The 57,671-nt window shown below is 53.6% G+C and carries 52 protein-coding genes and 1 pseudogene (2 of these 53 cut by a window edge); 36 read left to right on the top strand and 17 right to left on the bottom strand.

What is annotated here, in order from left to right:
- The 6 genes from rbsB to budA all read right to left on the bottom strand — a co-directional run.
- Window positions 1–704, bottom strand: partial view of a ribose ABC transporter substrate-binding protein RbsB gene (gene rbsB, locus FVB43_RS01035; protein ID WP_374760145.1) — the 5' portion only. The gene continues 178 nt to the left of window position 1, outside the view; 704 of the gene's 882 nt are visible here — the first part of the coding sequence; its start codon is at window positions 702–704; its stop codon lies off the left edge, out of view.
- Between the two features lie 27 nt (window positions 705–731).
- Window positions 732–1,700: a ribose ABC transporter permease gene (gene rbsC / locus FVB43_RS01030; RefSeq protein ID WP_167863241.1), complete on the bottom strand. Its 969-nt coding sequence runs from the start codon at window positions 1,698–1,700 to the stop codon at window positions 732–734.
- A 2-nt stretch (window positions 1,701–1,702) separates the two neighbouring features.
- Complete coding sequence (gene rbsA, locus FVB43_RS01025) at window positions 1,703–3,208, bottom strand: ribose ABC transporter ATP-binding protein RbsA (protein ID WP_167863240.1); 1,506 nt, start codon at window positions 3,206–3,208, stop codon at window positions 1,703–1,705.
- Between the two features lie 8 nt (window positions 3,209–3,216).
- On the bottom strand, window positions 3,217–3,636 hold the full coding sequence (gene rbsD / locus FVB43_RS01020) for a D-ribose pyranase (protein WP_133844891.1): 420 nt from the start codon (window positions 3,634–3,636) through the stop codon (window positions 3,217–3,219).
- Window positions 3,637–3,843: 207 nt separating this feature from the next.
- A complete protein-coding gene (gene alsS, locus FVB43_RS01015; RefSeq protein ID WP_133844889.1) occupies window positions 3,844–5,523 on the bottom strand; it encodes an acetolactate synthase AlsS in 1,680 nt (559 codons plus the stop codon).
- Between the two features lie 19 nt (window positions 5,524–5,542).
- Window positions 5,543–6,325: an acetolactate decarboxylase gene (gene budA / locus FVB43_RS01010; protein ID WP_167863239.1), complete on the bottom strand. Its 783-nt coding sequence runs from the start codon at window positions 6,323–6,325 to the stop codon at window positions 5,543–5,545.
- Window positions 6,326–6,429: 104 nt separating this feature from the next.
- Here budA and FVB43_RS01005 point away from each other — a divergent pair, with 104 nt between their 5' ends.
- Window positions 6,430–7,311, top strand: a complete 882-nt coding sequence (locus FVB43_RS01005) for a LysR family transcriptional regulator (protein WP_167863238.1) — start codon at window positions 6,430–6,432, stop codon at window positions 7,309–7,311.
- On the opposite strand, the gene FVB43_RS01000 is transcribed toward FVB43_RS01005, so the two are convergent.
- Complete coding sequence (locus tag FVB43_RS01000) at window positions 7,308–7,706, bottom strand: YgiW/YdeI family stress tolerance OB fold protein (protein WP_166653740.1); 399 nt, start codon at window positions 7,704–7,706, stop codon at window positions 7,308–7,310. The genes FVB43_RS01005 and FVB43_RS01000 overlap by 4 nt on opposite strands.
- Window positions 7,707–7,923: 217 nt before the next feature.
- On the opposite strand from FVB43_RS01000, the gene qseB reads away from it, so the two are divergent.
- Together qseB and qseC are read left to right on the top strand one after the other, a co-directional pair.
- Complete coding sequence (gene qseB, locus FVB43_RS00995) at window positions 7,924–8,586, top strand: quorum sensing response regulator transcription factor QseB (protein WP_167863237.1); 663 nt, start codon at window positions 7,924–7,926, stop codon at window positions 8,584–8,586.
- Window positions 8,586–9,935 (top strand): quorum sensing histidine kinase QseC, encoded by a 1,350-nt coding sequence (gene qseC, locus FVB43_RS00990; RefSeq protein ID WP_422718010.1) that lies wholly within the window; start codon window positions 8,586–8,588, stop codon window positions 9,933–9,935. Before qseB ends, qseC begins: the two co-directional genes overlap by 1 nt.
- Before the next feature lie 110 nt (window positions 9,936–10,045).
- On the opposite strand, the gene kup is transcribed toward qseC, so the two are convergent.
- Entirely contained in the window at window positions 10,046–11,914 is a 1,869-nt protein-coding gene (kup, locus tag FVB43_RS00985) for a low affinity potassium transporter Kup (protein WP_133844876.1), read from the bottom strand.
- Between the two features lie 259 nt (window positions 11,915–12,173).
- Between kup and ravA the strand changes: the two genes are divergently transcribed.
- From ravA to FVB43_RS00900, 17 genes are all read left to right on the top strand, one after another.
- Window positions 12,174–13,667, top strand: a complete 1,494-nt coding sequence (gene ravA / locus FVB43_RS00980) for an ATPase RavA (protein WP_133844874.1) — start codon at window positions 12,174–12,176, stop codon at window positions 13,665–13,667.
- Window positions 13,664–15,124, top strand: coding sequence for an ATPase RavA stimulator ViaA (viaA, locus tag FVB43_RS00975; RefSeq protein ID WP_159338285.1), 1,461 nt, complete (start codon window positions 13,664–13,666; stop codon window positions 15,122–15,124). The genes ravA and viaA overlap by 4 nt, the downstream gene beginning before the upstream one ends.
- A gap of 63 nt (window positions 15,125–15,187) precedes the next feature.
- On the top strand, window positions 15,188–17,347 hold the full coding sequence (ovoA, locus tag FVB43_RS00970) for a 5-histidylcysteine sulfoxide synthase (RefSeq protein WP_167863236.1): 2,160 nt from the start codon (window positions 15,188–15,190) through the stop codon (window positions 17,345–17,347).
- Window positions 17,348–17,472: 125 nt separating this feature from the next.
- Complete coding sequence (gene asnC, locus FVB43_RS00965) at window positions 17,473–17,934, top strand: transcriptional regulator AsnC (RefSeq protein ID WP_133844867.1); 462 nt, start codon at window positions 17,473–17,475, stop codon at window positions 17,932–17,934.
- A 27-nt stretch (window positions 17,935–17,961) separates the two neighbouring features.
- A complete protein-coding gene (locus FVB43_RS00960) occupies window positions 17,962–18,213 on the top strand; it encodes a hypothetical protein (protein WP_133844865.1) in 252 nt (83 codons plus the stop codon).
- Window positions 18,195–18,635 (top strand): FMN-binding protein MioC, encoded by a 441-nt coding sequence (mioC, locus tag FVB43_RS00955; protein WP_133844863.1) that lies wholly within the window; start codon window positions 18,195–18,197, stop codon window positions 18,633–18,635. The genes FVB43_RS00960 and mioC overlap by 19 nt, the downstream gene beginning before the upstream one ends.
- A gap of 466 nt (window positions 18,636–19,101) precedes the next feature.
- On the top strand, window positions 19,102–20,991 hold the full coding sequence (mnmG, locus tag FVB43_RS00950) for a tRNA uridine-5-carboxymethylaminomethyl(34) synthesis enzyme MnmG (RefSeq protein WP_133844861.1): 1,890 nt from the start codon (window positions 19,102–19,104) through the stop codon (window positions 20,989–20,991).
- The gene (gene rsmG / locus FVB43_RS00945; RefSeq protein ID WP_167863235.1) at window positions 20,988–21,608 is read left to right on the top strand and encodes a 16S rRNA (guanine(527)-N(7))-methyltransferase RsmG; all 621 of its coding nucleotides are present in this window, start codon (window positions 20,988–20,990) and stop codon (window positions 21,606–21,608) included. The genes mnmG and rsmG overlap by 4 nt, the downstream gene beginning before the upstream one ends.
- An 825-nt stretch (window positions 21,609–22,433) precedes the next feature.
- The gene (gene atpI / locus FVB43_RS00940; RefSeq protein WP_133844857.1) at window positions 22,434–22,814 is read left to right on the top strand and encodes a F0F1 ATP synthase subunit I; all 381 of its coding nucleotides are present in this window, start codon (window positions 22,434–22,436) and stop codon (window positions 22,812–22,814) included.
- An 8-nt stretch (window positions 22,815–22,822) separates the two neighbouring features.
- The gene (gene atpB, locus FVB43_RS00935; RefSeq protein WP_133844856.1) at window positions 22,823–23,635 is read left to right on the top strand and encodes a F0F1 ATP synthase subunit A; all 813 of its coding nucleotides are present in this window, start codon (window positions 22,823–22,825) and stop codon (window positions 23,633–23,635) included.
- 50 nt (window positions 23,636–23,685) lie between these two features.
- Complete coding sequence (atpE, locus tag FVB43_RS00930) at window positions 23,686–23,925, top strand: F0F1 ATP synthase subunit C (RefSeq protein WP_003849523.1); 240 nt, start codon at window positions 23,686–23,688, stop codon at window positions 23,923–23,925.
- A 100-nt stretch (window positions 23,926–24,025) separates the two neighbouring features.
- Entirely contained in the window at window positions 24,026–24,496 is a 471-nt protein-coding gene (gene atpF, locus FVB43_RS00925) for a F0F1 ATP synthase subunit B (protein WP_062744106.1), read from the top strand.
- 11 nt (window positions 24,497–24,507) lie between these two features.
- Window positions 24,508–25,041 (top strand): F0F1 ATP synthase subunit delta, encoded by a 534-nt coding sequence (gene atpH, locus FVB43_RS00920; RefSeq protein WP_133844854.1) that lies wholly within the window; start codon window positions 24,508–24,510, stop codon window positions 25,039–25,041.
- A 14-nt stretch (window positions 25,042–25,055) separates the two neighbouring features.
- On the top strand, window positions 25,056–26,597 hold the full coding sequence (atpA, locus tag FVB43_RS00915) for a F0F1 ATP synthase subunit alpha (RefSeq protein WP_133844851.1): 1,542 nt from the start codon (window positions 25,056–25,058) through the stop codon (window positions 26,595–26,597).
- Between the two features lie 54 nt (window positions 26,598–26,651).
- On the top strand, window positions 26,652–27,521 hold the full coding sequence (gene atpG / locus FVB43_RS00910; protein ID WP_133844849.1) for a F0F1 ATP synthase subunit gamma: 870 nt from the start codon (window positions 26,652–26,654) through the stop codon (window positions 27,519–27,521).
- 35 nt (window positions 27,522–27,556) lie between these two features.
- Entirely contained in the window at window positions 27,557–28,939 is a 1,383-nt protein-coding gene (atpD, locus tag FVB43_RS00905) for a F0F1 ATP synthase subunit beta (RefSeq protein ID WP_133844847.1), read from the top strand.
- Between the two features lie 68 nt (window positions 28,940–29,007).
- Window positions 29,008–29,427, top strand: a complete 420-nt coding sequence (locus FVB43_RS00900; RefSeq protein WP_133844845.1) for a F0F1 ATP synthase subunit epsilon — start codon at window positions 29,008–29,010, stop codon at window positions 29,425–29,427.
- A gap of 84 nt (window positions 29,428–29,511) precedes the next feature.
- On the opposite strand, the gene FVB43_RS00895 is transcribed toward FVB43_RS00900, so the two are convergent.
- Complete coding sequence (locus tag FVB43_RS00895) at window positions 29,512–29,889, bottom strand: T6SS amidase immunity protein Tai4 family protein (RefSeq protein WP_133844843.1); 378 nt, start codon at window positions 29,887–29,889, stop codon at window positions 29,512–29,514.
- 393 nt (window positions 29,890–30,282) lie between these two features.
- On the opposite strand from FVB43_RS00895, the gene glmU reads away from it, so the two are divergent.
- From glmU to FVB43_RS00880, 3 genes are all read left to right on the top strand, one after another.
- The gene (gene glmU / locus FVB43_RS00890) at window positions 30,283–31,653 is read left to right on the top strand and encodes a bifunctional UDP-N-acetylglucosamine diphosphorylase/glucosamine-1-phosphate N-acetyltransferase GlmU (RefSeq protein ID WP_133844841.1); all 1,371 of its coding nucleotides are present in this window, start codon (window positions 30,283–30,285) and stop codon (window positions 31,651–31,653) included.
- Between the two features lie 172 nt (window positions 31,654–31,825).
- On the top strand, window positions 31,826–33,658 hold the full coding sequence (glmS, locus tag FVB43_RS00885) for a glutamine--fructose-6-phosphate transaminase (isomerizing) (RefSeq protein ID WP_167863234.1): 1,833 nt from the start codon (window positions 31,826–31,828) through the stop codon (window positions 33,656–33,658).
- 146 nt (window positions 33,659–33,804) lie between these two features.
- Window positions 33,805–35,145, top strand: a complete 1,341-nt coding sequence (locus FVB43_RS00880; protein WP_133844837.1) for a serine hydrolase domain-containing protein — start codon at window positions 33,805–33,807, stop codon at window positions 35,143–35,145.
- Here FVB43_RS00880 and FVB43_RS00875 read toward each other — a convergent pair.
- Window positions 35,087–36,028: a LysR family transcriptional regulator gene (locus FVB43_RS00875; RefSeq protein WP_197931244.1), complete on the bottom strand. Its 942-nt coding sequence runs from the start codon at window positions 36,026–36,028 to the stop codon at window positions 35,087–35,089. The genes FVB43_RS00880 and FVB43_RS00875 overlap by 59 nt on opposite strands.
- A gap of 95 nt (window positions 36,029–36,123) precedes the next feature.
- Here FVB43_RS00875 and FVB43_RS00870 point away from each other — a divergent pair, with 95 nt between their 5' ends.
- The 8 genes from FVB43_RS00870 to FVB43_RS00835 all read left to right on the top strand — a co-directional run bounded on the left by FVB43_RS00870 (window position 36,124) and on the right by FVB43_RS00835 (window position 43,986).
- Entirely contained in the window at window positions 36,124–37,017 is an 894-nt protein-coding gene (locus tag FVB43_RS00870) for a DMT family transporter (RefSeq protein ID WP_197931243.1), read from the top strand.
- A gap of 276 nt (window positions 37,018–37,293) precedes the next feature.
- Window positions 37,294–38,334, top strand: a complete 1,041-nt coding sequence (pstS, locus tag FVB43_RS00865; protein WP_133844836.1) for a phosphate ABC transporter substrate-binding protein PstS — start codon at window positions 37,294–37,296, stop codon at window positions 38,332–38,334.
- A gap of 98 nt (window positions 38,335–38,432) precedes the next feature.
- On the top strand, window positions 38,433–39,395 hold the full coding sequence (gene pstC, locus FVB43_RS00860; RefSeq protein ID WP_133844835.1) for a phosphate ABC transporter permease PstC: 963 nt from the start codon (window positions 38,433–38,435) through the stop codon (window positions 39,393–39,395).
- Entirely contained in the window at window positions 39,392–40,279 is an 888-nt protein-coding gene (gene pstA / locus FVB43_RS00855; RefSeq protein ID WP_133844834.1) for a phosphate ABC transporter permease PstA, read from the top strand. Before pstC ends, pstA begins: the two co-directional genes overlap by 4 nt.
- A gap of 43 nt (window positions 40,280–40,322) precedes the next feature.
- Window positions 40,323–41,093 (top strand): phosphate ABC transporter ATP-binding protein PstB, encoded by a 771-nt coding sequence (pstB, locus tag FVB43_RS00850; protein WP_133844833.1) that lies wholly within the window; start codon window positions 40,323–40,325, stop codon window positions 41,091–41,093.
- A gap of 17 nt (window positions 41,094–41,110) precedes the next feature.
- Window positions 41,111–41,848 carry a phosphate signaling complex protein PhoU gene (phoU, locus tag FVB43_RS00845; protein WP_133844830.1) on the top strand — a complete coding sequence of 246 codons (738 nt, stop codon included), beginning with the start codon at window positions 41,111–41,113 and terminating at the stop codon, window positions 41,846–41,848.
- A gap of 125 nt (window positions 41,849–41,973) precedes the next feature.
- Window positions 41,974–43,212 carry an MFS transporter gene (locus FVB43_RS00840; protein ID WP_133844828.1) on the top strand — a complete coding sequence of 413 codons (1,239 nt, stop codon included), beginning with the start codon at window positions 41,974–41,976 and terminating at the stop codon, window positions 43,210–43,212.
- 462 nt (window positions 43,213–43,674) lie between these two features.
- Window positions 43,675–43,986 (top strand): hypothetical protein, encoded by a 312-nt coding sequence (locus FVB43_RS00835; protein WP_238337116.1) that lies wholly within the window; start codon window positions 43,675–43,677, stop codon window positions 43,984–43,986.
- Window positions 43,987–44,041: 55 nt separating this feature from the next.
- Here FVB43_RS00835 and yieH read toward each other — a convergent pair whose 3' ends face one another.
- Complete coding sequence (gene yieH / locus FVB43_RS00830) at window positions 44,042–44,704, bottom strand: 6-phosphogluconate phosphatase (RefSeq protein ID WP_133844826.1); 663 nt, start codon at window positions 44,702–44,704, stop codon at window positions 44,042–44,044.
- 200 nt (window positions 44,705–44,904) lie between these two features.
- Between yieH and FVB43_RS00825 the strand changes: the two genes are divergently transcribed.
- Complete coding sequence (locus tag FVB43_RS00825; protein WP_133844824.1) at window positions 44,905–46,218, top strand: NCS2 family permease; 1,314 nt, start codon at window positions 44,905–44,907, stop codon at window positions 46,216–46,218.
- 39 nt (window positions 46,219–46,257) lie between these two features.
- Here FVB43_RS00825 and FVB43_RS00820 read toward each other — a convergent pair whose 3' ends face one another.
- The 6 genes and pseudogenes from FVB43_RS00820 to rpmH all read right to left on the bottom strand — a co-directional run bounded on the left by FVB43_RS00820 (window position 46,258) and on the right by rpmH (window position 51,065).
- Window positions 46,258–47,001 (bottom strand): 4'-phosphopantetheinyl transferase family protein, encoded by a 744-nt coding sequence (locus tag FVB43_RS00820; protein WP_133844822.1) that lies wholly within the window; start codon window positions 46,999–47,001, stop codon window positions 46,258–46,260.
- A gap of 156 nt (window positions 47,002–47,157) precedes the next feature.
- Window positions 47,158–48,522 (bottom strand): tRNA uridine-5-carboxymethylaminomethyl(34) synthesis GTPase MnmE, encoded by a 1,365-nt coding sequence (mnmE, locus tag FVB43_RS00815; protein ID WP_133844820.1) that lies wholly within the window; start codon window positions 48,520–48,522, stop codon window positions 47,158–47,160.
- 154 nt (window positions 48,523–48,676) lie between these two features.
- Window positions 48,677–50,323 carry a membrane protein insertase YidC gene (yidC, locus tag FVB43_RS00810; protein WP_159338279.1) on the bottom strand — a complete coding sequence of 549 codons (1,647 nt, stop codon included), beginning with the start codon at window positions 50,321–50,323 and terminating at the stop codon, window positions 48,677–48,679.
- A gap of 2 nt (window positions 50,324–50,325) precedes the next feature.
- Window positions 50,326–50,584 (bottom strand): annotated as a pseudogene (gene yidD, locus FVB43_RS00805) (membrane protein insertion efficiency factor YidD).
- Window positions 50,548–50,907, bottom strand: a complete 360-nt coding sequence (gene rnpA / locus FVB43_RS00800) for a ribonuclease P protein component (RefSeq protein WP_062744083.1) — start codon at window positions 50,905–50,907, stop codon at window positions 50,548–50,550. Before rnpA ends, yidD begins: the two are co-directional and overlap by 37 nt.
- Window positions 50,908–50,924: 17 nt before the next feature.
- Window positions 50,925–51,065, bottom strand: coding sequence for a 50S ribosomal protein L34 (rpmH, locus tag FVB43_RS00795; protein ID WP_003023858.1), 141 nt, complete (start codon window positions 51,063–51,065; stop codon window positions 50,925–50,927).
- A 630-nt stretch (window positions 51,066–51,695) separates the two neighbouring features.
- Here rpmH and dnaA point away from each other — a divergent pair.
- The 4 genes from dnaA to gyrB form a co-directional block, all read left to right on the top strand.
- Window positions 51,696–53,087 (top strand): chromosomal replication initiator protein DnaA, encoded by a 1,392-nt coding sequence (gene dnaA, locus FVB43_RS00790; RefSeq protein ID WP_133844812.1) that lies wholly within the window; start codon window positions 51,696–51,698, stop codon window positions 53,085–53,087.
- Between the two features lie 2 nt (window positions 53,088–53,089).
- A complete protein-coding gene (dnaN, locus tag FVB43_RS00785) occupies window positions 53,090–54,190 on the top strand; it encodes a DNA polymerase III subunit beta (protein ID WP_133844810.1) in 1,101 nt (366 codons plus the stop codon).
- A 74-nt stretch (window positions 54,191–54,264) separates the two neighbouring features.
- The gene (gene recF, locus FVB43_RS00780; protein ID WP_133844808.1) at window positions 54,265–55,350 is read left to right on the top strand and encodes a DNA replication/repair protein RecF; all 1,086 of its coding nucleotides are present in this window, start codon (window positions 54,265–54,267) and stop codon (window positions 55,348–55,350) included.
- A 17-nt stretch (window positions 55,351–55,367) separates the two neighbouring features.
- Window positions 55,368–57,671: the 5' portion of a DNA topoisomerase (ATP-hydrolyzing) subunit B gene (gyrB, locus tag FVB43_RS00775; protein WP_133844806.1), read on the top strand. It continues 105 nt past the right edge of the window; only the first 2,304 of its 2,409 coding nucleotides appear in the window; it begins with the start codon at window positions 55,368–55,370; the stop codon falls past the right edge of the window.

The following is a 57,671-nucleotide window of genomic DNA, read 5'->3' as shown; positions in this document are numbered from 1 at the left end:
ACCACTACGACATCAGATTTGCCTGCCGTTTGCAATGCACGCAGGGCACCCAGTGCCATTTCGTCGTTCTGAGCAAACACCGCCTGCACGTCCGGGTGAGCGGTCAGCAGGTTCTGCATCACGTTCAGGCCTTTGGTACGGTCGAAGTCAGCTGGCTGGCTGGCGAGAATATTGAATTTGTGTGCATCGGCAGCCTGCTTGAAGCCTTCACCACGCTCACGCGCAGCAGACGTTCCGGCAATGCCCTGCAGCTCAATGATTTTTGCATTGTCGCCGACTTTTTTGGCGATGAAGTTACCGGCCATTTTGCCGCCGAAACGGTTATCAGACGCCACGTGGCTGACCACGGTACCCTGAGAGGCTACACGGTCCAGGGTGATCACCGGAATGTTCGCCTGGTTTGCCATTTTCACGGCGTTACCCACCGCATCAGAATCGGTCGGGTTAATCAGCACCAGCTTGGTGCCACGAACGGTCAGATCCTGCACGTTAGCCAGTTCTTTCGCCGGGTTGTTCTGAGAATCCAGCACCACCAGGTTATAACCCAGTTTATCCGCTTCTTTCTGCGCGCCATCTTTCAGCGATACGAAGAACGGGTTATTCAGGGTAGAAACCACCAGCGCAATGGTGTCCTTTGCCAGCGCGTTAGCGCTCAGCGTGGCGCCTAACAGTACAGCCAGTGCAGTCAGTTTATTCATCTTCATTTTCATATCCTGTAAAGGTAAAGAGTGTTATTTACTGCTTTTGTTGTCTACCAGCACCGCCAGCAAAATCACCACAGCTTTGACGATCATTTGGTAGTAAGAAGAAACACCGAGCAAGTTCAGCCCGTTATTCAGGAAGCCTAAGATCAGCGCACCTATCAGCGTGCCCATAATCCGGCCTTTACCGCCTGCGAGGCTGGTTCCACCCAGCACCACAGCTGCAATCGCATCCAGCTCATAGCCCGTACCGGCCGTCGGCTGCGCCGAAGAGAGGCGTGCCACTTCAATGGTGCCCGCCAGTGCAGCCAACATGCCGCACAGTGCATAAACGATAATTTTGACGCGGTTAACACTGATGCCGGACAGACGCGTTGCCGCTTCGTTACCGCCCAGCGCATAAATGTAACGGCCAAGGCGCGTGTGATGCAGCATGTACCAGGCGGCGAGGAACACCACACCCATTAACCAGACCGGTGTCGGGATACCCATAGGACGACCGATACCAAACCAGCCAAACAGGTCTGCATTGTCGTTAAAGCCGGTATTCACCGGGCTGCCGTTGGTGTACACCATCGTCACACCACGCAGCAGCAGCATCATGACCAGTGTGGCAATAAACGCCTGCACTTTACCTTTCGCGACAATCGAGCCGGTAATCGCACCAATAAAGGCACCCAGTGCCAGCGATGCCGCCACCGCCACCAGAGCATTCACTTCCAGCCCGACAATCGAGGCAGCGACTGCCCCGGTCAGCGCCAGCAATGACCCCACGGAGAGATCGATACCGGAGGTGAGGATCACCAGCGTCATACCCACCGCCATAATGGCGTTGACCGACGTCTGTTGCAGAATGTTAAACAGGTTAGCCACGGTGAAGAAATTCGGGCTCAGACTGGAAACGATGGCAATCAGCACCACCAGCGCAATCAGCGATTTCTGCTCAAGCAGCCATGCCTTACTGATCAGGCGGCGTGAAGGAATTGTTTGCGTACTCATAGTTATGCCAGCTCCGCGCTGTAATGTTTACCAACTGCCGCCGCCATCAAAATTTCCTGCGAGGCTTGTTCAATCGGGAAGTCACCGCTCAGGCGACCTTCGTGCATCACCAGCACGCGGTCACTCATGCCCAGGACTTCCGGCATTTCGGAGGAGACGAGAATGATGCTCAACCCTTCCTGTTTAAACTGATTAATCAGCTGATAAATCTCTTTTTTCGCGCCAACATCGACGCCACGCGTTGGCTCATCCAGGATCAGCACTTTTGGCCGCGTCATCAGCCCGCGCGCAATGGCCACCTTTTGCTGGTTACCCCCTGAGAGCAAACCAATCGGCTGATTCATTGATGGCGTTTTAACGTTAAACAGCTTGATAAAATCACCGACCGCCTGCTGCTCTTCCGCATGTTTCAGGCGGCCCGCGCCATAGCTAAAATAGTTGAGGGCGGTCAGTGACATGTTCTCTTTCACCGACATGCCCAGCACCAGACCATCACGCTTACGATCTTCAGAAATATAGACGATACCGTTGGCCAGCCCCTCTTCCGGGGAACGCGCGAAGACGGTTTTTCCGTCCAGCGTTACGCTACCACTGCTGCGTGACAAGGCGCCATACAGCACTTTCATCAGTTCGGTACGCCCCGCGCCCATCAGCCCGGACACACCCAAAATTTCGCCTTTACGCAGCGTAAAGCTGACATCCTCAACGCCGGAACCACTCAGATTCTCCACCTTCAGGCGAACCTCACCCGGTGCTTTATCCAGGCGTGGATACTGCTCTTCCAGCTTGCGGCCGACCATCATTTCAATCAGCGACTCTTCCGTCAGCTGAGCCACTTCACGTTCTGCAATAAACTGCCCGTCACGGAAGATGGTGACATCGTCGCAGATCTCAAAAATTTCTTTCATTCGGTGGGAGATATAAACAATGCCGCAGCCCTGCGCTTTCAGCTCGTTGATCACCCGGAACAGCGAAGCGGTCTCGGTATCCGTCAGCGCGTCCGTCGGTTCGTCCATGACGATCACTTTTGACTCGAAGCTCAGGACCTTGGCAATTTCCACCATCTGCTGGTCACCGATCGACAGATCACCCACCAGCTTATGGCTGCTGAAGCGCAGATTCAGGCGCTTCAGTAAGGCATCCGCCTCGGCATACATCTTTTTCCACTGGATGCGGCCAAAACGGTTAACAAATTCGCGACCCAAAAAGATGTTTTCCGCAATGCTCAACTGGGGGATCAGGTTCAGTTCCTGATGAATAATACCGATCCCGGCTTCCTGCGACTCTTTCGGCCCGTTAAAGGTGGTTTCCTGACCGAGCCATTCAAACGTGCCCGCATCACGGGCGTAGATCCCGGTAAGCACCTTCATCATGGTCGACTTACCCGCACCGTTCTCGCCCACCAGCGCCATCACGCGGCCAGGATAAACAGAGAGGGCGGCTCCCGACAGCGCCTTGACGCCCGGGAAGGCTTTATCAATGCCTTGTAATTGCAGTAAAGGTTGCATAACAGCCTCTAAAAGGTCACGCCAGCGATCAGGATGACATTCGCATACGGAGAACACTCTCCGCTGCGAATGACAGCCTGACTACGCTGAGTTTGGTGTTTGAACTGTTCGTGACTGACATAACTGATACTGATTGAATTACCCTGGTGTTGTTGCAGTAAGTCGAGCAGGGCGATCAATTCACTATGAAGCTGCGGATTATGCTGCTTAATTTCTTCCGCAATGATGGCACTCTCGACCTGCATCTCGCTGGTGACCGCCTGGGTAACCTGTAAAAATGTCGGAATTCCATGCGTCAACGCCAGATCAATACGCTGCGGACCTTGTGGGACCGGCAGGCCGGCATCGCCAATCACGATGCTGTCAGTATGACCGAGACGTGAAATCACGGACGAGATATCAGAATTCAGTAAGGTGCCTTTTTTCATTATTCACTCCAGAGCGAAACGTTTCGCTGAGGGGCAGTGTAAGAAATGGTCAGGGGAAAACAATCATCAAATGTTGAAAATGTGATCGCCATCGAAACGTTTCGCTGACGCAGAGAGAGGATTTGTTTTAAGGAAAAAAATAGCCCTTTTATGTTACCGGTAAAGGGCCATGACTGAATGTAATGAATATCTGGAAGGTATAGCAGCTCACAAAATCTGGCTGAGATGAAGCTGTCCCATCAGCAGAGGGTTGTCTGCGTAGTCCACCGGAATAGCCACTACCGCCGGGCCCTGCACATCCATCGCTTTACGCAACGTCGGTTCCAGCATTTCTGCACTTTCCACAGCAAACCCCGCGGCACCAAACGACTCGGCGTAAGCTTTAAAATCGATCGGACCGAATTTCACCCCGGAAACCCGCTGATATTTCTTCTCTTCCTGCATCGCCACCATGTTGTAGCACTCATCCACCCAGATGATATGCAGCAAATTAGCGCCCAGCCGTACTGCCGTTTCCAGCTCCATACTCGATTGCAGGAACCCGCCATCCCCGGAGACCGACACCACTTTGCGCGACGGGTCCACCAGCCAGGCACCAATCGCCCAGGGCAGGGCAACGCCCATGGTTTGCTGACCGTTGGAGATCATGATCTGACGGGCGCGGAAGCTGTAAAGATAACGCGCGATCCAGATATGAAAGCTGCCCATATCCACCGTCAGGGTGACGTCACTGTTGATGATGTCCTGCATAGCACGCACGATGCGCAAAGGATGCAGGGCAAACTGATTCAGCTGATGGCCGCGCAGCGCCAGCAGTTCACGCTGTTGCTGGCGGTCGCTGAGGATCGCCGCCGCCTGTGGGCTAAGCGTTAACGGGCCGTGGATACGTGCCGTCAGTTTATCCAGCGTGGCAGCAATATCACCGACCAGCTCGGCATCAGGCTGATAACAGTTGTCGGTATCGGCGGGCAACACATCGATATGCACCAGGGTGGCTTTGCCACTGTTCCACATCGCAGGTTCATACTCTACCGGGCTGTAGCCAATGGTGATAATCAGGTCGGCTTCTCGCAGTAACCGATCGCCCGCCTGATTATTAAAGAGCCCGACACGCCCGGCAAAGCGGGAAAAATGCTCCTGCCGCACTGCACCTGCCGCCTGGTAGGTACTGGTGACCGGAATATGGCTACGCTCCAGCAGCTGATGCAGCGCATCGCTGTTGGCGGGCTGGCTGGCCATCAGGCCCAGCAGCAGCACCGGGTTTTTCGCCTGTGCGATTTGGCGGGCAACGGCGTCAATCGCCACATCCGGTGCTGCTCCCAGCAGCAGCTGGCCGCTGGTATTCAGCAGATGTCCGCGTGCGGGCTCATTAATAATGTCCTGCGGCAGGCTGACAAAAGCGCCGCCGGGGCGCCCCTGCTCCGCACTGCGAAACGCATTCGATAACACTTCGGCAATGGCATCTGAGGAACCGACTTCTACCGCATATTTACTCACAGGGCGGAACATCGCGACGGTATCCATGCTTTGATGCACCTGTTTGGCGCTATCCGCGCGTTTTACCGCCCCCCCCAGTGCCACTACCGGATCGCCCTCGGTGGTCGCCGTTGCCATACCGGTGATCAAATTGGAACAGCCAGGCCCGGAGGTGACCAATGCAACGCCGGCTTTGCCGGTCAGCCGACCCACGGCCGCTGCCATAAATGCGGCGTTGGCTTCATGACGTACGGCAATCGTCTGGATGGAGGTGTCCAGCAGCGAATCAAAGACTTTATCGATTTTGGCACCGGGAATGCCGAAGACCTGCTTCACCCCCTGTGCTTCCAGTTGAGCCACGACCAGATCGGCACCGTGTGCCCACTGTTGAACCTCAGTGACGTTTTTCATCTTTTGTTCTCTCTCTTTTTCAGCTTTCAACAGAACGAATGGCGGAATCCAGGTTTTCCGGGCTGAGATCCGCCCGCAGGAAGTCGCTGTCGCCAGGCAGGTCAATCACCAGCTTGCTGATCTCACCAAAGGTCAGCGTGCCGTGATCAAGCTGATAGTCCAGAAGATGACCGCCACCCTGGCGATCGTCAGTAATGAAATGTTCGTGATAGCCCGCGACGTTGATGCCCTGCATATACTGCGGCGTGCGAAAACCGATCAACACGCCATTGCGCTGCTCAAAATGAAAGGTGGGCTGCTTGCCGAGCACCTCTGGCATCGATTTATACGGGCGGTGCTGACAGGGAACCGTGCGGGTTTCTGCGCGGCTGAACAAACCGTCGAGACGCAATGCGCAGAACTGATTATCGGAACTGACCTGCTGGTCGATGACCTGATGTACCCCGGCCCGATCAACCGGGCCGGTAAAGCGATGCTGATACTGAGGGTGGAAGAAGGTCATCACTGCAAACGGCGATTGCTGATCGGGACTGGCAGCACGGGCACTGCCATCTGAACGCAACTGGTACACTTCACGGTTAAAAGCGATCAGCTCGCCATCCAGCTGATTAAACGTCCCGAGGCCAAAATCGCCTTTCTTCAGCAGGTCAGCCACCGTGGTGGTACCGTCATAGACGCCGCTCAGTAACGCGCTCATCAGAGAGGTCTGATAGATTACACTTTCTGGCCTTTCCTTCTGCATCCCCCTGACCGTTTCGGTCAGTTGTTCCGAACATGAACAATCAGTTACATAATGTGTCATTGCCATTTCCCCCGATAAACTGTTAAGAAGTATTGAATCAATGTTGACTCGATTCAGTTCGGGATTCCAATATAGAACACCCCCCACTTTGAGACGTTTTCGATATGGAACTGCGGTATCTGCGTTACTTCGTTGCGGTCGCTGAGACGAAGCACTTCACCCGGGCGGCGGAAAGGCTGGGTATTTCCCAGCCCCCGCTGAGTCAGCAAATCAAAAAACTGGAAGAAGAGATTGGTACACCGCTGCTGAAAAGGCTGACGCGTGGCGTGAAACTGACGGATGCCGGGGAAGCGTTTTATCATGATGCCTGCCAGATCCTGGCACTGACCGGCCATGCGCTGGAGAAAGCCAAAGGGATTGCCCGCGGGATCAGTGGAAAGCTGTCGATTGGTTTTGCCAGCTCCACCGCGTTTCATCCGCAGATTTTCCGGCTGCTGCACTGTTTTCAGGATCGTTTTCCGGCCATCACCTTACTGCCCCAGGAAGAGAGTATGGCGACGCTGATGCATAATCTGGAGGAGGGATTACTGGATGCCGCCTTTGTACGTCTGCCCTGTGAGAGCAGTAAGACGTTTAATCTGAAGGTGATTGCTTCTGAGAAAATGGCTGTGGTGCTACCGACGGGTCATCCGCTTGGCAGCGTACCCTCTTTGTCGCTGGCACAGTTACGTCAAGAATCACTGATTTTATTTCCACGTGAGGTTGCCCCCAGCCTGTACGAAGTGATTATCAGTGCCTGTCTGCGTGCCGGTTTTCAGCCAGATGGCGTGCAGCAGTCACCGCAAATTTCGTCGGGCGTGAGCATGGTCGCCGCAGGCTTCGGCATCACCATCGTGCCTGATTCACTGCGCTGCATCAGCCTGCCCGGCGTCAGCTTCCATCAGATTGAGGATGCTGCGCTGGGCAGTGATATCGCCCTGGCCTGGCGGCGTTGGGATCGCTCCCCCGCCGTCCACCACCTGGTCACGATGCTTGCCGGCGATTAGCCACCGATTTTGCGCACCTGTTTGACGTCCAGCTCCAGCGAGTTGAAGTCTTTATCCAGCTTGCCCTGGAGTTCAACATTGTCTTTCGGACCAATGGTCTGTCCGTCCCAGCGCTTATCGTCAATTTCGACGGTCATGGTGCCGGTGGCATCACGGAACAGATAGTCTTCATCACCAATGCGCTTTTCAATATGACCACGCATTGTTACCCAGGCATCATCACTCATATCCTGAGCCTGCTTGACGGTAGCCACCGTACCGTTCGGGCCGCTGAACCCGCCCTTCTGTACCTGGGCTGCCGGGGCACTCGGGTCAACAAAACCGCCGCCCTGGACGGCAAGTACGGGCATGGACATCAGGGCGGTGATCGCCAGTAATGCAGCTGTCTTCTTCATCATGTTCACTTTTCCTTATGCAATAGAGCAGTCAGTTCTGCCCGGTAACGTCGGTTCAGTCAGTATTACAGCAAAAGGTTCTTAACAGGATCTTAAGAACTCTTTTATCACGAGTTTATTGTTCTAAATTGACGAAAAGTCGCGAATTTCGTCGATCGTTGCTGTACAAGCCGTATCATGATTCCGTATAACTCGGTGAACTGCGAAGGATAACACCATGCGAATTCTGTTAATCGAAGATGACCGCCTGATTGGCGACGGCATCAAAGCCGGGTTAAGCAAACTGGGGTTCAGTGTTGACTGGTTTACCCAGGGCAACGAGGGACTTCGGGCGCTGAGTGCCGCGCCCTATGATGCGGTAGTACTGGATCTCAGCCTGCCAGAAATCGACGGACTCACCATTCTCCGCCAGTGGCGACAGCAGGGGCGTGATGAACCGGTGTTGATCCTCACGGCCCGCGATGCCCTGGAACAACGCGTCAGCGGGTTGCAGCAGGGAGCCGATGACTATTTATGTAAACCCTTTGCCCTCAGCGAAGTGGCCGCACGTTTACAGGCACTGATCCGCCGCCGCCACGGTCAGCTTCAGCCGACACTGCAACATGGCTGCCTGATCATGGAACCGGGTTCCCATACCGTTACCCTGAAGGGTGAACCGCTGGTACTGAAAGCGCGTGAACTGGCGCTGCTGGAACTGTTTCTGCTCAACAACGGGCGCGTGCTCACCCGCCCACAGTTAGAAGACAAACTCTACGGCTGGGATGACGACGTTTCCAGCAATGCCGTGGAAGTGCACATCCATCACCTGCGTAAAAAACTGGGCAGTGAGTTTATTCGCACCATTCACGGCGTGGGTTACACACTGGGAGCGGCACCCTGATGCGCCAAAGTCTGCGACTGCGTCTGATGCTCGGTTTTTTGTTGCTCAGCCTGCTGTGCTGGGGAGTGGCCGCTGTGGGGGCCTGGTGGCAGACCCGTCACAATATCAATGCGTTGTTTGATACACAGCAAATGCTGTTCGCGAAACGGCTCATCACCCTGAATATTGAGTCAGGGGACGAGAAAACGATAACACTGCCGAAAACAAAAAAAATCCTGCGCCATCACCGGGGCGATCAGGACGATGATGCGCTGGCCTTTGCCGTGTTTCGCCGCGATGGCCAGATGCTGCTTAATGATGGTGATAATGGCCGTAATTTCATCTTTGATTATCAGCGTGATGGTTTTGTTGATGGCCGCCTGCGCGGTGACGATGACCGCTGGCGTATGGTGTGGCTGCGTACCCCGGACGATCGCTATGTGGTGGTGGTCGGTCAGGAGTGGGAGTATCGCGATGATATGACCCGCGATCTGGTGCAAACCAACCTGACGCCGTGGCTGGTGGCACTGCCGGTAATGCTGATGTTGATGTTGTGGCTGATCACCCGGGAGCTGGCGCCGCTGAAACAGATCGCCGACCAGCTGCGGCAGCGCGCCCCGGATGACATTACGCCCCTCACCGCACAGCGTGTGCCGCAGGAAGTCCGCCCGTTGCTGACTGAACTGAATCAACTGTTTGGGCGCATCGGTGACATGCTGCTGCGCGAACGCCGTTTTACCTCGGATGCCGCACATGAACTGCGCAGCCCGCTGGCCGCGTTAAAAGTGCAGACGGAGGTTGCCCAGTTGGCTCATGACGATGCCGCAGTACGCCACCATGCGCTGACCAGCCTGGATGCGGGGATAGATCGCGCTACCCGGCTGGTGGATCAACTGCTGACGCTGTCGCGTCTGGATGCCGGGGAAGATCTGGAAACACAAAGCGTGCAGTGGCAGGCGATCGTGCAGAAAGCCGTGGTGGATCAGTATGCAGCCGCACAGGCTGCGGGCGTGGAACTGGCGCTGGATGCCCCTGATGCGCCCGTTATCTGTCAGGGTCAACCGCTGCTGCTGGCACTGTTGGTTCGTAATCTGCTGGATAATGCCATTCGCTACAGTGCGGCGGGCAGTGAAGTATGGCTGAAACTGACCGCCGGCACGTTGCAGGTGCTGGACAATGGACCGGGCGTCAGCCCGGAAGCGCTGGCACGTATTGGTGAACGATTTTATCGCCCGCCAGGCCAGCAACAGTCTGGCAGCGGTTTAGGCTTGTCGATCGTTCATCATATTGCCCGCCTGCACGGCATGACGGTGACCCTGGAAAATCGGGCAGAAGGCGGATTTGCGGTGACGGTAAATATTAACGGATAACCAGGGCGAGGCGTGCCTCGCCCCTACGATGGATCTGCTTAGGAGAGGGCGTGCCTCGCCCCAGCGACAGACAGGTTTGTAGGGGACGGGCATGCCCGTCCCGAACCGTGCTAAATCTCGACCTGAGTACCCAGCTCAATCACCCGGTTAGGCGGAATTTTAAACTGATCGGGTGCCCGCAGCGCATTACGTTGCAGCGCAAGGAACAGCTTGCCGCGCAGGCGCAGGTACCACGGACGCTTACCGATAATCAGCGACTCATGTGACATAAAGAACGAGGTCTCCATCATCCGGCAGCTCAACCCTTCCAGACCGCAGCGGTGGAAAATCTCCTCCACGTTTGGCGTTTCACGCCAGCCGTAACTGGCCACCACACGCCAGAAGGTCGGCGACAGTTGCTCGATGGTCACACGCTTCACGTTATGGACATAAGGCGCATCTTCGGTACGCAGCGTAAGCAGCACCACGCGCTCATGCAGCACCTTGTTGTGTTTCAGGTTATGCAGCATGGCGAACGGGATCACGTTCAGGGCGCGGGACATATACACCGCGGTGCCCGGCACGCGCACCGGTGGCGATTTCTCCAGCGAGGCGATCATTGCCTCCAGAGAATTACCGTGTTCGTGCATCCGACGCAGCAGACGGAAACGTTCGCTCTTCCAGGTGGTCATCACCACAAACATCACCAGCGCCAGCGAAAGTGGTAACCAGCCTCCGGCAAACACTTTCACCAGGTTTGCGGAGAACAGTGACACGTCAATGCACAACATGCCCACCAGCAGCGTCATCACCAGATAACGATTCCAGTGCCAGTTTTTAATCGCCACCACGCTGCACAGGATTGCAGTGAGAACCATCGTTCCGGTTACGGCAATACCGTAAGCCGCAGCCAGGTTGCTCGAATGCTCAAAGCCCACAATCACAATCACTACCGAGACAAACAGCAGCCAGTTGATTACCGGAATGTAAATCTGGCCCGACTCCTCTTCCGAGGTGTAAACAATACGCATCGGCGGCAGATAGCCGAGACGTACCGCCTGACGCGTCAGGGAGAAGACACCGGAAATCACCGCCTGAGAGGCGATCACTGTCGCCAGCGTGGCCAGAATCAGCATCGGGATCAACGCCCAATCGGGGGCTAACAGGAAGAAGGGGTTTTTAATCGCTTCCGGATTTTTCAGCAGCAACGCGCCCTGGCCGAAATAGTTCAGCACCAGCGACGGCAGCACCACAATAAACCACGCAAGACGGATCGGATACTTACCAAAATGGCCCATATCGGCGTACAGCGCCTCAACGCCCGTGATGGCCAACACAACGGCCCCAAGCGCAAAGAAGGACACCATTTTGTATTCAACAAAGAAATGAATCGCCCAGTAAGGATTCATGGCGTGCAGCACTTCGGGGTTACTGATGATGCCGCGCGCACCCAGTACCGCCAGCACCAGAAACCACAACAGCATCACAGGTGCGAACAGCTTACCGACCAGGCCGGTACCGTGTTTCTGGATCATGAAGAGCAATGTCAGCACGCCAATCGCCAGCGGCACGATATAGCGGTCAAGGGAGGGCGCGGCTATCTCCAGGCCTTCAATGGCCGAAAGCACCGATACCGCCGGGGTGATCACCACCTCGCCGTAGAAGAAACTGCCACCAATCAGGCCCATGATCACCAGCACGGCGGTTGACCGCGCACCGGTATTGCGTCCCGCCAGTGACATCAGTGTCAATATCCCGCCTTCCCCGGCATTATCGGCACGCATCACGTAACTGATATATTTCAGTGAAACGGTGAGTAATAACAGCCAAAAAATCAGCGACAGGAAGCCGAAAACGGCATCGCGCTCAACACCAAAACCAAACTGCCCGGAAAGACACTCACGCAGTGTATACAGCGGGCTGGTGCCGATATCACCATACACCACACCTATCGCTGCCAGGGTAACGGCACCAAGGGATTGCTTCTTCTCAGAACTCATAGACTTGTCTTTTGTTGCGGTGGACTGACGCGGGATTGCGTACGGCTCAACTGCCCGTCAAAACGCGCACAGTATGCATGATTAAACATGAATGCCTATCCTTAATTGCCTGTTAAATGACAACTTCAATGGTCAGTGTCACCCTTTGATAATAAAAAAGCTGACTGCAATCAACTCTTTCAAGCATCATAGCCAGTAGTGTTTGCGCTCGCCAGACAGCAATCTGGCCTGACCGTAGAAAAAGGATGAATGTTTGATTATGGCCCACTCTCAATTATTGGCGGAACGCATCGCCCGCCTCAGCAATGCATTAGAGAAAGGACTTTACGAACGCCATCATGCGATTCGCCTTTGCCTGCTCGCCGCCCTGTGCGGTGAGAGTGTCTTTTTACTCGGCCCACCGGGCATTGCCAAAAGCCTGATTGCCCGCCGGCTCAAGTATGCTTTCCAGCATGCCCGCGCGTTTGAATACCTGATGACGCGCTTCTCCACGCCGGAAGAAGTCTTTGGCCCCCTTTCTATTCAGGCACTAAAAGACGAAGGGCGCTACCAGCGCCTGACTAAAGGCTACCTTCCTGACGCAGAAATCGTGTTTCTTGACGAGATCTGGAAAGCCGGGCCCGCCATCCTGAATACGTTGCTGACCGCGATTAATGAACGCCGTTTTCGTAACGGTGACAGCGAAGATAAAATCCCGATGCGCCTGCTGGTCACTGCCTCTAACGAACTGCCGGAAGCGGATAGTGGGCTTGAAGCACTGTACGACCGTATGCTGATCCGCCTGTGGCTGGATAACGTGCATGAAAAGCAGAACTTCCGCAGTCTGTTGACCCACCAGCAGGATGAGAATCAGAATCCGGTATCCGATTCACTCTGCATCAGCGATGAAGAGTATCTGGAGTGGCAACAAGGTATCAGTAAAGTCAGCCTGCCCGACGATGTTTTCGAGCTTATTTTCCAACTGCGTCAACTGTTAGAAAATCAACCAGAAGCGCCGTATATCTCCGATCGCCGCTGGAAAAAAGCCATTCACTTGTTGCAGGCCAGTGCCTTTTACAGTGGCCGTAGCGTGATCGCGCCTATTGATTTGATCCTGCTGAAAGACTGCCTGTGGCACGATGTGGGATCGATGAAACTGCTGGATCGTGAACTGGATAATCTGATCACCCAGCAGGCGTGGCAGCAGCAACCGATGCTGTTCAAATTGCAGCAAATTAATGCCCGCCGTCTGGCGCTCCAGCAGCAACAAAGTGTGGAACAGGCCATCCGCCTGGAGAAACATGGCGGCATGTTCAGCCGCAAACCTCACTTTGATCTGCCGGCAACGCTGTCAGCCGATGCGCTGACGCTGATGCTGCAAAAACCGCTCACGCTGCATGATATGCAGGTCACGCATATCACCCTGACCCGCGAAGCTCTGCATCACTGGCTGCAAAAAGGCGGCGAAATGCGTGGCAAGCTCAATGGTATTGGCTTTGCCCAGACGCTGGATTTGCACGTAGACGGCCATGACTGCCTGACATTGCGCGACGTCAGCCTGCAAGCCTCACGCCTGATGCTGCCGGGTAAACCGCAGCAAGGGCTGCCGGAAGAGATTTCGCTGGCGCTGGATGAGCTTGATACCCAGCTTCGGGCACAGCGCACGCTGTTCAGCCAGCATCATCGCTGCCTGTTTATCAGCGATGACTGGCTGGCACGTGTTGAAGATAGCCTGCAACAGGTGGCGGAACAGCTGAAGCAGGCGCGGCAGTGATCTCACTTGATACATTGAGTATGTTTCTGGCAGTCAGTGAAAATGAGCTGATTGAAGAACTGGTGATCACGTTGCTGGCCTCACCGCAGCTGGCCGCCTTTTTTGAAAAGTTTCCCCGGCTGAAAAATGCCCTGACGCGCGATCTTCCACGCTGGAAGTCAGAGATCCTGCAACAGTTAAAATCGACCCCGGTTCCGGACGATTTGGCGGCAGAGTTCAGCCGCTTCCAGCAGTGCCAGACTCTCAGCCAGCATGACTTTAGCAGTCAGCTGCCCGAATTACTGACATGGCTTGCGCAGAATCACTCACCCTTTGCTGAAAAAGCGCAAGCGCTGGTCAGCCATCACGATACCTTGCAGCTCAGCGGCGCTCAGCAGACGCTGTTTTTACAGCGCTGGCGACTGAGCCTGACGCTGCAAACCCTGACCCTTAACCAACAGTTACTCGATCAGGAGCGTGAAAAACTGCTGGCTGACCTGCAACAGCGGCTGGCCATGAGTGGTCAGCTGGCTCCCGTGCTGGCCACCGACGACGAAGCCGCTGCCGGGCGCTTATGGGATTTGACCCGCAGTTCACTGCAACGCGACGACTACCAGCTCATGGTGCAATACGGCGATTTCCTGGCCAGCCAGCCGGAGCTGCTGAAACTGGCGGAACAGCTGGGCCGCAGCCGTGAAGCCAAAGCGGTACTCTCGGACGATGCTCCGCCGGAAGCCTTCCACCAGCTGGTGCGCGAACCAGAAAGCGTGCCGGAAGAAGTCAGCGGTCTGCACCAGAGTGACGATATTCTGCGCCTGCTGCCACCAGAGCTGGCCACGCTGGGCATCAGCGAACTGGAGCTGGAGTTTTATCGTCGGATGGTGGAAAAACGCCTGCTCACCTATCGTCTCCAGGGAGAGAGCTGGCATGACAAAGTCACGCTGCGCCCGGTGACTCACCACCATCATGATGAGCAGCCGCGCGGCCCGTTTATCATCTGCGTGGATACATCCGGTTCAATGGGCGGCTTTAATGAACGCTGTGCCAAAGCGTTCTGCCTGGCCCTGCTGAAAGTGGCGCTGGCAGATAACCGCCGCTGCTACATTATGCTGTTTGCCCATGAAGTGGTGGGCTATGAACTGACCGCTGAAGATGGCATCAGCCAGGCGATCCGTTTTCTCAGCCAGCGTTTCCGTGGCGGCACCGACCTGGCTGCCTGCCTCGATGCCGTCTTACTCAAGCTGTCCGGCCCACAGTGGCAAGATGCTGACGCCGTTATTCTCTCTGACTTTATCGCTCAACGTCTTCCTGATGTACTGGTCAAACGCGTACGCGACCACCAGAACCAACAGCAACAGCGTTTTCATGCCGTTGCCATGTCCGATCATGGAAAACCTGGCATTATGCGCATCTTTGACCACATCTGGCGTTTCGACACCGGGCTAAAAAGCCGCCTGCTCCGTCGCTGGAAACGCTGAGCCCCGCCTTTGACCTAATCTGACAAAGCTTATTTGCTATAGTGATGTATACGCTTTAGCCACATGGCAAGATGGGAGCATCACGTGACTTCGCAACAACACCAGACAGGATTACCTGCCCCAACCCGCACGCTGCAGTTAACCGGCAATGACCCGGAACAAAAACGTCAGCAATTGCTCAATTACTTCCGCCAGACATGGGAGCTGTATGAAAGCCTGTTTGACTGCCTGGCGGATGAACGGGCGTGGACAACCAAAGCGATATCGCTACGGCATCCGCTGATCTTCTACTACGGTCACACCGCCACGTTCTATATCAATAAGCTGATGGCAGCTCGCCTGCTCGACAACCGTACCGACGATAGCATTGAAGCGATGATGGCCATCGGCGTCGATGAGATGAGCTGGGATGACCTCGACACCAGTCACTATGCCTGGCCATCGGTCGCTGAACTGCGCGATTATCGCGGTAAAGTGCGCGCCCGCGTTGAACAGCTGATCCGTGAGATGCCGCTAACGCTGCCGATCACCTGGGATAGCCCGGCCTGGGTTATCCTGATGGGCATCGAACATGAGCGTATCCATCTGGAAACCTCCAGCGTGCTGATTCGACAGTTGCCGCTGGCATGGGTCAAACCGCAGCCACACTGGCCGGTGTGTCCGGATGCGCGCCATGAGCGTCAGACGGTGCCGCATAACAGCCTGATCAGTGTTGCCGCAGGACGGGTCACTCAGGGAAAAACCGACGACACCTACGGCTGGGATAACGAGTATGGCAGCCGCATCACCGACGTGAAGGCTTTCGAGGCCAGTAAAATGCTGGTCAGTAACGCAGAGTTCTTCGACTTCGTGACGGCGGGTGGCTATCAGACACCACGCTGGTGGGATGACGAAGGCTGGGGCTGGCGTGAATTCGCGAAAGCCAGCCAACCTACCTTCTGGAGCGGGAACGCAGACCAGCCGGAAACGCTGAAGCTCCGCCTGATGGCGGAAGAAGTCCCGATGCCCTGGGACTGGCCAGCCGAAGTCAATCAGCTTGAAGCTGCGGCATTCTGCCGCTGGAAAGCCGAAGTGACAGGCCAGTCTGTTCAGCTTCCCGCCGAAAGCGAATGGATGCTGCTGCGTGAGAAGGTGGCCGGCGATCAGCCTGACTGGGATAACGCACCGGGTAATATCAATCTCTCCCACTGGGCCTCATCCTGCCCTGTCGATCGTTTTGCTCAGGGTGAATTTTTCGACCTGATCGGCAACGTCTGGCAATGGACAACCACCCCGATTTCAGGTTTTGAAGGTTTCCGCGTCCATCCTTTATATGATGACTTCTCCACGCCGACGTTTGATGGTAAGCATTCGCTGATCAAAGGCGGCAGCTGGATATCTACAGGGAATGAAGCGCTAAAGTCGGCACGTTACGCTTTCCGCCGCCACTTCTTCCAGCACGCGGGTTTCCGCTATGTGGTCTCCGATCATCAGGAAAGCCGGGCCAGTAACCCCTATGAAACCGACAGCATGGTGTCACAGTACCTCGACTTCCAGTACGGGCCGGAATACTTCGGCGTGGCCAACTACGCGAAAGTGCTGGTTGAGATAGCCTGCGGTGTCACAAACCAGCGTCAGCGGGCACTGGATATTGGCTGTGCCACAGGACGTGCGAGTTTTGAACTGGCACGTCATTTCGGCCAGGTGGTGGGAATGGACTATTCCGCACGCTTTATCGACGTGGCATTACAGCTCACCAGCGGCGAAGAGTTCCGCTACGTCACCCAGGAAGAGGGCGAGCTGGTGGAATACCGACAGGTACAGTTGAAGGATATTGACCTCGGTACTGAACAGGCCAGCCGTATTCAGTTTGTACAGGGCGATGCCTGTAACCTGAAACCGCAGGCTGAACCCTTCGATCTGGTGCTGGCTTCGAACCTGATTGATCGTCTGCGCCAGCCACGTCGCTTCCTGCAGGACATCACCCGCATGATCCGCCCCGGCGGTGTGCTGATGCTCTCTTCTCCTTATACGTGGCTGGAAGACTTCACGCCGAAGGAAAACTGGCTGGGAGGCATTCGTGAAAACGGTGAGGCGCTATCGACTTACCAGGCGTTGCAGCGCCTGCTGGCACCCGATTTTGAGGAGATCGAACCCGCACAGGATGTGCCGTTTGTCATCCGCGAAACGGCGCGTAAGTACCAGCACACCGTCGCTCAGGTGACACTGTGGCGTAAACGTTAATCTTTTGTTCTCCGGCGGGCACCCTTCGGTGCCCGCTGTCATATCGGCACTCTGATTGCCATTCTGTTCACGATCCCGCACATTAATACTCTGTTCATTGAATAACATTCAATCTCGGAGTCACTATGCCGGAAAATATGCAGCCAGATAATCTCGACCGCGGCATTCTCAATGCACTAATGGAGAATGCCCGTACCGCCTATGCCGAACTGGCCAAGCAGTTCAACGTCAGCCCCGGCACTATCCACGTGCGCGTGGAGAAGATGAAGCAGGCGGGGATCATTAAAGGAACGCGCGTTGAGATAGATCCGAAGCAGCTTGGTTATGATGTCTGCTGCTTTATCGGCATCATTCTGAAAAGTGCCAAAGACTATCCGTCAGCAGTGGCGCGACTGGAAGCACTGGATGAAGTGGTCGAAGCGTATTACACCACCGGGCACTACAGCATCTTTATTAAGGTCATGTGCCGCTCGATCGATGCCCTGCAACAGGTATTGATCAACAAGATCCAGACCATCGATGAAATCCAGTCCACCGAAACCCTGATCTCCCTGCAAAACCCGATTATGCGCACCATTATCCCGTGATCGGTGCATAAGGTTATCCACACCAGAATGTTTTCTCAGATCCCCTCCTCGTCATGCACCGTCGACGGTGCCGTCAGTTTCGATCCGGCCAGCGCACAGCACCCGCAGCGTACTGAAGTACGTGAGGAGCGCGAGCACTGCCCGGATTGGAACTGGCCAACAAGCCAGGTGCCTGGCAGTAATACCCTTAATTATCCACAGGTAGATCCCATGGTGATCACAGAGTACAATGCCCGCCATTATCATTCAGGGATCTCATCATGGCCGACATTACCTTAATCAGTGGCAGCACCTTAGGCAGCGCAGAATATGTGGCCGATCATCTTGCTGAGAAGCTTGAAGAAGCAGGACATACAACAGAAACACTGCATGGGCCGGAGCTGGAAGAGCTGAAAATGGAAGGGATATGGATTGTGGTGAGTTCTACCCACGGTGCCGGTGAACTGCCCGATAACATTCAGCCACTGTTTGAAGCCATAAAGGAACAGCAACCGGATCTGAGTAACCTGCGTTACGGGGCTGTAGGCATTGGTAATCGTGAATATGATCTGTTTTGCGGTGCCATTATCCAGTTTGACGAGCTGCTGACATCACTGGGAGCACAGCGTATTGGCGATCGACTGGATATAGATGTGCTGCAACATGAGATTCCCGAAGATCCTGCCGGTGTCTGGGTAGAAAGCTGGAAAGAACTGATCTAACTCTTGCCCGGATCGGCCGGAGATCCTCTGCCCGATCCGCAAAACTGGCCTTTTTCGATCCTGAGTTTTGTAAATATTGCCCTTTTTTGCCTGGTTTTAACGCATTCAACTGTGGATAACTAGGCTCAATACAGTCTGATAACCGGTGTTTATCCCAAGGACAACATGAGTACCTGGCTGAGCCTGTGGATAACATGCCATTTAGATCCCAGCTTATACGGTGTGGGATCACCGATCATTAACAGCTAATGATCCTGTCTAATCACTTGATCCTTATCAGCAAAAAAGGCTTATCCACAGAGGTCGTCGATCCTAATAGAAGATCTAATAAAGAGATCTCTAAATAAAAAAGATCTTCTTTTTAATACACGAAGATCCCGGTGCTTTCGCCATCGTCTAAAGTTGAGTAGAATCCACGCCCTCAGCAACACTCCCTTAATTCGCACAAACCGCGAGGTGCAGTACCATGTTTTATCCAGATCCTTTTGACGTCATCGTAATCGGTGGTGGTCATGCGGGAACGGAAGCAGCGATGGCTGCTGCCCGTATGGGTCAACAAACCCTGTTATTGACCCATAACATCGACACACTGGGGCAGATGTCCTGCAACCCAGCGATCGGCGGTATCGGAAAAGGACATCTGGTAAAAGAAGTGGACGCACTGGGCGGGCTGATGGCTCATGCCATTGACCAGGCGGGTATCCAGTTTAGGATACTAAACGCCAGCAAAGGTCCGGCAGTGAGAGCAACCCGTGCTCAGGCCGATCGTGTACTGTATCGTCAGGCGGTACGTACAGCACTGGAGAATCAGCCCAACCTGATGATCTTCCAGCAGGCGGTTGAAGATCTGATTGTCGAAAACGATCGTGTCGTGGGTGCCGTCACCCAGATGGGTCTGAAGTTCCGTGCCAAGGCCGTTGTGCTGACGGTAGGAACGTTCCTTGATGGTAAAATTCACATCGGAATGGACAACTACAGCGGTGGCCGTGCTGGTGATCCGCCTTCCATCTCGTTATCACAGCGTCTGCGTGAACTTCCTCTGCGTGTAGGACGTCTGAAAACCGGAACCCCTCCGCGTATTGATGCCCGAACCATTGATTTCAGCGTTCTGGCTCCGCAGCATGGTGATACGCCGATGCCAGTGTTCTCGTTTATGGGTAATGTCAGCCAGCATCCACAACAGGTGCCGTGCTACATCACCTACACCAACGAAAAAACCCACGATGTGATCCGCAATAATCTCGATCGCAGCCCAATGTATGCCGGGGTGATCGAAGGGATCGGTCCACGCTATTGCCCATCGATCGAAGACAAAGTGATGCGCTTTGCCGATCGCAATGCACACCAGATCTTCCTGGAGCCGGAAGGGCTGACCAGCAACGAAATTTATCCAAATGGCATTTCTACCAGTCTGCCGTTTGACGTTCAGATGCAGATCGTACGTTCTATGCAGGGAATGGAGAATGCCAAAATCGTTCGTCCTGGCTATGCCATTGAGTACGATTTCTTCGATCCACGCGATCTGAAACCGACGCTGGAAAGCAAATATATTGAGGGTCTGTTCTTTGCAGGACAGATCAACGGCACCACAGGTTATGAAGAAGCCGCTGCACAGGGGTTACTGGCGGGTCTGAACGCCGGGCGTCTGTCTGCTGACAAAGACACCTGGGCACCGCGTCGCGATCAGGCCTACCTTGGCGTACTGGTTGACGATCTCTGCACACTCGGCACAAAAGAGCCGTACCGCATGTTTACCTCACGTGCTGAATATCGTCTGATGCTGCGTGAAGATAACGCCGATCTGCGACTGACGGCTGCGGGTCGTGAACTGGGTCTGGTGGACGATGCCCGTTGGGCTCGTTTCAACGAGAAACTGGAAAGCATTGAACTGGAACGCCAGCGTCTGCGAGATATCTGGGTACATCCGAAATCAGAGTGCGTTGCTGAGGTGAATACACTCCTGAGCGCAGGCCTGACGAAAGAAGCGAGTGGTGAAGATCTGCTGCGCCGCCCTGAAATGACTTACCAGAACCTGATGACATTGAGCAACTTTGGCCCGGCATTAACCGATCCTCAGGCGGCTGAACAGGTTGAGATCCAGGTCAAATACGAAGGCTATATTGTCCGTCAGCAGGAAGAGATCGATCGTCAGTTACGCAATGAGAACACCTTGTTACCTGTTGATCTGGATTATCGTCAGGTCAGCGGCCTCTCTAACGAAGTGATCGCGAAACTTAACGATCATAAGCCAGGGTCAATTGGCCAGGCGTCACGTATTTCTGGGATTACACCTGCAGCCATCTCAATTTTACTTATTTATCTTAAAAAACAGGGGCTTTTACGTAAAAGCGCATGATTAATAAATTATCCGTATTGCTAAAAAGCGCCGGTATTTCCCTGTCCGATCAGCAGAAACAACAGCTGGTCGGTTATGTGGAAATGCTGCATAAATGGAATAAAGCCTACAATCTGACGTCAGTACGTGACCCTGAGCAGATGCTGGTACGCCATATACTTGACAGTATTGTGGTGGAGCCTCATCTGTCAGGCGATCGGTTTATTGATGTGGGTACCGGGCCTGGATTACCTGGCATTCCACTGGCGATTGTCAGGCCGCAGTCTCATTTCACGCTGCTGGACAGCCTGGGCAAGCGCGTACGCTTCCTTAAACAGGTACAGCATGAGCTGAAGCTGGAAAATATTTCACCGGTACAAAGCCGTGTAGAAGACTTTCCTGCCGAGCCGCCGTTTGATGGCGTGATCAGCAGAGCTTTTGCCTCGCTGACGGATATGGTCACCTGGTGCCATCATCTGCCGGGTCCACAGGGTCGTTTTTACGCGTTAAAAGGTGTGCTGCCTCAAGATGAAATCGCGGTATTACCTGTCGGTTTGACGGTGGAAAACGTTCTCCCACTGAGCGTTCCTCAGCTCGAAGGTGAGCGCCATTTGGTGATTATTGCCCCTTCTGCCTGATTTTGACGTTGTGCGAACCTGGCCTGTCAGCCTGTTTTTTTAGCGTTGATGGGTTTTTTTTTCGCAATTATTGGCCTTTTTAACCAGAAAAAACGGTATTTCAGTGATAGTTAACCCCTGAAATTATATGACTTTTTGGTATATCAATAGCACATTTAAAATGTGGGTATTCAGAATATGCTCATCCCATGATTTTTTTTGCGAAAATTTGCCTGGACGGAGCTGTTACCATCGGGTTAAATCACTCAGCGGAAATTATCTGAAAACCTCTGTTACATTTAACGTTATTTTCACATTTAGTTATCACTTGAGTCATATTTTCGTGGTGCGACAGGGATAAAATAGTCACGCAGGAAAATATATCGCGCTAATAAATTAGCGTGAGTGATGACCGGGTCGATGTTAAATATTTGCTACAGATGTCAATAAAAGCTTTTAATCGAGATAACAGTGTGTTTTTACAAAAATTATAATTATCTATCTGATTTTAATCATTTTATTGGTGTTATGTTATTCAAGTTCATTCAAAAGGCAGTTTGATTCTCCGCCATTACATTACTAATTTGTGATCTTCCGCACGCTTTGTAAGCATGGATTCGCGGGCATTGCAGAAAAAAGTCGATAAGCAGCCGTTGTCATTGGTTTTGGAAAATAGGCTGCTGGAAAGAAATTTAAATAATTGTTCACCTTTTCTCTACTTATCGATTGAAATCACAGGTGCGCACCGTATAATTTGCACGGTTTTTGCTGCTTGACTCAAAAGAGCAAAGGCAGTTTTATACGACACGCGACATACCCCTTTCGGGGCAGGAGAGTTTCAGCGACATGTCAGTGTCCCTTTACAGAGTTAAATTTGCCCGAACCATACTGCTGTGGCAGTTGGCGACCTTCGTCGTAATCGGTGCGCTGTTTTCCTTTAAAGATCTGACCTGGGGCGTGTCCGCCCTTGCCGGCGGGCTGGCAGCCTGGCTGCCAAACGTGTTGTTTATGATTTTTGCCTGGCGCCACCAGGCGGGGCATGAAGTAACGGGACGGCTTGCCTGGACTTTTGCGCTAGGCGAAGCGCTGAAAGTTTTCGTTACGATCCTCGTGATTATCGTGGCGCTGGGAGTGTTTAAGGCGGTGTTTACGCCGCTGGGACTGGCCTGGTTATCGGTGCTGATTGTGCAAATCGTCGCACCGGCTGTAATTAACAACAAAGGGTAAGAGGCATCATGGCTGCAGGAGAAATCTCTACGCCGCAAGAATACATAGGCCACCACCTGAAGAACCTTCAGTTGGACCTGCGTACCTTCGAGCTAGTGAATCCGCACGACGCACCGTCGTTCTGGGTATTAAATATCGACTCCATGTTTTTCTCTGTGGTGCTGGGACTGGTGTTCCTGGTGCTGTTTCGCAAAGTGGCGAAATCAGCGACCAGCGGCGTGCCAGGCAAATTACAGGCCGCTGTTGAGTTAGTTGTTGGTTTCGTTGACGACAACGTGCGCGACATGTACCACGGTAAAAGCAAACTAATCGCTCCGCTGGCCCTGACGGTTTTCGTCTGGGTGTTCCTGATGAACTTTATGGACCTGTTACCTATCGATTTGCTGCCGCATATCGCCGGGATGATGGGGCTACCAGCGATGCGTGTGGTGCCTTCTGCTGACGTGAACGTTACGTTGTCGATGGCCCTTGGCGTATTTATTTTGATTCTGTTCTACAGCATCAAGATGAAAGGCATTGGCGGCTTTACTAAAGAGCTGACTCTGCAACCCTTCAACCACCCTGTGTTCATTCCGATCAACCTGATTCTGGAAGGTGTGAGCCTGCTGTCCAAACCGGTATCTCTGGGTCTGCGACTGTTCGGAAACATGTATGCGGGTGAATTGATTTTTATCCTGATTGCCGGTCTGTTGCCGTGGTGGTCACAGTGGATTCTGAGTGTGCCTTGGGCCATTTTCCACATACTGATCATTTCGTTGCAGGCTTTCATTTTCATGGTCTTAACGATTGTCTATCTGTCGATGGCATCTGAAGAACATTGATTTTTTTCTCAACACTACTGCGTTTTAACTGAAACAAACTGGAGACTGTCATGGAAAACCTGAATATGGATCTGCTGTACATGGCTGCCGCTGTGATGATGGGCCTGGCGGCAATCGGTGCTGCGATCGGTATCGGCATCCTCGGAGGCAAATTCCTGGAAGGCGCCGCACGCCAACCGGATCTGATTCCTCTGCTGCGTACGCAGTTCTTTGTTGTAATGGGTCTGGTGGATGCAATCCCGATGATCGCTGTTGGTCTGGGTCTGTACGTGATGTTTGCTGTCGCGTAAAACCGTTTGTTCATCGCCGTACTCACGTATAGCGATGAACGGATTCTGCCGCTGTCATCACAGCGGCAGAAAACGTTAACTTAACAAGAGGCATTGTGCTGTGAACATTAACGCAACAATCCTCGGCCAGGCTATCGCGTTCATCCTGTTCGTAGCGTTCTGCATGAAGTACGTATGGCCGCCGCTTATGGCCGCTATCGAAAAGCGCCAGAAAGAAGTTGCTGAAGGCCTTGCTTCCGCTGAACGTGCCAAGAAAGATCTGGATCTCGCGCAGGCTAATGCGACCGATCAGTTGAAAAAAGCGAAAGAAGACGCTCAGGTAATCATCGAGCAGGCGAACAAACGCCGCGCTCAGATCCTGGACGAAGCTAAAGCTGAGGCTGAACAGGAACGTAGCAAGATCGTCACTCAGGCGCAGGCAGAAATTGATGCCGAACGCAAACGTGCACGTGAAGAGCTGCGCAAGCAGGTCGCGATGCTGGCTGTTGCCGGCGCCGAGAAAATCATTGAACGTTCCGTGGATGAAGCTGCTAACAGCGACATCGTTGATAAACTGGTCGCTGAACTGTAAGGGAGGGGCTGATGTCTGAATTTACTACCGTAGCTCGCCCCTACGCTAAAGCCGCTTTTGACTTTGCGGTTGAACATCAAAGTATCGATCGCTGGCAGCAGATGCTAGCGTTTGCCGCCGAAGTGGCTGGCAATGAACAGGTATCAGAACTTCTTTCCGGCGCTCTGGCGCCGGAAGCGTTGTCTGGCGCGTTCATCGCAATCTGTGGTGACCAACTCGACGAAGCCGGTCAAAACCTGATTAAGGTGATGGCTGAAAACAAACGTTTGCCTGCGCTTGCCGCTGTTCTGGAACAGTTCATCCAACTGCGTGCCGCACATGATGCGACCGCCGAGGTTGAAGTTATCTCTTCCACAACATTGAGCGATGAACAGCTGACCAAAATCAGCAGCGCGATGGAAAAACGTCTGTCACGCAAAGTTAAGCTGAATTGCAAAATTGATAAGTCTGTAATGGCAGGCGTAATCATCCGAGCGGGTGATATGGTCATTGACGGAAGCGTACGCGGTCGTCTTGAACGCCTCGCAGACGTCTTGCAGTCTTAAGGGGACTGGAGCATATGCAACTGAATTCCACCGAAATCAGCGAACTGATCAAGCAGCGCATTGCTCAGTTCAATGTAGTGAGCGAAGCTCACAACGAAGGTACTATTGTTTCTGTAAGTGACGGTATCATCCGCGTCAACGGCCTGGCCGATGTGATGCAGGGTGAGATGATTGCCCTGCCGGGTAACCGTTACGCAATCGCACTGAACCTGGAGCGTGACTCTGTTGGTGCAGTTGTGATGGGCCCATACGCTGACCTCGCCGAAGGCATGAAGGTGAAGTGTACTGGCCGTATCCTGGAAGTGCCGGTTGGCCGTGGTCTGTTAGGCCGCGTGGTGAACACCCTGGGTGCACCTATTGACGGTAAAGGCGCTATCGACAACGACGGTTTCTCACCGATCGAAGTGATTGCACCTGGTGTTATCGATCGTCAGTCCGTTGACCAGCCTGTACAGACCGGTTACAAATCTGTCGATGCAATGATTCCAATCGGCCGTGGCCAGCGTGAGCTGATCATCGGTGACCGTCAGACCGGTAAAACCGCGATGGCGATCGATGCGATCATCAACCAGCGCGATTCAGGCATCAAATGTGTGTACGTTGCTATCGGCCAGAAAGCCTCTACCATCGCTAACGTGGTACGCAAACTGGAAGAACACAACGCGCTGGCTAACACCATCGTTGTTGTTGCGACTGCCTCTGAGTCTGCTGCTCTGCAATACCTGGCTCCGTATGCCGGTTGCGCCATGGGCGAATACTTCCGTGACCGCGGCGAAGACGCTCTGATCGTATACGATGACCTGTCTAAACAGGCTGTTGCTTACCGTCAGGTTTCTCTGTTGCTGCGCCGTCCACCAGGTCGTGAAGCCTTCCCTGGCGACGTGTTCTACCTCCACTCCCGTCTGCTGGAGCGTGCTTCCCGTGTGAGCGCCGACTATGTTGAGCGTTTCACCAATGGTGAAGTGAAAGGTAAAACCGGTTCACTGACCGCGCTGCCAATCATCGAAACCCAGGCGGGTGACGTTTCTGCGTTCGTTCCAACCAACGTAATCTCGATTACTGATGGTCAGATCTTCCTGGAAACTAACCTGTTTAACTCCGGTATTCGTCCGGCAGTTAACCCGGGTATCTCCGTTTCTCGTGTTGGTGGTGCTGCTCAGACCAAGATCATCAAGAAACTGTCCGGTGGTATTCGTACCGCTCTGGCACAGTATCGTGAACTGGCTGCGTTCTCTCAGTTCGCATCCGATCTGGATGAAGCAACCCGCAAACAGCTGAGTCACGGTCAGAAAGTGACCGAGCTGCTGAAGCAGAAACAGTATGCGCCGATGTCAGTAGCGCAGCAGGGTCTGGTTCTGTTTGCTGCCGAGCGCGGCTTCCTGAATGACGTCGAACTGGCGAAAATCGGTAGCTTCGAAGCAGCACTGCTGGCATTTGCTGATCGCGATCACGCAGAGCTGATGGCTGATATCAACCAGTCTGGTAACTATAACGGCGAAATCGAAGAGAAGCTGAAAGGCCTCCTCGAAACGTTTAAAGCAACCCAGTCCTGGTAATGTCTGGCGGCTTGTCCCTTAGGGGGCAGGCCGCAAGGCTTTGAGGAGAAGCTTATGGCCGGCGCAAAAGAGATACGTAGTAAGATCGGCAGCGTGCAAAACACGCAGAAGATCACCAAAGCGATGGAAATGGTCGCCGCCTCCAAAATGCGTAAATCGCAAGAACGCATGGCGGCCAGCCGTCCTTATGCAGAGACCATGCGCAAAGTGATTGGTCACATTGCGTTAGGTAATCTGGAATACAAGCACCCTTACCTGGAAGAGCGCGACGTTAAACGCGTTGGCTATCTGGTCGTATCTACCGACCGCGGGCTTTGTGGTGGTTTGAACATTAACCTGTTCAAAAAAGTGCTGGCAGATATGAAGGCCTGGTCTGATAAAGGCGTCGAGAGCGATCTGGCGGTTATCGGTTCTAAAGGTCAGTCATTCTTCGGTTCTGTTGGCGGCAACGTGGTTGCTCAGGTAAGCGGAATGGGTGATAAACCTGCGCTGTCCGACCTGATTGGCCCGGTCAAAGTGATGCTGCAAGCATACGATGAAGGCCGTCTCGACAAGCTGTTTATTGTCAGCAACAAATTTATCAACACCATGTCTCAGTCTCCACAGATCGTACAGCTGCTGCCGTTACCGCCAGCAGATGATGCGGAAGGCGTTGTGAAGAAGAGTACCTGGGACTATCTGTATGAACCCGATCCGAAAGCGCTGCTGGATACATTGCTGCGTCGCTACGTCGAGTCTCAGGTTTACCAGGGTGTTGTTGAAAACCTGGCCAGCGAGCAGGCCGCGCGAATGGTGGCGATGAAAGCCGCGACCGATAACGGCGGAAACCTGATCAAAGAGCTTCAGTTGGTATACAACAAAGCTCGTCAGGCCAGCATCACCCAGGAACTTACCGAAATTGTCGGTGGGGCCTCCGCGGTTTAACCAGGTATACGCAGAATTTAGGTAGAGGATTCAAGATGGCTACTGGAAAGATTGTCCAGGTAATCGGCGCCGTAGTTGACGTCGAATTCCCTCAGGACGCAGTACCACAAGTGTACAGCGCCCTTGAGGTTAAAAATGGTGATGCTCGTCTGGTGCTGGAAGTTCAGCAGCAGTTGGGCGGCGGTGTGGTTCGTACCATCGCAATGGGTTCTTCCGACGGCCTGAAACGTGGCCTGGAAGCGGTTGACCTTCAGCACCCAATTGAAGTCCCTGTCGGTGTGGCAACACTCGGCCGTATCATGAACGTGCTGGGTGAGCCAATCGATATGAAAGGCGACATCGGCGAAGAAGAGCGTTGGGCAATTCACCGCGCAGCACCTTCTTACGAAGATCAGTCTAACTCGCAGGAACTGCTGGAAACCGGCATCAAGGTTATCGACCTGATGTGTCCGTTCGCTAAGGGCGGTAAAGTTGGTCTGTTCGGTGGTGCGGGTGTAGGTAAAACCGTAAACATGATGGAACTGATCCGTAACATCGCGGCAGAACACTCAGGTTTCTCGGTATTTGCTGGCGTGGGTGAGCGTACTCGTGAGGGTAACGACTTCTACCACGAAATGACCGACTCTAACGTTATCGATAAAGTTTCCCTGGTCTATGGCCAGATGAACGAGCCACCAGGAAACCGTCTGCGCGTCGCGCTGACTGGCCTGACTATGGCTGAAAAGTTCCGTGACGAAGGTCGTGACGTTCTGCTGTTCATCGATAACATCTACCGTTACACCCTGGCCGGTACTGAAGTATCAGCACTGCTGGGTCGTATGCCTTCTGCGGTAGGTTATCAGCCAACGCTGGCGGAAGAGATGGGCGTTCTGCAGGAACGTATCACCTCGACCAAAACCGGTTCAATCACGTCTGTACAGGCCGTTTACGTTCCTGCGGATGACTTGACTGACCCGTCTCCAGCCACCACCTTTGCTCACTTAGATGCAACCGTGGTACTGAGCCGTCAGATCGCTTCCCTGGGTATCTACCCGGCGGTTGACCCACTGGATTCAACCAGCCGTCAGCTGGATCCACTGGTTGTTGGTCAGGAACACTATGACACTGCGCGTGGCGTTCAGTCACTGCTGCAGCGTTATCAGGAACTGAAAGACATCATCGCCATCCTGGGTATGGATGAACTGTCTGAAGAAGACAAACTGGTGGTAGCACGCTCTCGTAAGATGCAGCGTTTCCTGTCCCAGCCGTTCTTCGTGGCAGAAGTATTCACCGGTTCCCCGGGTAAATACGTGTCTCTGAAAGATACCATCCGTGGCTTTAAAGGCATCATGGAAGGTGAATTCGACCATATGCCAGAGCAGGCTTTCTACATGGTCGGTTCTATCGAAGAAGCCGTGGAAAAAGCGAAGAAACTGTAATCGTCTCCCCCGACTATTTCGGCACGTTGTCTGAAGTATGAAGGGGAAAGTTTCCCAGGAGATTAACAATGGCTATGACATTTCACCTGGACGTTGTCAGCGCAGAACTGCAAATGTTCACAGGCACTGTACAGAGCATCCAGGTATCAGGTAGCGAAGGTGAGTTGGGTATTCGCCCAAACCACGCCCCGCTTCTGACCGCCATTAAGCCTGGTATGATTCGCATCGTTAAACAGCACGGCGACGAAGAGGTTATTTACCTTTCCGGTGGCGTACTGGAAGTGCAGCCGGGTGCGGTTACCGTACTGGCTGACACAGCGATCCGCGGCAGCGATCTTGATGAAGCTCGCGCGCTGGAAGCGAAACGCAAAGCTGAAGAGCATATGAACAGCTCTCACGGTGATGTTGACTTCGCGATGGCGTCTGCGGAACTGGCTAAAGCGATCGCCAAACTGCGCGTGATCGAGTTGACCAAAAAAGCGATGTAATTCAGGTTTAAACATCAAAAAGCCGGTCAGGAAACTGACCGGCTTTTTTTATTGTCTGACTCAGATTTATCCACAGAACCTGGGCTAAGGCTTAAGGTTATCAGTGGTGGAGTGCGCATATTTTTGTTTAATCACCATCAGCTCATTGCTTCGGGATAAATCAATACACTTCATCACAATAAGCTCTGAATGCCCCTCTTTACTCACATATTTCTTGTTGAGAAATTGATGAACAAGGTCGGTGGCTTCTTCGTAAGCTTCAGCGGGATAGGATCCCAGTTCAACGTAAGCCCCCACCGCAGCCAGCGCATCTTCTTTTACGCTTTTATCAGAAAAACCATTCGCCAGACATTGGCTTAAGGCAAAGTTTTCTAGATTGTATTTTCCTGCATCACGTTGACTACCTTGCGAAATAGCAGGGAAAGAGAGTAACAACAGGAGTCCTGTTACTTTAAAATTCATCACTGTACTCCGTTGAGTTCGGGGGAACTTATACCCATTGAGTCCTGAGAGTATTCTAAACAGCGTTTCCAGATACAGAGTCGATTCCATGAAAACGAGCACGATGTCCCTTCTCTGGGCCCTTTTAATCACTCCCGGGCTGAGTCGTCGCGGGATGCGCTCTTCGTTCGCTTGGTGAAATAAGCGATAAACCAGTGGCATAGCAATTTTTGCACGCTAAACTGGGCATAAATCGATAGATTTACCCTGTCAGCCGCGCTTTATGATGCGATAAAGGGTGGAAATCATCTGCGAATCGAGACTTTTCGGACGGTACGTTTTTTACTGCAAAATATGTAGAATTTTCAAGGATAAATCGATTTACTTCTCTCACTAAACAGATTCAGGACGCGTATGTCAAACAGTGCTATGAGCGTGGTGATCCTTGCCGCTGGTAAAGGAACCCGAATGTACTCCGATCTCCCGAAGGTTCTGCATACCCTCGCCGGGAAACCGATGGTCAAACATGTTATTGATGCAGCGAATCATTTGGGCGCTCAGCATGTGCATCTGGTTTACGGTCACGGCGGAGAGCTGCTTAAACAAACGCTGACTGACAGCTCGCTCAACTGGGTGTTGCAGGCGGAACAGCTGGGAACGGGCCATGCTATGCAGCAGGCCTCCCCTCACTTCGCCGATGACGAAGACATTTTGATGCTGTATGGCGATGTGCCACTGATCTCCGTGGACACGCTACGCCAGCTTCAGGTGGCAAAGCCCGCTGGCGGCATTGGCCTGCTGACCGTCATTCTGGATAACCCAACCGGTTACGGACGTATTATCCGTGAAGCGGGTCAGGTGGTCGGCATTATCGAACAGAAAGATGCTGCGCCTGAACAATTGCTGATTAACGAAATCAACACCGGCATTTTGCTGGCTAACGGCGCCGATCTTAAGCGCTGGCTGAGCAAGCTGGACAATAACAACGCGCAGGGCGAATACTACATTACCGACATTATCGCCCTGGCCCATCAGGAAGGCCGTCAGATCGCGGCGGTGCATCCGGCAAGAACCACGGAAACCGAGGGCGTCAATAATCGTCTGCAACTGGCAACGCTGGAGCGGGTGTATCAGGCTGAGCAGGCTGAAAAACTGCTGCTGGCGGGGGTGATGTTGCTCGACCCGGCGCGTTTCGATCTGCGGGGTGAACTGATACACGGCCGTGATGTGGTGATTGATACCAATGTGATCATCGAAGGCAAGGTCACGTTGGGTCACCGGGTGAAAATCGGTAGCGGCTGTGTGATTAAAAACAGCGTGATTGCTGATGACAGCGTTATCAGCCCGTACAGCGTGATTGAAGATGCGCAGCTGGAATCAGGCTGTACTGTCGGGCCATTCGCGCGTCTGCGTCCGGGCACTGAGCTGGCTGAAGGGGCGCATGTGGGCAACTTCGTCGAGATGAAAAAAGCGCGCCTGGGTAAAGGCTCTAAAGCGGGCCATCTGAGTTATCTCGGTGATGCGGAAATCGGTGCTAATGTGAATATTGGCGCAGGCACCATTACCTGCAACTACGATGGCGTCAATAAATCGAAAACGATCATCGGTGATGATGTGTTTGTCGGTTCAGATACCCAGCTGATCGCACCGGTAACGGTAGCTGCGGGTGCCACCATCGCAGCCGGAACCACCATTATGAAAAACGTTCCGGCAGCAGGCCTGGTGTATAACCGTAAAGAACAGCAGTTGAAGGCAAGCTGGCAGCGCCCGGAAAAGAAAAAGTAAGCCCATTTTATGAAGGGGTGAGGCATGCCTCACCCTCTGTTTTTGTTGTAAATGCAGTCAATACAAAAATAATCCCCACTCTCTACAAGGCTCGGGGAACCCGAATATACGGGAACAATCAGGTCAGAAGACAACGCTGATGGCTTACCGCCATCATGTCAGGAAAATAATTATGTGTGGAATTGTTGGTGCTGTAGCGCAGCGTGATATTGCAGAAATCCTGCTTGAAGGGCTGCGTCGTCTGGAATACCGGGGCTATGACTCTGCGGGTCTGGCCGTTGTTGATCAACAGGGTAACGCCACCCGACTGCGCCGTCTGGGTAAGGTGCAGAACCTGGCTGAAGCAGCAGAAACCACCTCGCTGGTGGGGGGAACGGGTATTGCGCACACGCGCTGGGCCACGCATGGCGAACCTTCGGAAGCGAATGCCCATCCGCATATCTCTGAACATATCATCATTGTTCACAACGGCATTATTGAGAATCACGAACCGCTGCGCGAACAACTGATTGCGCGGGGGTATACCTTTGCCTCAGAAACCGATACCGAAGTGGTGGCGCATCTGGTGCACTGGGAGCAGAAACAGGCTGGTGGCTCGCTGCGTGAAGTTGTGCAGCGGGTGATCCCACAGCTACGCGGTGCCTATGGCATGGTGATTCTGGACAGCCGCGATCCGTCGGTTATTGTGGCTGCCCGCTCCGGTAGCCCGCTGGTGATTGGCCGCGGCGTGGGTGAAAACTTCATTGCTTCCGATCAGCTGGCGCTGTTGCCCGTGACCCGTCGTTTTGTCTACCTGGAAGAGGGCGATATTGCGGAGATCACCCGCCGTGATGTGACCATTTTTGATCGTCAGGGACATCAGGTAAAACGTGCTGAGATCGAATCGAACGCACAGTATGATGCTGGCGACAAAGGGGTTTACCGCCACTACATGCAGAAAGAGATTTACGAGCAACCTGTCGCGATTAAAAACACCCTGAGTGGTCGTTTCAGCCACGGTGAAGTCGATCTCTCCGAGCTGGGTCCGCAGGCTGATACGCTGCTGGCAAGCGTTGAGCACATTCAGATCGTTGCCTGCGGCACCTCATACAATTCCGGTATGGTTTCCCGTTACTGGTTTGAGTCGCTGGCCAATGTGCCGTGTGACGTTGAGATTGCGTCTGAATTCCGCTATCGCAAATCGGCAGTACGCAAAAACAGCCTGCTGATCACCCTGTCTCAATCGGGTGAAACGGCGGATACCCTGGCAGCACTGCGCCTGTCGAAAGAGCTGGGTTACCTTGGTTCTCTGGCGATTTGTAACGTTGCCGGTTCATCGCTGGTGCGTGAGTCCGACCTGGCGCTGATGACCAAAGCCGGGACCGAAATCGGCGTAGCGTCGACCAAAGCCTTCACCACTCAGCTAACGGTGCTGCTGATGCTGGTGGCGAAAATCGGTCGTCTGAAAGGCGTTGATCCGCAGGTTGAGCACGATATCGTGCACTCTTTGCAGGCGCTGCCAAGCCGAATTGAACAGATGCTGTCACAGGATGAGCTGATCGCGTCACTGGCGGAAGACTTCTCGGACAAGCATCATGCGCTGTTCCTCGGCCGTGGCGATCAGTATCCGATCGCGATGGAAGGTGCGCTGAAGCTGAAAGAGATCTCCTACATTCATGCTGAAGCTTATGCTGCAGGTGAACTGAAACACGGTCCGTTAGCGCTGATCGATGCCGATATGCCGGTCATTGTGGTGGCGCCGAATAATGAATTGCTGGAGAAACTGAAGTCAAATATCGAAGAGGTGCGCGCCCGTGGTGGTCTGCTGTATGTCTTCGCCGATATTGATGCCGGTTTTGCCAACAGTGAAGGCATGCGCATTATTCCATTGCCGCATGTGGAAGAGGTGATTGCGCCTATCTTCTACACCGTGCCGTTACAGCTGCTGTCCTATCACGTGGCGCTGATCAAAGGCACCGATGTGGATCAACCGCGTAACCTGGCAAAATCCGTTACGGTTGAATAAGCCCTGCCCTGCACGCAGGTGAACTCTGCGTGCTGCTCAAGAGTCCGGTATGACTGCTCCGTCAGTCGGCCGGACTTTTTTTGTACAAATTCCCGTTACTCCTTTCCTTACAATGAACGTTCTTAGGTTCTTTTTAAGGGAATAGAATGAAAAAGATGCAAACGGGGTTTTGTCTGATGGCGCTGTGCTTTGGCACCGTATACGAGGCGAATGCCTCATCAGCGAAGGTACCCTGCCCGGTGCCACTGAAAACGTGTCCTGCTCCGCTGGATAAAAACCTGCCAGACGTCAAAAATATGCTTACCTGGACGCCTCAGCAGCGCGTGGTGGGTTTTCGTAACGACTATCGATCCTATCCCGGCGATATTTTCCGCGCCAGCAAAGCAGGCGTACCGCTCCCTGTTGCTCATCGCAATCTCTCTGCCGTGTCCTATGAGTATCAGCAGCATCACTACTCATTGGCAGATTACCTTAAACGCAATAACGTGACAGGCATGATGGTGATTAAAGACGGTAAAAAGGTCTGGGACTATTACGGCCATGGCAACACGAAAACGACGCTATGGACCTCGCGATCTGTCGGTAAATCAGTGGTGTCCACGTTAGTCGGGATCGCACTGAAGCAGGGGAAGATAGCCTCGCTGGATGATGAGACTGTGAAGTACAATCCAGAGGTACGGGGCACTGCCTGGGAACATGTCCCTCTACGCAGTCTGCTGCAGCACACCTCCGGTGTGACCTGGAATGAGGATTACACCAACCCCCAATCTGATTTTGCCAAACTGACCCAGTGTGAAGCAGGAAAAGACACCTATGACTGCGTCAGCAAACTGGTACTCGACCCTCAGCGTAAAGCCTATGCAAAACCGGGTCAGGTCTGGTCCTACTCTTCCGGCGGTGCCTGGGTGCTGGGTGACACGCTGGAGAAAGCGACCGGAGAAACACTGGCCCGCTATCTGCAGGACAACATCTGGCAGCCTTACGGAATGGTGAATGATGGCGTGTGGCACAGCTATCTGCCGGGCAAACATGATGTGGGTGCACACGGCTTTAACGCAACGCTCGAAGACTGGGGAAAGTTTGGTCTGTTCGTGATGAACAATGGCATCCTGCCTGATGGCACGAAAACGCTGCCCGAGGGTTGGGTAAAAGAGGCCAGTACCTGGAATAAAGCCGAAAACTCGGTGACGACCGATTATCCTGACGGACAATTTGGTTACCAGTGGTGGAACATCGGTGTGCCCTTGAGTGCGAAAAACGATGCACCATCAGAAGGATTAACGCGTAATAAGACCCTGTCGGCTGAGGGTATTTTTGGCCAGATGATTGCGATCGACCAGGCGCAGAAACTGGTGATTGTTCAGTGGTCCGCCTGGCCACAGGCAGAACCGGCATCAGATGCCCAGCCGCTCGAAGCCTCTTTGATGTTTAATGCGATTGCGAATGCGCTGTCTGGTGCTTCAGCTTCTCCAGCAAAAAATCGATAAGCACCCGGCATTTAGGGGGAAGATAGCGATTGGGATGATACAAAACCCATGACATCCCGTAATAGGATGTCATGTAGTCCCATTCGGGAAGTACCTGAATAATCTGTCGGTTATCCATGACCTGTTGCGCGGAAAAGCGCGGCAGGCACCCGATGCCCAGATGATGAATGATGCCTTCCAGCCTCGCTTTGCTGTGATTTGAGGCAAAGCGCCCGTGTACCGCAACGCTGATTTGCTCTCCGCTGGCGATATGACGAAACTTCCACTGATTATCCCCGGGCACTTCTCCCAGATAAATACAGCTGTGCTGCGTTAAATCCTGCGGGTGCTGCGGAATACCGTGCTGTTGCAGATACTCTGCGCTGGCACAGAGCACGTGCCTGACAGGAAACAGCGGGCGTGCCGCCAGCCCCGGAGGCGGGGTATCGGTAATGCGGATCGCCAGGTCAACATTGTCATTGATTAAATCCACCATACGATCGGTGAGCATCAGTTGCAGATCCACCTGAGGGTAGCGCTGTAAAAACTCAGCCACGTGCGGGGAGATGAGATCCTTGCCGTAGGCACGCGGTGCACTGATTTTCACCCGCCCCTGCGGGGTGTCACTAATGCGCCCAGCCAGCTCAAACACCGACTCTGCGGACTGCATCATCTCAAAGCAGCGCTCCCAGGCGACGGTTCCGGCTTCTGTCAGGCGCAGCCTGCGTGTCGTCCTTTCCAGCAGTTTCACCCCCAGGGCATTTTCCAGGCTGGCGATCTGACGGCTGACCGAAGACGCGGTGCTGCCCAGCTTTTCTGCGGCCGCCGAGAAGCTGCCGAGTTCCACCACTTTCACGAATACTGCCATATACGGCAGCAGACCCATATATTGATTTGTTCTCATAGCGCACAAGTCTTGTTTACCCGTACGGATTATTCCGTCTGGAGAAAAACATCATAATCGCAGTTGGGTTTATCGCCAACGTCAGGGGAATGCAGGTGGAGAAACAACAGCGTTACGCAGAGTGGATGTTACTGGCTGTCGCCGTGGTCTGGGGAACCAGCTACGGCATGGCAAAACAGGCCGTTCTTTTCTATCCGGTCGTGGGTTTTCTGTTTATTCGTTTTTTGCTGACCTTCGTTCTGCTCTTACCCACGTTAAGGCTCTGCTGGCGCCAGGCGCTGCCCCCGGGGTTGATACTGGGTTCGGTGTTGTTGGCTATTTTCCTGTGTGAAACTTATGGGGTGGCGTTGACCTCTGCCAGTAATGCGGCATTTCTGATCAGCCTGTGCGTGGTGCTGACGCCGTTTGTTGAATGGCTGATGTTCCGTCAGCGGCCCGAAATCAGCGTGTTTATCGCCGCCGCCGTCTCTCTTTGCGGTGCCATGCTGCTGGTGGGCGGTACGCAGATTGCGATGAACAGGGGCGATCTGCTGGTGTTGGGCGCTGCGCTGCTGCGCGCGTTGATGGTGTGTCTGACGAAAAAAATGACCCAGCATCGCAATGTGCCCGCACTGGCGCTGACGGCGGTACAAACCGGGGTGGTCGCCAGCGGTTCGCTGGTAGTGTTACTGGCGACAGAGCATGGGATACCGGCCCTGCCTGAGAGTACGCTGTTCTGGGGCCCGACGCTTTACCTGGTGTTGTTCTGCACGCTGTTTGCTTTCTTCGCGCAGAACTACGCGGTGAAACGTACCTCACCGACGCGTGCCTCACTATTAATGGGGTCTGAGCCGCTCTTTGGTGCCCTGTTTGCCGTGCTCTGGTTGCAGGAGTCGCTGACGCCAGCGGCATGGCTGGGCGGGTTGCTGATTGTTGCTGCATCGCTGTGGGCCACGCGCCCGGTTAAACGTAACCCGGGACTGAGCGCGGTAATGGAAAAAACCGACTGACGTCAGCCTTCATGATTAGAGTGGCTTGTCACAAAAGTGTCATATTTCGTACATTTTACTGTCACCAAACTGTCCTATTTTGCCTCCAGCAGCAATCATTAATTATACCTTTCATACTTCAAGCTGCAGGCGCGTTGGCTACATTCGTTCGCCCGAATCACTTACAACAGTAAGCTCATCGGGACTCGCTCATTTGCCGCCTTCCTGCATCCCGAATTATTTTGGGTATAGACAAACACGGCAACTGGCCTGACTTTTTAATCCCGTGGAGGGAACATGACACTGATGCACAAAACCCTGGCTCAATTCGTCGCAGTAACCCTTTCTCTGAGCGCCGTTACCGCAATGGCCGCGACCAACCTGACCGGTGCTGGCGGGACATTCCCGGCACCTGTGTATAACAAGTGGGCAGCAGAGTACAATACCGCGACGGGCAGCCAGGTTAACTATCAGGGTATCGGTTCATCCGGCGGCGTTAAGCAGATTATCGCTAAAACCGTAGACTTCGGTGCATCAGATGCGCCGATGAAAGACGAAGATTTAGAAAAAAATGGCCTGTTCCAGTTTCCGACAGTTATTGGCGGGGTGGTACTGGCGGTTAATATTCCTGGTATCAAATCTGGACAGCTGACGCTGGATGGCAAAACCGTGGGTGATATCTACCTCGGTACCATCAAAAAGTGGAACGACCCGGCCATCACCAAGCTGAACCCGGGCGTGAAACTGCCTGATTCCAACATCAACGTGGTACGCCGCGCTGACGGTTCGGGTACCTCATTCGTGTTCACCAGTTACCTGTCTAAAGTGAACAGCGACTGGAGCAGCAAAGTCGGTAAAGGCAGCACCGTTAACTGGCCAACCGGTTTGGGCGGCAAGGGTAACGACGGCGTGGCTGCATTCGTACAGCGTCTGCCAGGGTCTATCGGCTACGTTGAGTACGCCTACGCGAAACAGAACAGCCTGGCTTACACCAAGCTGGTGGATGCGGATGGCAAAGCCATTGAACCGGGTGAGAAAAGCTTTAGCGATGCCGCGAAAGGCGCAGACTGGTCCAAATCTTTTGCTCAGGATCTGACCTTCCAGAAAGGCGACAACGCGTGGCCAATCACCTCTACCACCTTTATCCTGGTGCACAAAGAGCAGGCTAATGCTGAGAAAGGCGCCGCCGTACTGAAGTTCTTCGACTGGGCTTATAAAAACGGCAGCAAAACCACGGCTGGCCTGGACTACGCATCACTGCCAGATTCTGTGATTGAGCAGATTCGTAGCGCCTGGAAAACCAACGTGAAAGACAGCTCCGGCAAAGCACTGTACTAAGCGATTGCAGTAAGCACCACGATGCGTGGTGCTTATGCCCCCATGGGCCAGGCTTGCCTGGCCCGATACGTATCAGCAGTATCAGACTCGAGAATTCTATGGCTGCAACCAAGCCGGCATTCAAGGCTCCCGGAAAACAGGGTGACATCATCTTCAGCGCGCTGGTTAAACTGGCTGCGTTGATTGTGCTGTTGCTGCTCGGTGGCATTATCGTTTCCCTGATTATCTCTTCATGGCCGAGTATCCAGAAGTTTGGTTTCTCGTTCCTGTGGAATAAAGAGTGGGATGCGCCTAACGAACAGTTTGGTGCGCTGGTGCCGATTTACGGTACCGTCGTCACCTCCATTATTGCCCTGCTTATCGCTGTCCCGGTAAGTTTCGGCATTGCCTTGTTCCTGACCGAACTGGCCCCTAACTGGCTGCGTCGCCCGCTGGGCGTGGCGATTGAACTGCTGGCGGCTATCCCCAGCATTGTGTATGGCATGTGGGGGCTGTTTATTTTCGCGCCACTGTTTGCCACCTATTTCCAGCAGCCCGTCGGGGACGTACTGGCTAACGTACCGATTGTAGGATCCCTGTTCTCCGGCCCGGCATTTGGTATCGGGATTTTAGCCGCCGGAATTATCCTGGCGATTATGATTATCCCTTATATCGCTTCCGTCATGCGCGACGTGTTCGAGCAGACGCCAGTGATGATGAAAGAGTCCGCGTACGGCATTGGCTGTACCACCTGGGAAGTGATGTGGCGTGTTGTGTTGCCCTTCACCAAAAACGGGGTGATTGGTGGGGTGATGCTGGGCCTGGGGCGCGCACTGGGTGAAACCATGGCGGTGACCTTCATTATCGGTAACACCTACCAACTCGACAGTGCTTCACTGTTTATGCCGGGTAACAGCATCACCTCCGCGCTGGCGAACGAATTTGCTGAAGCGGAATCGGGCGTGCATACCGCCGCGCTGATGGAGCTGGGGCTGATCCTGTTTGTCATCACGTTTATCGTGCTGGCCTGTTCAAAACTGATGATCCTGCGTCTGGCAAAAAGTGAAGGAGCGCGCTCATGACCACGATGGAATTGCAGGCGCGTGACGAACTGCTCGCTTCACGCCGTAAGATGCAGGCGTGGCGCCGGATGAAAAACCGTATTGCCCTCGCCCTGTCGTTGCTGACGATGGCATTCGGTCTGTTCTGGCTGGTGTGGATCCTGTTTTCTACCGTGACTCGCGGTATCGACGGCATGACGCTGTCGCTGTTTACTGAGAATACGCCCCCGCCGAATACGGCGGGAGGAGGCCTGGCAAATGCCCTGGCAGGCAGCGGTCTGTTGATCTTCTGGTCAACCGCTGTGGGGACGCCGCTGGGGATTATGGCGGGGATCTATCTGGCTGAGTATGGCCGTAAGTCCTGGCTGGCCGAAGTGATTCGCTTTATTAACGACATTCTGCTTTCGGCGCCGTCGATTGTGGTCGGTCTGTTTGTGTACACCATCGTGGTGGCGCAGATGCAACACTTCTCCGGCTGGGCCGGGGTGGTGGCGCTGGCACTGTTGCAAATCCCGATCGTGATCCGCACCACCGAAAACATGCTGAGACTGGTACCGGACAGCCTGCGAGAAGCGGCGTATGCGCTGGGGACGCCAAAATGGAAGATGATTTCGGCGATTACCTTGAAAGCCTCCGTTTCCGGCATTCTGACAGGGGTTCTGCTGGCGATTGCCCGCATTGCCGGGGAAACCGCACCCCTGCTGTTTACCTCGCTGTCGAACCAGTTCTGGAGCACCGATATGATGCAGCCACTGGCGAACCTGCCGGTGACCATCTTTAAGTTCGCGATGAGTCCGTTTGCCGAATGGCAGAGTCTGGCCTGGGCGGGCGTGCTGATTATTACGCTGTGTGTACTGTTACTGAACATCCTGGCACGCGTGATCTTCGCCAAGAGCAAACATTAATTGAGCAGCGCGGCGTTAGCGGCGCGGACTAAGTGAGATAAAAATGGTTGATACGACTTCCGCTAAGATGATTCAGGTTCGTGATTTGAACTTCTATTACGGAAAATTCCATGCGCTGAAAAACATCAATCTGGATATTGCTAAAAACCAGGTGACGGCGTTTATCGGCCCATCCGGCTGCGGTAAATCCACGCTGCTGCGTACGTTTAACAAGATGTTTTCGCTCTATCCTGAGCAGCGTGCTGAAGGTGAAATCCTTCTGGATGGCGAAAACATCCTGACCGCCAGCCAGGATATCGCCCTGCTGCGTGCCCGTGTTGGCATGGTATTCCAGAAGCCTACACCGTTCCCGATGTCGATTTATGACAACATCGCTTTCGGTGTGCGTCTGTTTGAAAAGCTGTCACGTGCCGATATGGACGAACGCGTTCAGTGGGCATTGACGAAAGCGGCGCTGTGGACCGAAACCAAAGACAAGCTGCATCAGAGCGGTTACAGTCTTTCCGGCGGTCAGCAGCAGCGTCTGTGCATCGCGCGTGGTATTGCGATTCGCCCGGAAGTGTTACTGCTGGATGAACCTTGCTCGGCCCTGGACCCGATCTCAACCGGGCGCATCGAAGAGCTGATTACGGAACTGAAGCAGGATTACACCGTGGTGATCGTCACCCACAATATGCAGCAGGCAGCACGCTGCTCCGACCACACGGCATTTATGTACCTGGGCGAACTGATCGAGTTCAGTGATACCGATACACTGTTCACCAAGCCGCATCAGAAGCAAACTGAAGATTACATCACCGGCCGCTACGGTTGATTTGACTGGAGAATACAATGGATAGCTTAAATCTGAACAAACATATCTCCGGCCAGTTCAACGCCGAGCTGGAGCATATCCGCACCCAGGTGATGACCATGGGTGGCATGGTCGAGCAGCAGTTGACCGATGCCATCACGGCGATGCACAACCAGGATGGTGAGCTGGCGAACAAGGTGATTGAAGGTGACCACAAGGTCAATATGATGGAGGTGGAGATTGATGAAGCCTGCGTACGCATCATCGCCAAACGTCAACCTACTGCCAGCGACCTGCGTCTGGTAATGGCGATCATCAAAACCATCTCTGAGCTGGAACGTATTGGTGATGTTGCCGAGAAGATCTGCCGTACCGCGCTGGAAAAATTCACCCAGCAGCACCAGCCGCTGCTGGTGAGCCTGGAGTCACTGGGCCATCACACCATTCAGATGCTGCATGACGTACTGGATGCTTTTGCGCGGATGGATCTTACTGCCGCCATTGAAATCTATCGTGAAGACAAGAAGGTTGACCAGGAGTATGAGGGCATCGTGCGCCAGCTGATGACCTATATGATGGAAGATCCGCGCACTATCCCGAGTGTGCTGACGGCCTTGTTCTGCGCGCGTGCCATCGAGCGCATCGGTGACCGCTGCCAGAACATTTGTGAAATTATCTTCTACTTCGTGAAAGGTCAGGATTTCCGTCACGTGGGCGGTGACCAGTTGGATAAACTGCTGACCGGCGATGACACCGGTAGCAATAACCCGTCGTAATCTCTGCTCAGGCGTGCCAACCCCCCGGCATGCCTGACTTCCTTCCCCATCACTTTTTCGTCTGGATACCTTCGTCGCTCATACTTATACTTGCGGCAAATTTCCAATGAAAAGGCCAGAAAATCATGTCAATTTCCCCCCCGGACAAGCGTAGCGTCACGCCGGGCAAAGCGATGGTCGCTGCTGTCAGCGGTTACGCAATGGACGGCTTTGATCTGCTGATCCTCGGTTTTATGTTACCTGCTATCAGTCTGTCGCTGGCATTATCCCCCTCGCAGGCTGGTTCACTGGTCACCTGGACACTGATTGGTGCCGTGCTGGGAGGCATTGTTTTCGGCCATATCAGCGATCGTCTCGGGCGTATTCGTGTACTGACCTTTACCATCCTGATGTTTTCAGTCTTTACCGGGCTGTGCGCAGTGGCGCAGGGATATTGGGATTTACTGGCGTATCGCACCCTTGCGGGTATGGGCCTGGGCGGTGAGTTCGGTATTGGTATGGCGTTGATCGCCGAAGCCTGGCCTGCCAACAAGCGTAACCGTGCTTCAGCGTGGGTGGGCATGGGGTGGCAACTCGGCGTACTGCTGGCGGCATTTATCACGCCGTTGCTGCTGAATGTGATCGGCTGGCGCGGCATGTTCCTCGTTGGCCTGCTGCCCGCCCTGGCCTCGTTTGCCATTCGTCGTGGCATGGGGGAGCCGGAAGCGTTCACCCAGCATGTGGATGTGAATCAGGGGTTGTCGTTCACGGCGCGCATTAAGCTGTTGTTCGTGGATGCGGCTACCACCAAAGCCAGCATCGGCATCTTTATCCTCTGTTCTGTACAGAACTTTGGTTATTACGGTCTGATGATCTGGATGCCGAGTTATCTCTCATCTAACTTTGGTTTTTCGCTGACGAAATCCGGGTTGTGGACGGCGGTCACGGTCGTCGGGATGACCTTCGGTATCTGGTTATTTGGTCTGCTGGCCGATCGCTTCTCCCGCTGGAAAATTTTCCTGCTGTATCAGTTTGGCGCAGTGGTGATGGTGGTGGTTTACGCTCAGTTGCGCGATCCGACGACCATGCTGTTTACCGGGGCACTGATGGGGATGTTTGTGAATGGCATGATTGGCGGTTACGGCGCGCTGATTTCTGACACTTATCCGGTGAAAGTACGTGCCACGGCGCAGAATGTCTTGTTTAACCTGGGGCGTGGTGTGGGTGGATTTGGTCCGCTGGTGATTGGGCTGCTGGTCAGCCAGTGGTCATTTACTGCTGCTATCACCATGCTGGCACTGATCTATCTGCTGGATATTGTCGCCACGTTATTCCTGCTGCCGAAAAAGCAGGGTAACGATGATGCACTGGGCGCGATTGGCTAACTGAGCGGCATCCTGCGCTGGTCCCTTCAGCGCAGGATAATATGAACCTGATTTCTCCCCCCGTTTTCTTCTATTCTTCCTTTTCTCTTTATTATTTTTATAGAAATTTTCTTAAAGTGCTTATTTATTTAAATTTACACTTTAATAGGTGTGTGAATATATCGGCTTGGTAACCTGTTTGGCATATAGTGGTATTATTTTTCTTTGTGATTTTATATTGTTTACAGCGCTTAAGAAAAACGATAGCCTCGAAATTAGTCAATGGTTTTTGTTTTTTTTCTCAGTGTTGAGGCGATATATCCCTTCTTTATTTTCCATTTCGATTTTGATGTGTTCCGCGCTGAAAATATCAACTGGTCACTTAGGGGGAACGGTGCTGGCAGCGATAATAACAATGTAGGTACACGATCCCTCCTCACCGTGAGTATAATTAATATAGCGAAAAGGAGTAATGTATAGCGGGTGATTAACGCTATCATTAATATATTAGATATGAGAAGAAATAAAACAGCCGTTCAGCTAAAGAAACAAGAGGCATTCCGTGCGCTGGCTTTAATCTGCCAGGAACTCGCCTCCAGCCCCAAAGAGGGTACGCATTTATCCGATCCCACGCTATGGCCTAAAACCAGAGAGTTAGCGGATAATTGCGGTGAGAGTATCTATATGATGCGAAATATTCTTTTACAGCTGGTCGATGAAGGCAAAGTTATTAAACATGCTTCACTGCTGTCAAATTCATTACGCTGGTATATCAATGAGGGGGACGGTATTTGATTTTTTCTATACCGCTTGCTGGCAACAGGCCGGGTTGTTTCCGGCCTGCCCCCATTTAGCGCGTTAACTGCCAGCCACGCGCCTGCCATAAATCTGGCAGCTGTGCCATATCATCAAACACCGTCACCAGTGGATGGTTGATTACCGGATTATGCGCATCGACGCAGTAATAGAATACCGGGATCCCGGCGGCGATGCCCGCTTTTGCCCCCGCCTCAGAATCATCGATCAGAATGCAGCGCTCAATCGCAACGCCCATCTGTTTGGCAGCGTAGTACATCAATTCCGGGTCGGGTTTCCAGTGCTCAATGTCATAGCCGCTGTATAAGTGGTCCCCAAAGAAGGAGAGCATGCCGGTCAGGCCGAGCGAATGCTGCATTTTGGGGACTGTCCCGTTAGAGACGACACAGGCCGGAACACTCACTTTTTCCAGCAACGCCTTTGCACCGTGAATCGGTTTAAGCTCCAGGTCAAACAGGCGAGCCACTTCCTGACGATAAGCCGGTTCCAGGACTTCAACCGGGGTCGTCAGCGGGTGCTGCTGGCAGACATCCGCGATGATGTCGTACAGTTTCACTCCTTTGTACTTTTCGAACATCTCCTGCAGCGACAGCGTGACACCAAACTGCGCGAAAGTGTTGACGTACGCCTGAGTACAGAGCATTTCGCTGTCGACCAGCGTTCCATCACAATCGAAAAAAATGCATTCCACGGTCATCCTGATTCCTTCTGTCCAGTGGGTGGATACCCGATAGTAGCGCGAAGCGGGGTGAATTATGTCAATTACTGTTAACGGTTGTGATAAGACGGGTAAAACTGCGCAATCGGTTGCGAAAAAACCGGGTGATCGGCATCCCAAAATCAGAATTTTGGGGTAGGATAACGGCCGACAACTTTTCTCCGTTCTGGAAACACATAATGACGAATCCCGGTCTGTTACAACGGATTTTTAAATTGCAGGAGCATGGCACCACCGTTCGTACCGAGGTGATTGCTGGTTTCACCACCTTTTTGACGATGGTGTATATCGTTTTTGTTAACCCTCAGATCCTCGGCGTGGCCGGCATGGACACGCAGGCGGTCTTCGTTACCACCTGTCTGATAGCTGCCGGAGGCAGTATTCTGATGGGGCTGGTCGCGAACCTGCCTGTGGCACTGGCCCCCGCGATGGGGCTGAACGCCTTCTTCGCCTTCGTGGTCGTGGGTGCGATGGGGATATCCTGGCAGATCGGAATGGGCGCTATTTTCTGGGGGGCTGTTGGCCTGCTGTTGCTGACGATCTTCCGTGTGCGTTACTGGATGATTGCCAATATTCCACTGAGTCTGCGCGTCGGGATCACTGCCGGTATTGGTCTGTTTATTGCGATGATGGGGCTGAAAAATGCCGGTATTATCGTGGCCAACGAAGCAACACTGGTAACAGTCGGTAACCTGACCTCGCACAGCGTACTGCTGGGTGCGTTGGGCTTCTTTATTATCGCCATCCTTGCATCGCGCAATATCCATGCGGCGGTGCTGGTGTCGATCGTGGTGACCACGCTGATTGGTCTGGCGATTGGTGATGTGAAATATACCGGTATCTTCTCAGCGCCTCCTGCGGTGACCTCCGTTCTGGGGCAGGTTAACCTGAAAGATTCACTGAACGTTGGCATGGCCGGGATCATCTTCTCCTTTATGCTGGTCAACCTGTTTGACTCTTCCGGGACATTGATTGGTGTTACGGATAAAGCCGGTCTGACTGATGAGACGGGTAAGTTCCCGCGTATGAAGCAGGCGCTGTATGTGGACAGCATCAGTTCCGTTGCCGGCTCATTTATCGGTACCTCTTCGGTGACTGCGTATATCGAAAGCTCATCCGGCGTGTCCGTGGGCGGTCGCACCGGCCTGATGGCCGTTGTGACGGGCGTGCTGTTCCTGCTGGTGATGTTCCTGTCACCGCTGGCGGGTATGGTCCCCGCTTATGCCGCAGCCGGTGCGCTGATCTACGTGGGCGTGCTGATGACCTCAAGCCTGGCGCGCGTGAAGTGGGATGACCTGACCGAAGCGGTTCCGGCGTTTGTGACAGCGGCGATGATGCCATTCAGTTTCTCGATCACTGAAGGTATCGCACTGGGCTTTATCTCTTACTGCGTGATGAAGCTGGGCACGGGGCGCTGGCGTGAAATCAGCCCGTGCGTCGTGGTCGTGGCGTTACTGTTCGTTCTGAAAATCGCGTTTATCGACGCGCATTAATCAGACTAACGGGTGGTGGTAACGCCACCCGTTTGACTCTCAGGAGTGGTAGAGCGGTTTTTCCGCCGGCAGACTGGTCAGACGCAGCGTGCGTGGCCCAAGATTGTGTGCATAAACGTTAAAATCCCGCAGTGATTCCCAGCCATCTTCCCCGTTATATTCCCACAAATGCAGTCGGTCAGTGCCTGGCGATAACGCACAGGACCACACCAGCAATGGCTCAACATCACACAGCGCCTGAATATCTGGCCAGGTGACGCAGCGCAGTCGTCCTGATGCCGGGTGCAAGCGTAGTGAATCACTTCCTTCATCCGCTTCGCCAGTGAGTTTTAGAATGCTTTGGCGTAGCGTCCACAGCTGCGTAGACGCCTCAATGGCATCATTCTGTGCATTGATCCACGCTTTCTCTCCCGACGACAGACATTCAAAATGGTGCTCCGTCGTCTGACGGCTATGTGCGCGGACAATTTCCATATCGAGTCCGGCGCGGCCCCGTTCCTCAGCTAACATCACACCGACCATGTTACCGGCGTAGGCCAGGCTAAAGTCAGGGAGATCCGGGTCTGCAAAGCAGGGGCGTCCACTGGTGGTGGTGATCAATTCGGGCAAAAGGGGGATGCCATACACGCGCAGCATCAGTTCAGCGAGCAGGCTTCGGGCGGCCAGATAACGGGCCCGGCGTTTCTCGGAAAATCTGCTGGCCTGCTCTACCATCTGCTGCGGGAGTCGGTGAACCTGGGGTCTGGTTTGGGCGAGTGCCCAACGTGCAAAATGACTTGCCATCTGTCGCTCCGTGAAAATGGTCGGGTAATCATCTCTGCCATTGTAAGAATTTTCTTATCAAATTTCACCTGGGATTCCATTCCCAGGGGTATTTTCGGACTATTGTCACTGTTTATAGCCAGATTGCTGGTGGAATAGAGCGATCACACCGGGTGTTTACTTCCCGATGCAAAAACTGGAGAAAATACGCCCCAGCAGATCATCCGAGCTAAATTCTCCGGTAATTTCACTCAGCGCTTGCTGGGCAAGGCGAAGCTCTTCTGCCAGTAATTCACCGGCCCAGGCACCCAGCAGTTGGTCTTTGCCCTGCTGTAAGTGAGTGGCTGCTAACTCGAGTGCGAGCAGGTGGCGTCGGCGAGCCAGGAAGCCACCTTCCATATTGCCAGAGAAACCCATGCTGTGCTTCAGGTGGTCGCGCAGGACATCAATGCCATCGCCAGTGCGTGCCGACAGACGAATAAGTGAGTGACCATTTACTTCTTCGATGCCCAGCACTTCACCTGTCATATCAGCTTTATTGCGCACCACGGTAATCGGTAACGTTTGTGGCAGCCGGGCGATAAAGTCCGGCCATATTTCGGCCGGGCCGGTCGCACCCGTTGTGGTGCCATCGACCATAAACAGCACACGATCGGCCTGTTCGATCTCATTCCATGCGCGTTCGATGCCAATGCGCTCAACTTCATCGCTGGCTTCGCGTAATCCTGCAGTATCAATGATATGCAGCGGCATGCCATCAATATGGATATGCTCGCGCAGCACATCGCGGGTGGTGCCCGCGATATCGGTCACAATCGCTGCTTCGCGTCCGGCCAGTGCATTCAGCAGGCTGGATTTACCGGCGTTTGGACGCCCGGCGATAACCACTTTCATCCCTTCACGCAGCAGGCTGCCCTGGCGTGCTTCGGCACGTACGTCGTCAAGGTCGGCAATCACCTGATGCAGCTGCGCTTCAATTTTACCGTCGGAGAGGAAGTCGATCTCCTCATCCGGGAAGTCGATGGCTGCTTCTACATAGATTCGCAGGTGAGTAAGTGCTTCCACAAGATGGTTTACACGGGCAGAAAATACGCCCTGTAATGAATTAACGGCGGAACGTGCTGCCTGCTCGGAGCTGGCATCAATCAGGTCGGCAATCGCTTCAGCCTGTGCCAGATCCAGTTTGTCATTGAGGAAGGCGCGTTCTGAGAACTCTCCCGGATTGGCAATTCGCAGCCCGGGCAGTGCCACAATACGCTTCAGCAACAGATCAAGGATCACCGGACCGCCGTGGCCCTGAAGTTCCAGTACATCTTCACCGGTAAATGAGTTCGGGCCGGGGAACCACAGCGCGATGCCCTGATCGAGAGTGCTACCGTCGGCGTCACGGAACGGCAGATAGTCGGCGTAACGCGGTTTAGGCAGTTTACCCAGCAGTAACTGCGCAACGTCTGCGGCCTTGCTGCCAGAAATACGCAGAATGCCGACGCCGCCGCGTCCTGGCGCGGTCGCCTGCGCGACGATAGTATCGCTATGGCTCATGTTGAATTCTCTTTTGGAAATAAAAAGGCGGTCATAATGACCGCCTTAGTGTAAGCATTGTGCGTGTTGTTCGCACGGGGCGACCGGAAAAAATGGTTGCCCCCTACGTGCAGGGACTGACCTTCTTTTTCGGTCAGCCCGCAGCATTAACAGATTACGCTTTTTTCTTGTCGCGGCTGTGCAGGCCACGTTTTTCCAGGCCGCGATAAATCAGCTGCTGCTGGAGAATGGTCACCAGGTTACTGACGATGTAATACAGCACCAGACCTGACGGGAACCACAAGAAGAACACGGTGAAGATCACGGGCATAAAGGTCATGATCTTCTGCTGCATCGGATCGGTCACGGTGGTTGGCGACATCTTCTGAATGAAGAACATCGTGATACCCATCAGGATCGGCAGAATGTAGTACGGGTCCTGTGCTGCCAGGTCATGGATCCACAGGGCGAACGGCGCATGACGCAGTTCTACCGAGCCCATCAGCATGTAGTAAAGGGCCAGGAAGATAGGCATCTGGATAACCAGAGGCAGACAGCCGCCCAGCGGGTTTACTTTCTCCGCTTTGTACAACGCCATCATTTCCTGGCTCATACGCTGCTTGTCATCACCTAAACGCTCACGCATCGCCTGAATCTTAGGCTGCAACATGCGCATTTTTGCCATCGAGGTGTACTGCGCTTTGGTCAGCGGGTACATGATGCCACGCACGATGAAGGTGATTACGATAATGGAGAAGCCCCAGTTACCGATAAAGGTGTGCAGGAATTTCAGCAGTTTGAACAGCGGCTGAGAGATAAACCACAACCAGCCGTAATCCACGGTCAGATCAAGGTGGGGAGCCACAGCTGCCATCTTGTCCTGAATTTCCGGGCCCACCCACAGGGTGGCTGCCAGCTGCTGCTGAGAACCTGGTGCGACGGTGACCGGTGCAGATTTGTAGCCAATCGCCGCGATTCCGTTACCCAGATTGCTGGTGTACAGCGTGTTGTTACCCGCCGTCTGTGGAACCCATGCGGTGGCGAAGTACTGCTGCATCATTGCCACCCAGCCATTGGTGGTCGTGGTGCTCAGGTTTTCGTTATCGCTGATTTTATCGAATTTGTACTTTTCGTAGTTTGTCTCACTGCTAGAGTAAGCCGCGCCACGGAAAGTGTGCAGAGCAAAGTTGCTGCTGCCGGTATCGCGATGCTTCGGCAGGTCAATAGACTGCTTCAGCTGACCGAACATTGACACTTCCAGCGGCTGCTGTGAGGCGTTGTTGATCTGATAATCGACATTAATCGCGTATTCACCACGTTTCAGAACGAAGGTCTTGGTGAAGGTTGCGCCGTTTTCCGCGGTAAAGGTCAACGGAATACGCAGCTCGCTCTGGCCATCAGCCAGCTCGAAGTGATCCTGGCCTGCGGTATACAGAGGACGTGCGCCATTGGCCGGATTATCCGGGCCGTTACGACCAGTCAGACCGCTCTGGGCCTGATACAGGAATCCAGGCGTGGTTTCCAACAGTTGGAAAGGCTTGTCTGAACCCAGTGAATCCGGGTAAGTCAGCAATAACGCCTGGTCAATATCGCCACCGCGAGTATTGATGTTTAAAGACAGGACATCAGTCTTAACGGTGATCGTTTTGCCCTGGCCACTGGCAGGTACGCCCTGATTGGCGGCATCACCGGCTGCACTGGTCGTGTTTTGCGTGGTCTGGGTCTGCAATGGCTGCGGAGCGTGGTCCGTCTGCCAGGCTTGCCAGATCATGAAGGACACGAACAGAAAAGCGATGAGGAAAAGATTGCGTTGCGAATCCATCGTTAATGTTCTCTGGGATCAATGGTTATGTGGCGGCACCGGATCGTCGCCACCCGGGTTCAAGGGGTGGCATTTTAATATGCGTTTCATCGTCAACCAACTCCCTTTTATCACCCCAAACCTGCGCAATGCCTCAATTCCGTATTGCGAACAGGTGGGATGGAAACGGCAGTGGGGTCCTAACAGCGGGCTGATAACGCGTTGATAGACGCGTATCAGCCCGATCAGGAGCCGCGAGCCAGGCGACAATGGCGACGCCATAGTTTCTCCAACGCTTCCGTCAGTGCCTTATTATCCAGATCGGCAACACCCTTTTTCGCTACGATGACAAAATCCATCGCCGGAAGCTCATGTTGACGCAGACGAAAGCTTTCGCGGGTCAATCGCTTGATCCGGTTACGCTCGTGAGCACGTTTAACATGTTTTTTGGCGACGGTAAGACCGATGCGGGGATGCCCCAGCGCGTTCAGGCGGCCGAGAATAGTAATTTGCGGCGTGCCAGCCCGTTGTGGCTGCTGGAAGACGAAAGTGAAATGAGTGGGAGTTAACAAACGTAACTCCCTGGGAAATGCGAGCTTAACCACTCAGCGGTTAGCTTTTATTACTTAGAAACGGTCAGACGAGAACGGCCTTTAGCACGACGACGTGCCAGAACCTGACGACCATTTTTATTTGCCATACGAGCACGGAAACCGTGTGAACGGTTACGCTTCAGTACGGACGGTTGAAAAGTGCGTTTCATGGCGATTTCTACCTAAACTTGAAAAATTTCACTTGGTGACGCGTTATCTGGCCCGAAAAAACGACCGACGCCTCAGTGTGTCTTTAATAAAGAGGCGGGATTGTAATAATTGTACAGTCCAGAGTCAATTTACTTCGCGTGAAAAGCGCATCCTGATTGCCCGTAGTGACCGCAAAAACAGCCAAAACGGCCATGGCGCACACGCCGGGGCAAGAATTATACGGCGTCCAGTAAAAAGCGCAAGGATCGCGCAGGATCTTCTGGCGATCCTGTTGCATGCTGTTTGCGGCAATAACGTGATGGCACCATTAAATTTCAATGAATGCAGACGATCCTGAATGTCTTTTGCTCAGGGTGGCGTAAACTTATCCCCGCTGTACATGCCTGTGGATAAATTGGATCAAAACTGTGTAGAAAGTGAAGATCTCTGCTGCGCTTTACGCTATGATCCGCCCTTCCGCTAACGATCCTTCGGGTCGATCCTACCCCTTAAGCATTAGATATGCCGGGGACGGGCGGAGTAACCGTGGATAGCGGTTCGCATGTGTTTCATCGGCATGCGTCAACAATGATGAAATTATCGCTTCAGCGCTTTTATTTCTTATCGAATTTTTTCGAGTGGAGTCCGCCGTGTCACTTACGCTTTGGCAACAGTGTCTTGCCCGCCTGCAGGATGAGCTACCTGCCACAGAATTCAGCATGTGGATACGCCCCTTGCAGGCCGAATTGAATGACAATACGCTGGCCTTGTATGCACCAAACCGTTTTGTACTCGATTGGGTTCGGGATAAATACCTGAATAATATCAATGCTCTGCTAAATGATTTTTGCGGGGCAAATGTGCCATTGCTGCGCTTTGAAGTGGGCAGTAAGCCCGTCGCGCAAACCATCAGCCAGCCGGTGATGGCCACGGCACATGCCAGTTCACCAGGCATCATCAGCCGCCCTGCACCGATGCGCCCCAGCTGGGACAATATGCCGGCACCGGCGGAGCTGTCTTACCGCTCAAATGTGAACACCAAGCACAACTTCGACAATTTCGTTGAGGGTAAATCAAACCAGCTGGCACGTGCGGCGGCACGTCAGGTGGCTGATAACCCGGGTGGCGCGTATAACCCGTTATTCCTTTATGGTGGTACCGGTCTCGGTAAGACGCACTTGTTGCATGCGGTCGGCAACGGGATCATGGCACGTAAGCCAAACGCGAAAGTGGTGTATATGCACTCGGAGCGTTTTGTGCAGGACATGGTCAAGGCGCTACAGAACAACGCCATCGAAGAATTTAAGCGTTACTATCGCTCAGTGGATGCGCTGCTGATCGATGACATTCAGTTTTTTGCCAATAAAGAGCGATCGCAGGAAGAGTTTTTCCACACCTTTAATGCCCTGCTGGAAGGTAATCAGCAGATCATTTTGACCTCGGATCGTTATCCGAAAGAGATCAATGGTGTGGAAGATCGACTCAAATCCCGCTTTGGCTGGGGCCTGACGGTGGCGATCGAGCCGCCTGAGTTGGAAACCCGCGTAGCGATCCTGATGAAGAAAGCGGATGAGAATGACATTCGCCTGCCGGGTGAAGTGGCGTTCTTTATTGCCAAGCGTCTGCGTTCTAATGTGCGTGAGCTTGAAGGTGCGTTAAACCGCGTGATCGCCAACGCCAACTTTACCGGTCGTGCCATCACGATCGATTTTGTGCGCGAAGCCTTACGTGACCTGCTTGCCTTGCAGGAGAAGCTGGTAACTATCGATAATATTCAGAAGACGGTTGCTGAGTATTATAAAATTAAAGTCGCCGATCTGCTGTCGAAGCGACGTTCCCGTTCGGTTGCACGCCCGCGCCAGATGGCGATGGCGATGGCCAAGGAACTGACCAACCACAGTCTGCCGGAAATCGGTGATGCTTTCGGGGGTCGTGACCACACCACAGTGCTACATGCCTGCCGTAAAATTGAGCAGCTGCGTGAAGAGAGTCATGACATTAAAGAAGATTTCTCAAATCTAATCAGAACATTATCTTCCTGACTATGAAATTTATTGTAGAACGTGAGCATTTACTCAAGCCATTACAGCAAGTTAGCAGCCCATTAGGCGGTCGTCCGACGCTGCCGATCCTTGGCAACCTGTTGTTGCAGGTTAATGAAGGCACGCTGTTGCTGACGGGCACCGATCTGGAAATGGAAATGGTGGCGCGCGTTGCGCTGACGCAGGACCATGAGCCTGGCGCCACGACGGTACCGGCACGCAAATTCTTTGATATCTGCCGGGGTTTGCCGGAAGGCGCTGAAATCACGGTGATTCTGGAAGGCGAAAGAATGCTGGTGCGCTCCGGCCGCAGCCGTTTCTCGCTGTCTACCCTGCCTGCCAGTGATTTCCCTAACCTGGATGACTGGCAGAGCGAGGTCGAATTCACACTGCCGCAGGCGACCCTTAAACGCCTGATTGAAGCCACGCAGTTCTCTATGGCCCATCAGGACGTGCGTTATTACCTGAACGGAATGCTGTTTGAGACAGAAGGTGAAGAGCTGCGTACTGTGGCCACCGATGGTCACCGCCTGGCGGTCTGTTCAATGCCGGTGGGCCAGCAGCTCCCCAGCCATTCGGTGATCGTGCCGCGTAAAGGGGTTATTGAGCTGGTGCGTCTGCTGGATGGCGGCGATACCCTTTTACAGGTACAGATTGGCAGCAACAATATCCGTGCACATGTGGGTGATTTTATTTTCACCTCGAAGCTGGTCGATGGCCGCTTCCCGGATTATCGCCGCGTGTTGCCGAAGAACCCGGACAAAACCCTCGATGCAGGCTGTGATCTGCTGAAGCAGGCGTTTTCCCGTGCAGCGATCCTCTCTAATGAGAAATTCCGCGGTGTTCGCCTCTATATCAGCGAAAATCAGCTAAAAATTACGGCAAATAACCCGGAGCAGGAAGAAGCGGAAGAGATGCTGGATGTGACCTACGGTGGCACCGATCTCGAAATCGGCTTTAACGTCAGCTATGTGCTGGATGTCCTGAACGCGCTGAAGTGCGAGAACGTGCGTCTGCTGCTGACCGATTCCGTTTCCAGCGTCCAGATTGAAGATGCAGCCAGTCAGTCAGCGGCCTATGTTGTGATGCCAATGCGCTTGTAATTGCTGAGTTCATCTTCATCTCCGTAGGGGTCAGGTACGCCTGACCCAGACATTCCGCTGCTCTGGATCCTGCTATGGCTTTAACCCGCCTGCTTATTAAAGACTTCCGTAATATCGAAAACGCGGACCTTGCGCTGGCCCCCGGATTTAACTTCCTGGTGGGGCCCAACGGCAGCGGTAAAACCAGCGTGCTGGAAGCGATTTATACCCTCGGTCACGGCCGTGCCTTTCGCAGTTTGCAGGCGGGCAGGGTCATTCGCCATGAGCAGGATGCCTTTGTGTTGCACGGGCGTATCGCCGGGGCGGAAAGGGAAGTGTCGGTTGGGCTGACTAAAAACCGCGCCGGTGACAGCCGGGTACGGGTTGACGGTAGCGACGGCCACAAAGTGGCCGAACTGGCGCAGATGCTGCCGATGCAACTGATCACGCCGGAGGGCTTTACCCTGCTGAACGGGGGGCCGAAGTATCGTCGTGCTTATATCGACTGGGGCTGCTTTCACAACGAACCGGGTTTTTTCAACGCCTGGAGTAACCTCAAACGCCTGCTGAAACAGCGTAACGCAGCGCTGCGTCAGGTGTCACGCTACCAGCAGATCCGCGCCTGGGATCAGGAGCTGGCACCGTTGGCTGAACAGATAAGCCAGTGGCGTGCGGCCTACAGTGAAGCGATTGCGGCAGATATTAACGCCACCTGTGCCCAGTTTTTGCCGGAATTTCAGCTGAGCTTCTCTTATCAGCGCGGCTGGGATAAAGAGAGTGATTATGCCGACCTGCTCGAACGCAGTTTTGAGCGCGATCGGGCACTGACTTACACTGCCAGTGGTCCTCATAAAGCGGATTTTCGTATTCGCGCAGAGGGAACGCCGGTGGAAGATTTGCTGTCACGCGGCCAGTTAAAGCTGCTGATGTGCGCCCTGAGGCTGGCGCAGGGTGAGTTTCTCACCCGACAGAACGGGCGACGTTGCCTGTATCTGATAGATGATTTTGCCTCTGAGCTGGATGAAACCCGTCGCCACCTGCTGGCAGCGCGTTTAAAAGCCACTCAGGCCCAGGTTTTTGTCAGTGCCATTGCGGCCGAGCATGTCTTCGACATGACTGATGAAAAGGGCAAGATGTTCACTGTAGAACAAGGTAAAATAGTGGTTCAACCTGAAGATTAAACGAGCGAGAAAAGTTGATGTCGAATTCTTATGACTCCTCCAGTATCAAAGTTCTCAAGGGGCTGGATGCGGTACGCAAGCGCCCGGGTATGTATATCGGCGATACGGATGACGGTACCGGTCTGCATCACATGGTATTTGAGGTCGTGGATAACGCCATTGACGAAGCACTCGCCGGTCACTGCTCCGATATTCTTGTCACTATTCATGCAGATAACTCTGTGTCTGTGCAGGATGATGGCCGCGGTATTCCTACCGGTATCCATGAAGAAGAAGGTATTTCTGCCGCTGAAGTGATCATGACCGTGCTGCACGCAGGCGGAAAGTTCGATGATAACTCCTATAAAGTGTCCGGCGGCCTGCATGGTGTGGGTGTTTCCGTGGTTAACGCCCTGTCGGAAAAACTGGAACTGACCATTCGTCGTGAAGGCAAAGTTCACCAGCAGATCTACGTCCATGGTGTGCCGCAGGCGCCGTTAAGCGTTAGCGGTGAAACCGATCTGACCGGAACACGCGTGCGCTTCTGGCCAAGCCATCAAACCTTTACCAACGTCGTTGAATTCGAATACGAAATTCTGGCAAAACGCCTGCGCGAGCTGTCGTTCCTGAACTCTGGCGTCTCTATCAAGCTGGAAGATAAGCGTGATGGTAAAAGCGACCATTACCACTATGAAGGTGGTATTAAGGCGTTTGTTGAGTATCTGAACAAGAACAAAACCCCGATCCACCCGAATGTGTTCTATTTCTCTACTGAGAAAGACGGCATTGGTGTGGAAGTGGCGCTGCAGTGGAACGATGGTTTCCAGGAAAACATCTACTGCTTTACCAACAACATCCCACAGCGCGATGGGGGGACGCACCTCGTTGGTTTCCGTACCGCCATGACCCGTACGCTGAATGCCTACATGGATAAAGAAGGCTACAGCAAGAAAGCCAAGGTCAGTGCCACGGGTGATGATGCGCGTGAAGGCCTGATTGCTGTCGTTTCAGTCAAAGTGCCAGACCCTAAATTCTCCTCTCAGACCAAAGATAAACTGGTCTCTTCCGAGGTGAAAACGGCGGTTGAGCAGCAGATGAATGAACTGCTGGCGGAATACCTGCTGGAAAACCCGAGCGATGCAAAAATCGTTGTGGGTAAAATCATCGACGCAGCCCGCGCCCGTGAAGCGGCTCGCCGCGCACGTGAAATGACCCGCCGTAAAGGTGCGCTGGATCTGGCTGGTCTGCCTGGCAAACTGGCTGACTGCCAGGAACGCGACCCGGCACTTTCTGAAATCTACCTTGTGGAAGGGGACTCTGCGGGCGGCTCTGCCAAGCAGGGACGTAACCGTAAAAACCAGGCAATTCTGCCGCTGAAAGGTAAAATCCTGAACGTGGAGAAAGCGCGCTTCGATAAGATGCTCGCTTCGCAGGAAGTGGCAACGCTGATCACCGCGCTGGGCTGCGGCATTGGCCGTGACGAATATAACCCGGACAAACTGCGTTATCACAGCATCATCATCATGACCGATGCCGACGTGGATGGTTCTCACATCCGTACGCTGCTGCTGACCTTCTTCTACCGTCAGATGCCTGAAATCATCGAACGTGGCCATGTGTATATCGCCCAGCCGCCGCTGTACAAGGTGAAAAAAGGGAAGCAGGAACAGTACATCAAAGATGATGACGCGATGGACCAGTATCAGATCTCTATCGCACTGGACGGTGCTTCGCTGCATGCTAACGCCAGCGCTCCGGCCCTGGGTGGCAAGCCACTGGAGGACCTGGTATCAGAGTTCAACAGCACGCGTAAGATGATCAAACGTATGGAGCGCCGTTATCCGGTGGCGCTGTTGAACGCGCTGGTTTACAACCCGACGCTGAGCGAACTGGCAGTAGAAGCGCCGGTACGGGCCTGGATGGATGAGCTGGTTACGTATCTGAACGATAACGATCAGCACGGCAGCAGCTACAGCGGTCTGGTTCGTGAAAACCTGGAACTGCACATCTTTGAACCGGTGCTGCGCATCAAGACGCATGGTGTGGATACCGATTATGCTCTGGATACGGATTTCATGCTCGGCGGTGAATACCGTAAGCTTTGTTCCCTGGGCGAGAAGCTGCGTGGTCTGATTGAAGAAGACGCGTTTATCGAACGTGGCGAGCGCCGTCAGCCAATTGCCAGCTTTGAGCAGGCAATGGAGTGGCTGGTCAAAGAGTCACGTCGTGGTCTGACGGTTCAGCGATACAAAGGTCTGGGCGAAATGAACCCTGATCAGTTGTGGGAAACCACCATGGATCCGGAAAGCCGTCGTATGCTGCGCGTGACCATTCGAGACGCG

The sequence above is a fragment of the Erwinia rhapontici genome, from assembly GCF_012271765.1.
In the GTDB taxonomy this organism is placed as follows: domain Bacteria; phylum Pseudomonadota; class Gammaproteobacteria; order Enterobacterales; family Enterobacteriaceae; genus Erwinia; species Erwinia rhapontici.
The sequence above is the reverse complement of the archived record's forward strand: the minus strand, read 5'-3'. Positions and strand labels throughout refer to the sequence as shown.

Excerpts from the sequence above, each read along its gene's own strand:
- glmS (WP_167863234.1), top strand. The coding sequence starts at position 31,826 with ATGTGTGGAATTGTTGGTGCTGTAGCGCAGCGTGATATTGCAGAAATC.
- atpB (WP_133844856.1), top strand. The coding sequence starts at position 22,823 with ATGGCTGCAGGAGAAATCTCTACGCCGCAAGAATACATAGGCCACCAC.
- ovoA (WP_167863236.1), top strand. The coding sequence starts at position 15,188 with ATGGCAAGATGGGAGCATCACGTGACTTCGCAACAACACCAGACAGGA.
- mioC (WP_133844863.1), top strand. The coding sequence starts at position 18,195 with ATGGCCGACATTACCTTAATCAGTGGCAGCACCTTAGGCAGCGCAGAA.
- qseC (WP_422718010.1), top strand. The coding sequence starts at position 8,586 with ATGCGCCAAAGTCTGCGACTGCGTCTGATGCTCGGTTTTTTGTTGCTC.
- FVB43_RS00840 (WP_133844828.1), top strand. The coding sequence starts at position 41,974 with ATGTCAATTTCCCCCCCGGACAAGCGTAGCGTCACGCCGGGCAAAGCG.
- mnmG (WP_133844861.1), top strand. The coding sequence starts at position 19,102 with ATGTTTTATCCAGATCCTTTTGACGTCATCGTAATCGGTGGTGGTCAT.
- FVB43_RS00880 (WP_133844837.1), top strand. The coding sequence starts at position 33,805 with ATGAAAAAGATGCAAACGGGGTTTTGTCTGATGGCGCTGTGCTTTGGC.
- yidC (WP_159338279.1), bottom strand. The coding sequence starts at position 50,323 with ATGGATTCGCAACGCAATCTTTTCCTCATCGCTTTTCTGTTCGTGTCC.
- rbsA (WP_167863240.1), bottom strand. The coding sequence starts at position 3,208 with ATGCAACCTTTACTGCAATTACAAGGCATTGATAAAGCCTTCCCGGGC.
- kup (WP_133844876.1), bottom strand. The coding sequence starts at position 11,914 with ATGAGTTCTGAGAAGAAGCAATCCCTTGGTGCCGTTACCCTGGCAGCG.
- glmU (WP_133844841.1), top strand. The coding sequence starts at position 30,283 with ATGTCAAACAGTGCTATGAGCGTGGTGATCCTTGCCGCTGGTAAAGGA.
- rbsD (WP_133844891.1), bottom strand. The coding sequence starts at position 3,636 with ATGAAAAAAGGCACCTTACTGAATTCTGATATCTCGTCCGTGATTTCA.
- FVB43_RS00895 (WP_133844843.1), bottom strand. The coding sequence starts at position 29,889 with ATGAATTTTAAAGTAACAGGACTCCTGTTGTTACTCTCTTTCCCTGCT.
- pstA (WP_133844834.1), top strand. The coding sequence starts at position 39,392 with ATGACCACGATGGAATTGCAGGCGCGTGACGAACTGCTCGCTTCACGC.
- pstS (WP_133844836.1), top strand. The coding sequence starts at position 37,294 with ATGACACTGATGCACAAAACCCTGGCTCAATTCGTCGCAGTAACCCTT.
- rsmG (WP_167863235.1), top strand. The coding sequence starts at position 20,988 with ATGATTAATAAATTATCCGTATTGCTAAAAAGCGCCGGTATTTCCCTG.
- FVB43_RS00900 (WP_133844845.1), top strand. The coding sequence starts at position 29,008 with ATGGCTATGACATTTCACCTGGACGTTGTCAGCGCAGAACTGCAAATG.
- FVB43_RS00820 (WP_133844822.1), bottom strand. The coding sequence starts at position 47,001 with ATGGCAAGTCATTTTGCACGTTGGGCACTCGCCCAAACCAGACCCCAG.
- budA (WP_167863239.1), bottom strand. The coding sequence starts at position 6,325 with ATGACACATTATGTAACTGATTGTTCATGTTCGGAACAACTGACCGAA.
- yieH (WP_133844826.1), bottom strand. The coding sequence starts at position 44,704 with ATGACCGTGGAATGCATTTTTTTCGATTGTGATGGAACGCTGGTCGAC.
- asnC (WP_133844867.1), top strand. The coding sequence starts at position 17,473 with ATGCCGGAAAATATGCAGCCAGATAATCTCGACCGCGGCATTCTCAAT.
- dnaN (WP_133844810.1), top strand. The coding sequence starts at position 53,090 with ATGAAATTTATTGTAGAACGTGAGCATTTACTCAAGCCATTACAGCAA.
- phoU (WP_133844830.1), top strand. The coding sequence starts at position 41,111 with ATGGATAGCTTAAATCTGAACAAACATATCTCCGGCCAGTTCAACGCC.
- mnmE (WP_133844820.1), bottom strand. The coding sequence starts at position 48,522 with ATGAGCCATAGCGATACTATCGTCGCGCAGGCGACCGCGCCAGGACGC.
- pstC (WP_133844835.1), top strand. The coding sequence starts at position 38,433 with ATGGCTGCAACCAAGCCGGCATTCAAGGCTCCCGGAAAACAGGGTGAC.
- atpE (WP_003849523.1), top strand. The coding sequence starts at position 23,686 with ATGGAAAACCTGAATATGGATCTGCTGTACATGGCTGCCGCTGTGATG.
- atpA (WP_133844851.1), top strand. The coding sequence starts at position 25,056 with ATGCAACTGAATTCCACCGAAATCAGCGAACTGATCAAGCAGCGCATT.
- atpD (WP_133844847.1), top strand. The coding sequence starts at position 27,557 with ATGGCTACTGGAAAGATTGTCCAGGTAATCGGCGCCGTAGTTGACGTC.
- FVB43_RS01000 (WP_166653740.1), bottom strand. The coding sequence starts at position 7,706 with ATGAAGAAGACAGCTGCATTACTGGCGATCACCGCCCTGATGTCCATG.
- alsS (WP_133844889.1), bottom strand. The coding sequence starts at position 5,523 with ATGAAAAACGTCACTGAGGTTCAACAGTGGGCACACGGTGCCGATCTG.
- recF (WP_133844808.1), top strand. The coding sequence starts at position 54,265 with ATGGCTTTAACCCGCCTGCTTATTAAAGACTTCCGTAATATCGAAAAC.
- FVB43_RS00875 (WP_197931244.1), bottom strand. The coding sequence starts at position 36,028 with ATGAGAACAAATCAATATATGGGTCTGCTGCCGTATATGGCAGTATTC.
- rpmH (WP_003023858.1), bottom strand. The coding sequence starts at position 51,065 with ATGAAACGCACTTTTCAACCGTCCGTACTGAAGCGTAACCGTTCACAC.
- rbsC (WP_167863241.1), bottom strand. The coding sequence starts at position 1,700 with ATGAGTACGCAAACAATTCCTTCACGCCGCCTGATCAGTAAGGCATGG.
- FVB43_RS00825 (WP_133844824.1), top strand. The coding sequence starts at position 44,905 with ATGACGAATCCCGGTCTGTTACAACGGATTTTTAAATTGCAGGAGCAT.
- ravA (WP_133844874.1), top strand. The coding sequence starts at position 12,174 with ATGGCCCACTCTCAATTATTGGCGGAACGCATCGCCCGCCTCAGCAAT.
- atpH (WP_133844854.1), top strand. The coding sequence starts at position 24,508 with ATGTCTGAATTTACTACCGTAGCTCGCCCCTACGCTAAAGCCGCTTTT.
- pstB (WP_133844833.1), top strand. The coding sequence starts at position 40,323 with ATGGTTGATACGACTTCCGCTAAGATGATTCAGGTTCGTGATTTGAAC.
- qseB (WP_167863237.1), top strand. The coding sequence starts at position 7,924 with ATGCGAATTCTGTTAATCGAAGATGACCGCCTGATTGGCGACGGCATC.
- FVB43_RS01005 (WP_167863238.1), top strand. The coding sequence starts at position 6,430 with ATGGAACTGCGGTATCTGCGTTACTTCGTTGCGGTCGCTGAGACGAAG.
- FVB43_RS00960 (WP_133844865.1), top strand. The coding sequence starts at position 17,962 with ATGTTTTCTCAGATCCCCTCCTCGTCATGCACCGTCGACGGTGCCGTC.
- atpI (WP_133844857.1), top strand. The coding sequence starts at position 22,434 with ATGTCAGTGTCCCTTTACAGAGTTAAATTTGCCCGAACCATACTGCTG.
- atpG (WP_133844849.1), top strand. The coding sequence starts at position 26,652 with ATGGCCGGCGCAAAAGAGATACGTAGTAAGATCGGCAGCGTGCAAAAC.